This is a genomic window from Solicola agrisoli (assembly GCF_049059935.1).
Classification (GTDB): Bacteria; Actinomycetota; Actinomycetes; order Propionibacteriales; family Nocardioidaceae; genus JAURVT01.
Genome location: NZ_JBMGQR010000035.1, coordinates 1 through 41,175, shown reverse-complemented (window position 1 = coordinate 41,175; position 41,175 = coordinate 1). Strand labels below are relative to the sequence as shown.

Here is a 41,175-nt window from a genome sequence, read left to right as displayed (position 1 = left end):
CGCCGCCGCGTCGACGCCCTGCTCGAGACGGCCAGCATCTGCAAGCTCAGCGACGAGGACGTCGCCGACCTCGGAGAGACGCCCGACTCCCTCGCCGAGCGGGCCCTGGCCGACGGCACGCGCCTCGCGCTGCTCGTCGTCACCTTCGGCGGCGACGGCGCCCTGCTCGTGTCGCGCGACGCCCGGGTGCGCGTCGAGGTGCCCCCCATCGAGATGGCCGACACCATCGGCGCCGGCGACTCGTTCATGGCGGCGATGCTGGCCGGCGTCCTGCACCGGGGCTGGCAGGGTCGCGAGACCTTCGACGCCGACGAGCTCACCACGCTCGGCGAGCTGGCCGTCACCGCCGCGGCGATCACCTGCTCGCGGCACGGCGCCGACCCGCCGCGCAGCGCCGAGCTGCCCTCCCTGCGGGCGTAGTACCCGCGGGTAACATGGAGGCCGACCACGTCGACCTCAGGAGGCACCGGTGCCCGAGAAGACCGCCACGCTGACGTCCGGCGTCGAGATCTGCCACGAGACCTTCGGCGACCCGTCCGACCCCACGATCCTGCTCGTGATGGGTCTGGGCTGCCCCATGAACTGGTGGCCGGTCGACTTCTGCGAGGCGCTCGTCGCCGAGGGCTACCACGTGGTGCGGTTCGACAACCGCGACACCGGCCGCTCGACGCGCTTCTCCGGCCACCGCGTGCGTCGCTCCGACGTCGTCAAGGCGTTCGCCGGCCGCCGGGTCGACGTGCCGTACGGGCTGCCCGACATGGCCGACGACGGCTTCGGGCTGCTCGACGCGCTCGGTGTCGACCGGGCCCACGTCGTGGGCGTCTCGATGGGCGGCATGATCGCCCAGACGATGGCGATCGCGCGACCCGACCGCGTCCTGTCCCTCACCTCGATCATGTCGACCACGGGCAACCGCCGCGTGGGCTGGCAGCACCCACGCCTGCTCGCGGGACTGCTCAAGCCCGTCGGTCGCACCCGTGACGAGTACGTCGCCCGCTCGCTCTACACCGCCAAGGCGATCGGCTCGCCCGGCTGGGACGTCGACGAGGAGATGGTGCTCGCCCGCGCCGGCGAGACCTTCGACCGCGGCTGGAGCGGCAGCGGCGTCCTGCGCCAGATGCTGGCCATCCTCACCCAGGTCGACCGCACCCCGGCCCTGCGCCGCCTCGACGTGCCCGCGTGCGCCGTCCACGGCCTGGCCGACCCGATGGTCCACTCCTCGGGCGGGCGCGCCACGGCGGGCGCCATCCCCGGCGCCGAGCTCGTCACCATCCCCCGGATGGGCCACGACATGCCCGCCGCCACCCGCCGCACGCTCGTCGAGGCCGTGGTGCGCACGGCGCGCCGGGCGCACGACCGCGAGCCGCGACGCGCCTGATCCCTCAGGTCGCGCGCGTCTCTGCCGATCAACGCCCGGTGAGGAGCATGCGCAGGACCGGGAGCCCCACGCCGCTCGTCTCGTCCGAGGTCGTCGTCGGGCGCCAGCCGATCGTCGACGCCACGGGCGCCGTGACCGGCTACGAGCTGCTCTACCGGCTCGCCGGCCCCGAGGCCGTGCGCCCCGGCGGCGACCAGATGACCACGCACGTCGTGCTGAGCGCCCTGTCGCTCGGCCTGGACCTGCTGGCCGGCGACCTGCTGGTGTTCTGCAACGTGGGGCGTGGGGTCGTCGAGGGCCACCTCGCCATGCCGCTGCCCCCGCGCAGCACCGTGGCCGAGCTGCCGACGCCTCACCGCGTCACCCCCGTCGAGGTCGCCGGCTGCCGGCGCCTCCGCGAGCAGGGCTACCAGGTCTCGCTCGACGGCTTCGTGTGGTCCGACGGCGTCGAGGACCTGCTGGCGCTCGCCGACTTCGCCAAGATCGACCTGCTGGACACCCCCGAGGACGAGCTGGGAGCGCTCGTCCGCCGCTGCCACGAGCACGGCGTGCGCGCGGTGGCCACCAAGGTCGAGTCGGACCAGGCCCTCGACCTGGCGCGGGCCCACGGCTTCGACCTGTTCCAGGGGTACGGGGTCGAGCGTCCCGGGGTCGTCGGCTCCGACGGTGCCGGGCCCAGCGACGCCGGTCGCGTCCAGCTCGCCACCATGCTGCTCACCACCGAGCTGGACAGCGCGGAGCTGGAGTGGGTCGTCGGCCACGACGCGGTCCTCGCCCACGACCTCGTGCGTCTCGCCGGCGTCGACCCGACCGGCGGCCTGGCCCGCAGCGTCGCGTCGCCGCAGGCCGCGATCCGGATGCTCGGCACCGTCCGCTCGCGTCAGTGGGCCTGCCTGCTGATCCTGGAGCGCTGCTCCGGCGGCGCGCTCGACGGGCTGCTCACCGCCGTGCAGCGCGCGCGGATGTGCGAGGAGCTGGCCCGGTCACGGGGGCTCCCCCGCGCCCACCTCGCGTTCGCCGCCGCCGTCCTGTCGGCCCTCGACGCCCTCGCCGGCCTCGACCCCGCCGAGGTGTCGGCGGTCGTCGACCTCGACCGCACCGTCGGCGACGCCGTCCTGCTCGACCCGTGGGCGCCGCTGGTCCGGCTCGCCCGCGAGGTGGGAGACCACCAGCGGCGCGTGCAGGTCGCGGTCTCGCCCCTGGTCGCCCTCACCGACGAGCTCGACCTCGCCAGCTCGGCGGCGTACGCCTGGTCCACCGCCCACCTGAGCGCGCTCGGACCGCGCCGGCCGCACGGGAGGTCGTAGGGTCCGGGTCCATGGACCTGTCCGACGACGGCCGCGCGAGCCTGCGCACCCGCGCCGACGGCGCCGTCGAGCTGCGCGTCAACGGCGTCTTCGTGATGGACGACCAGGAGACGTCGTCCGAGCGGCTGCTCGCGCGCGCCGTGCTCGACGCCGCCGACGACCCGTCCACCGTGGTGGTGGGCGGCCTGGGCCTCGGCCACACGCTGCGCGAGCTGCTGGCCGACGAGCGGGTGCGGCGCGTCGTCGTCGCCGAGATCGAGCCGGCCGTCGCCCGGTGGATGCGCGAGGGACGGGTGCCCGGCCGCGACCTGCTCGACGACCCTCGCACCGACCTGCGCGTCGGCGACGTCCGCGACGTGGTCGCCTCGCTGCCGGAGACGTCGGTCGACGCGGTGCTGCTCGACGTCGACAACGGCCCGGACTTCCTGGTGCTCGACGCGAATGCCGCCGTCTACGGCGTGCCGTTCCTGGCCACCTGCGTCGCGCGGCTGCGTCCGGGCGGGGTGCTGTGCATCTGGTCGATGGCTGACTCCCCCGCTCTGCGCGACGCGCTGGCGCAGGTGTGCGACGACGTCGCGGCCGACCGCGTCCCCGTCCGGCTGCAGGGGCGCGAGGAGGCGTACTGGCTGCTGCGGGGACGGGCACCGCGCGGCTCGTGACCGGGCGATAGCCTCGGGGCCATGAGCGCTGAGACGGAGTACCGCATCGAGCACGACACCATGGGCGAGGTCCAGGTGCCCAAGGACGCCCTGTGGCGGGCCCAGACCCAGCGGGCGGTGGAGAACTTCCCGATCTCGGGCAGCCCGATCGAGTCGCAGCACATCCGCGCGCTCGCCCAGGTCAAGGCCGCGTGCGCCACCGCCAACGCCGAGCTCGGCGTGCTCGAGCAGGACATGGCCGACGCCATCGTCGCCGCGGCCGACGAGGTCGCCTCGGGCAAGCACGACGGCGAGTTCCCGATCGACGTCTTCCAGACCGGCTCGGGCACCTCGTCCAACATGAACACCAACGAGGTGCTCGCGACGCTGGCCACCCGCAGCCTCGGCCGCGACGTCCACCCCAACGACCACGTCAACGCCAGCCAGTCCAGCAACGACGTCTTCCCGACCTCGATCCACGTGGCCGCCACCGCCGCCACGATCCAGCAGCTCGTCCCGGCGCTGGAGCACCTCGCGGCGTCGTTCGAGCGCAAGGCCGACGAGTTCGCCGAGGTGGTCAAGTCCGGCCGCACCCACCTGATGGACGCCACGCCCGTCACCCTCGGCCAGGAGTTCGCCGGCTACGCCAAGCAGATCCGCCGCGGCGTCGAGCGCGTCGAGTCGTCGCTGCCGCGCGTCGCCGAGGTGCCGCTGGGCGGCACGGCCGTCGGCACCGGCATCAACACCCCGATCGGCTTCCCGCAGCGCGTCATCGAGCTGCTCGCCGAGCGCACCGGTCTGCCGCTGACCGAGGCCGAGGACCACTTCGAGGCCCAGGGCGCCCGCGACGGCATCGTCGAGCTGTCGGGGCACCTGCGCACCGTCGCGGTGTCGCTCACCAAGATCTGCAACGACCTGCGCTGGATGGGATCGGGCCCGCGCACCGGCCTCGCCGAGATCCACCTGCCCGACCTGCAGCCCGGCTCGAGCATCATGCCCGGCAAGGTCAACCCGGTCCTGTGCGAGGCGACCCTGATGGTCGCCGCCCAGGTCATCGGCAACGACGTCACCGTCACCACGGCCGGTGCCGGCGGCAACTTCGAGCTGAACGTCATGCTGCCCGTCATCGCCCGCAACGTGCTCGAGTCGGTGCGCCTGCTCGCCAACAGCTCGACGGTGCTCGCCGACCGCTGCATCGACGGCATCACCGCCGACGTCGAGCGCGCCCGCGAGTACGCCGAGTCCTCGCCGTCCGTCGTCACCCCGCTCAACAAGTACATCGGCTACGAGACCGCCGCGAAGGTGGCCAAGAAGTCCGTCGCCGAGCGCAAGACCATCCGCGAGGTCGTCGTCGAGATGGGCCTCGTCGACGGCACCACCCTCACCGAGCAGCAGCTCGACGACGCCCTCGACGTCCTCTCCATGACCCACCCCTGACCCACCCCGTCCCGCTGGCCCCACCCCACGCCCGCCCTGACGCCGAGTGGCGCAAAAACGGGGTCGACACGCGCGGTCGACCCCGTTTTCGCGCCACTCGGTACGGGTTCTGCGCCACTCGGCGTCAGCGGCGCGGGGTGGTCCCCGGGTCGGACGGGTCGTGGCGTGCGTGGGCTGCGTCCCGCTCGGCGCGTTTGCGGCGACGGTCGACCTCGCCGAGCGCCACGAACAGGGCGATGGCGACCGGCCCCCACCACTTCCACGACGAGACGAGCGCATCCACCCAGCCGGGCGCGTCGAGGTCGGGCAGGTCCCAGTCGGGCAGCAGGCCCCAGAGCCAGCCGAACGGGTCGGGGATCCACGAGAGGTCGATCGACGGCAGCCAGTCCGGCGGCGAGAGGTCGACGTCGAACCGCGGGAGCAGGGCACGCAGCAGCGCCCCGATGCCGAGCACCGACAGCAGCACCCCTGCACCCGAACCGCCGACGTGCCGGACGACGACGAACCAGGGATGAGCGTCGGCGTAGTCGTCCAGGCGCGCCCCGACGGTCCCGCGGGGCGGGCGGAGGCGGCTGGCTCGCCGGTCCTGCAGCAGCTCGCTGAGGTCGTCGCTCGAGGTGTCGTCCTCCGGTGGCACCAGCCGCGCCGCGGAGATCCGCCCCGGGTGGACGGGCTCGACCTCGACGCCGGTGCCGTCGTCGCAGCGCAGGACGGTCTTGGACCACGTCGACGATTTGTCGTCGACCACCTCGCCGTCGACGCGCAGCTGCAGACGTCGACCCCTCCCGTCGCGGACGACCGCCGTCTCCAGCCGGCGGCCGTCGACGTCGATCCAGTGCCACTTCGCCCCGTCGCTCATGCGGCCACGCTAGGGAGCCCGGGCGGGTGGCGGCCACGGCCGAAAGACCAGAGGTGCCGTCGTCCGAAAGACGCACCCGCGGCACCGTTCCCGGCTCGCCGAGTGGCGCACATTCGTGCTCAACCGGCGCAAGATCGGGCTGGATCATGCGTGTCGACCCCGAGCTTGCGCCACTCGGCGGGTGGGGGCGGGGGTCAGGAGGGGAGGCGACGGGCGACGAGGAAGCCGCCGTCGTCGAGGACCTGCTCGTAGCGGGTGCCGGGGTGCTGCTGCTCGGCGTAGGCGACGACGTCGGGCTGCTGGCTCCACCCGCCGCCGAGGGTGTCCACCAGGACGTAGTCGGGCACCGCGTCGCCCACCGTCCCCGTCCAGTAGACGGTGCGGTCGGACGTGAGGTGGGTGATGAGGCCGATGTCGGTCTCGACGCTGGAGCCCGGCGGGATCGCGTCCAGCGCCGCGCGGGCGGACGCGGCGCGCGGCGACTCCTGCCAGGTGGCGGGGTCGAACAGGGCCTTGACGGGCAGCTGCAGGCACATCACCAGGGCCACCGCGGTGGCCACCGCCGGCACCTGCGACGCGTAGGTGCGCAGCCAGTCCGGTCCATCGCCGGACCGTAGACGCACGACCGCGTCGATCATCGCGCAGAACACGATCGGCATCAGCACGAGCGAGTAGTGCCACTCGATGCCCCAGTAGTAGGGGTTGTCGCCGACGAACCGCCACAGGAGCGTCGGCCCGGCCACCAGCACCCACGGCGACCGCAGCGCCAGGAACCCGGTGACGCCGAGCGTCACCAGCACGGTCACCACCTTGGTGCCGACGTCGGTGAACAGCACCGTCAGCGGGCCCGGGCCGGCGTCGACTCCCCCACCGGCGCCCACCACGCCGAGGTAGTCGTAGGTGCCCTGCGGGTTCATCGCCGGGATCAGCACGAGCAGGACCAGCACGAACCCGACGGCCCCGGCGACCGCGACGCCCGCCCCGACCCGACGCGCACCCGACAGCACGAGCACCACGCCGACGGCCACGACGGTGACGCCGAGGTCCTCCTTGACGAGCAGCAGGGGCAGCGTCCAGGCCGCGACGCGGACCCACTGCCGACGGACGTACGCGGACCCCGCGAGCGCCAGCATCGGCGCGGCGAACGCGACCTCGTGGAAGTCGACCAGGACGGCGGCCTGGACGCCGAACGACAGCCCGTACGCGACCCCGACGAACGGCCCGGCGACCCGTCCGAGGTGCTCGATCGCCAGCCGCGTGACGACGACGGCCGACGCCGCGACCAGCAGCGCCTGCGCCACCAGCAGGGTCGCGCCGTCGGGGAACACGGCGTAGAGCGGGGCCACGAGCGCCGTGATGGGCGAGAAGTGGTCACCGAGGATGTTGTAGCCCGGGCCCTTGATGTCGACGATCGGGGCGCCGAGCGAGGCGTAGCCCCTGATCGCCTGCTCGAAGATCGCGTTGTCCCACGACGGCGTGTCGAAGCGCCGGTAGCGCGTCAGCGAGATGGCGGCGTAGACGACCGCGAGGACGGCCCCCAGGCCGTACGCGACGGCGTCGCCACGAGTCGGTCGTCGCACCCGGCCAGTCTGCCAGGGTGCGCGCAGCGAGGCGCTCAGTACCAGTTGTTGCCGCGCTTGAACGAGTCGGCCGCGCACGGGCTGCCGTAGCGCGCGTCGATGTACTTCAGGCCCCAGCGGATCTGCGTGACGGGGTTGGTCGCCCAGTCCGCGCCCTCGGAGGCCATCTTGTTGCCGGGCAGGGCCTGCGGGATGCCGTAGGCACTCGACGTCGGGTTGTCGGCGTCGACGCGCCAGTTGCTCTCGCCGACCCACAGGTCGTCCAGGCAGGAGAACTGGTCCTCGCCCCAGCCGAAGTCGCCGAGCAGCTTCTTGGCGAGGTCCTTGGGGTCCGAGGTGTCGACCTTCGAGGTCTCAGTCACGACGGGCGCCTCGGTGGTGGCCGAGGCGGTGGCTTTCTCGGCGGCCTGCTTGGCCTGGTCGAGGGACGGACGCGCCGCGTCGCGCGACGTCTGCGTGGTGGCGGCGTCGTCACGACCGGCGAGGTCGACCGCTCCGAGGTCGCTCGCGGCGACGTCGGCGCTGGCGGCCTGCGTGCTGCCGCTCGTCATGGCGGCCTGGGTGCCCAGCACGGCGCCGGCGGCCAGGACGCCGCCCACCGCCGTCACGGCGACGACGCGTCCGCCGACGGCCGGCGACGGGAGGTCGAGGAGGGTGTCACAGACGCGGTCGCGGGTGCGCTCGTAGGTGCTCTGTCCGCGGTGCCGGGCGGCAGCGTGCCGTCCGGCCGGTGCGTTCTGGGGCACGGTCGGTGAACCTCGCGGGGGCGTAGAGGGTGCGATGACGGGGTGTGGTGTGCCGAAGGCACGAAGGGCCAGGATGCAACGACCCTCGCGCAGGGTCAACCTGGCGTGACCGACGCCTCAGGCGTCGGCGGGCTCCTTCTTCGCGGCGAGGGTGAGGTTCTCCCCCGTCTCGGGCACGAACAGGTGCAGGCGCGTCGTGTCCATCACGAGCTCGAACGGGCGTCCGGGCTTCAGGTTGCTCTCCGCGTCGAGCGACACCACGATCTGGTGGCGGGACGACTCGCCGTCGAGGTCGGCCTCGAGCTCGGCGAGCTTCTCGGCGACGGCCGGCGGTGCGTCGAACGGGATGTAGGCGTACTGCTCGTTGCCGAGCCACTCGACCACGTCGACGTCGGCGGTGAAGGTGACGCCGCGGTCCTTGACCTTGTCGTCGGCGAGCGACGCGTCGGCGAAGTGCTCGGGACGCACGCCGGCGATGAGCAGCTCGTGGCCCTCGACCTTGGCCCGGGTGGCGGCGTCCAGCTCGACGCTGGCAAAAGGCAGCTCGATGCGACCGTCCTTGACCTCGGCCGGCATGAAGTTCATCGGCGGCGAGCCGATGAAGCCCGCGACGAACAGGTTCACCGGGGCGTCGTAGAGCTCGCGCGGGGTGGCGCACTGCTGGAGGATGCCGCGCTTGAGCACCGCGACCCGGTCGCCCAGCGTCAGCGCCTCGGTCTGGTCGTGCGTGACGTACACGGTGGTGACGCCGAGCGTCTTCTGCAGGCGCGAGATCTCGGTGCGCATCTGGCCGCGCAGCTTGGCGTCGAGGTTCGACAGCGGCTCGTCGAACAGGAACGCCTTGGCGTCGCGGACGATCGCGCGTCCCATCGCGACGCGCTGCCGCTGGCCGCCCGACAGGTTGCCGGGCTTGCGCTCGAGGTGCTCGTCGAGCTCGAGGGTCTTGGACGCCGCCCGCACCTTCTCGTCGATCTCGGCCTCGCTGTGCTGGCCCTTCTGCAGGCGCAGCGGGAACGCGATGTTCTCGTAGACCGTCAGGTGCGGGTAGAGCGCATAGTTCTGGAACACCATGGCGAGGTCGCGATCGCGCGGCGCCTTGTCGTTGACGCGGTCGCCGTCGATGATCATGTCGCCGGAAGTGATGTCCTCCAGGCCGACGATCATCCGCAGCAGCGTCGACTTCCCGCAGCCCGACGGGCCGACCAGGATCATGAACTCGCCGTCGGCGATGTCGATGCTGACGTCGTTCACGGCCGGGAAGCCGTCGCCGTACTTCTTGACGATGTTCTTCAGCTCGATGGCAGCCACTGGCGGATCAACCCTTCACTGCGCCGGAGGTCAGGCCGGCGACGATCTTGCGCTGGAACAGCATGACGAGGATGAAGATGGGGATGGTGACGACGACCGACGCCGCGGCGATCGCGGCCACCGGGGTGTCGAACTGCGACGCACCGGTGAAGAACGCCAGCGAGGCGGGCACCGGGATCGAGTCGGTGGTCGAGCTCAGCGAGATGCCGAACACGAAGTCGTTCCACGCGAAGAAGAAGGTGATGATGGCCGCGGTGAACACGCCCGGCGCGGCCAGCGGCACGATCACCTTGCGGAACGCCTGCCACGACGTGGCGCCGTCGACCTGGGCGGCCTGCTCCATCTCCCACGGGATCTCGCGGAAGAACGCCGACAGGATCCAGATCGACATCGGCAGCGTGAACGACAGGTACGGGATGATCAGGCCGAGCCACGTGTCGTAGATGCCGAGCGTGCGCCACATGTCGAACAGCGGACCGACCAGCGCCACCACCGGGAACATGGCGATGGCCAGGGCGAGCGACAGCACGGCCTTCTTGCCGCGGAAGTCGAGCCGCGCGATCGCGTAGGCGGTGAACGTGGCCAGCACGACCGAGACGGTGGTGGCGATGGCGGCGATGCCGAACGAGTTGATCAGCGCCCGCTGGAACAGCTCGAAGCTGAACACCGTGCGGTAGTTGACGAACGAGGGGTCCTGCGGCAGGAAGCCGCCGGCGTTGATGTCGGACGTGCCGTTCTTGAACGACAGCGCCACGAGCCACACGACGGGCGTGAGCGTGAACAGCATGACGAGCATCGCGCCGACCAGCGAGGCCATCGAGAAGCCGGGCTTGGCCTTGTCCATCAGCAGCCCGACGACGCCCGCGAGCACGAAGATCGACCCGACGATCATGAACAGCCACAGGTCGGGACGCTCGATCACGAGCAGCCCCCAGGCGGCGAACAGGAGCCCGATGACGATCGAGACCCCGGACCACCTCTGACGTTCCTTCAGCGGAGTCATGGCTCAGTCACCCCTCGCCTGGCTCAGGTCGACCCTGAAGCCCTTCATGAGCACGTAGGCCACGATCAGCACGAACAGGAACAGGAGCACCGACATCGCCGAGCCGAGGCCGAGCTCGACCCGCTGGATCATCGCGTTGTAGACGAGCATCGACGGCGACGAGGTGCCGTTGGCGCCGGCGGTCATGATGAAGATGTTGTCGAAGATGCGGAACGCGTCGAGCGCGCGGAACAGCACCGCGACCATGATCGCCGCACGCATGCTCGGCAGGATCACCTTGCGCAGCCGCTGCCAGGCGGTGGCGCCGTCGACCTTGGCCGCCTCGATCATGTCCTCGGGCACCTGGGCCAGGCCGGCCAGCAGGAGCAGCGAGATGAACGGCGTGGTCTTCCAGATCTCGGCCAGGCAGACGATGAGCAGCGAGCTGCTGAAGCCGTCGAAGACGTTGGTGGAGGTGTCCAGGCCCAGCCAGGTGGGCGCGAACCCCGACCCGGTCTGGAACGCGAACAGCCAGGCGTAGCCCGAGACCACGGTGATGATGCCGTAGGGCACCAGGATCGAGGTGCGGACGATGCCGCGCGCGAACACGATGCGGTGCATCACCATCGCGAAGGCGAAGCCGATGACCAGCTCGACGGCCACGGTGAAGACCATGATGCCGACCGCGACGCCCACCGAGCGCCACCACAGCGGGTCGCTCAGCACGACCCCGTAGTTCTGGAACCAGATCAGCTCGCGGCCGTCGGGGTCGGTGAGGCGGTAGCTGAACAGCGACAGGTACAGCGCGCGCAGCATCGGCCACGCGGTGACCAGCAGCATGATCGCCACCGCCGGGCCGGCCAGCTTCCAGCCCAGCGCGTTCTCGGCGCGGGCGCGGTCGCTGCGCTGCGGCTTGGCCTTCTTGGCCGGGGTGGACCCGCCGGCCTGCGTCGTCGGTGCCGTCGTGGTGCTCACAGCAGGGCCCTGCCCTTCAGGACGTCCTCGATGTACTTCTGCGACCGGGCGGGCGTCGTGTCGGGGTTCACCGTGCGCGGCGAGTGCCACGACGAGACCAGCGCGGCGCTGATGTCGGTCCAGTAGGGGGTCAGCGGACGCGGGGCGGCGTCCTCGATGCTCTGCCGCCACAGGTCGGCCATCGGGTAGGCCGCGACGAGCTCGGGGTCGCTGTAGACCTGCTCGAGCGCGGGCTGGTTGCCCGAGTTGAGCGCGTACGACTTCTGGCTCTCGGGCGAGGTCAGGCACTCGACGGCGGCGTACGACTGGTCGGGGTGCTGGGAGAACGCCGAGACGGCCAGGTTGATGCCGCCGAGCGGGGGACGGCTCTCCTCGCCCTCGACGACCTCGGGGTACTTGGCCCAGCCGATGTCGTCGCGGATGGCGTCGACCGTGGGGTCGGTGTAGACGTACTCCCAGTTGACCATGAAGGCGCCGTTGTCGGCCGCGAAGCCGGCGACGGACTGGGTCTCGTCGGCGTTGGGCAGGCCGGGGTTGGCGGCGCCGGAGTCGACGAGCTCCTGGACGACGGTGGCGGCGTCGCGCCCGGCCTTGCTGTCGACGCCGATCTTGGCGTCCTGCCCGGCCTCGACGTCGGACACGATCGAGCCACCGGCCGAGGTGATCAGGGCGTTGAGCCAGACCGCGTAGCCCTCGTAGCGACGGGCCTGGACCTGCACGGTGGTGTCGGTGGACGCGGCCGCGTCGATGACCTGCTTCCAGGTGACCGGCTGCGTCATGTCGAGCCCGGCCCGCTCGGCGACCGACTTGCGGTACCAGAGCACCTGCGTGTTGGACCACAGCGGGACGGCGACGAGCCGGTCCTCGAAGGTGGCCGAGTCGAGCGCACCCTTGAGCACGCCCTCGGTGAACCGGGTCTGGTCGGCCTGCGGGATCGGGGCCAGGAACTTGGCGTTGGCGAACTCGCCGGTGAAGGCGGGGTCGAGGCTCATCAGGTCGATCGAGTCGTCACCGGCCGCGAGGCGGCGGACCAGCTGCTCGCGCTGCTGCGAGGCGTCGTTGGGCAGCAGCTCGACGTCGATGTCGTACGCGCCGCCGGACTCCTCGGAGCACTTCTGCGCCAGCGCCGCCTGCCCGCCCTTGGACGGGTCGAGGTTGCCGACGTCGGGGTTGATGTACCAGGTGAGGCTGGTGGGCCCGTCGCTGCTGCCGCTGCCGCCGCACGCGGCCAGGGCGAGGGACGCGACGAGCGCTCCCCCGACGGCGAGCGCCACCGAGCGCGTCCTGCGCCGGACCGTCGAAGCCAAGGTGTCTCCCCCGTGCAGCTGTGAGTCGTGCCTGGTGTGACTGATGTGACAGAACACTTTCACACCGCGCCGACAGGCGCGCGACGGCACCCGCGCGGTGGGACGCGGGTGCCGTCGCGGACGGCCTACAGCGTGACGTCCTCCAGCATCTCCGTGACCAGTGCGGCCACGGGCGAGCGCTCGGAGCGGGTGAGGGTGACGTGGGAGAACAGCGGGTGTCCCTTGAGCTTCTCGACCACCGCGACGATGCCGTCGTAGCGGCCCACGCGGAGGTTGTCGCGCTGGGCGACGTCGTGGGTGAGGACGACCTTGGAGTTCGCGCCGATGCGCGACAGCACCGTCAGGAGCACGTTGCGCTCCAGCGACTGCGCCTCGTCGACGATGACGAACGCGTCGTGCAGCGAGCGTCCGCGGATGTGGGTGAGGGGCAGGACCTCGAGCATGCCGCGGTCCATCACCTCGTCCATCACGTCGCTCGACGCGACGGCGCCGAGGGTGTCGAACACCGCCTGCGCCCAGGGGCCCATCTTCTCGGACTCGCTGCCGGGCAGGTAGCCGAGCTCCTGGCCGCCGACGGCGTAGAGCGGGCGGAACACCACGACCTTCTTGTGCTGGCGGCGCTCCATCACCGCCTCGAGGCCGGCGCACAGGGCGAGTGCGGACTTGCCGGTGCCCGCGCGCCCACCCATCGACACGATGCCGATGTCGGGGTCGAGCAGGAGGTCGAGGGCGACCCGCTGCTCGGCCGAGCGTCCGTGCAGCCCGAACGCCTCGCGGTCGCCGCGGACGAGCCGCACCTGCTTGTCGGGGGTGACGCGCCCGAGTGCGCTGCCCTTGTCGGACAGCAGCACGAGCCCGGTGTGACAGGGCAGGTCGCGGGCCTCGGGGAGGTCGACGACGGCCGAGTCGTACAGCGCGTCGACGACGCCCGAGGGCACCTCGAGCTCCTGCATGCCGGTCCAGCTCGCCTCGACGGCCAGCTCGGCGCGGTACTCCTCCGACGTCAGCCCCACCGCCGACGCCTTGACGCGCATCGGCAGGTCCTTGGAGACGAGCGTGACGTCGTGGCCCTCGTCGGCGAGGTTCTTGGCGACCGACAGGATGCGGGTGTCGTTGTCGCCGATCCGGAAGCCCGACGGCAGCGACGACGGGTCGGTGTGGTTGAGCTCGACGCGCACGGTGCCGCCGTGGTCGCCGATGGGCAGCGGACGGTCGAGCGCGCCGTGCTGGACGCGCAGCTCGTCGAGCAGCCGCAGGGCGGAGCGGGCGAAGTACCCGAGCTCGGGATGGGCGCGCTTGCCCTCCAGCTCGGTGATGACCACGACCGGGACGACGACCTCGTGCTCGTCGAAGCGGTGGAGTGCGCCGGGGTCGGCCAGCAGGACGCTGGTGTCGATGACGTAGGTGCGACGCTGGGCCTTCGATGCAACCACGTGGAGCTCCTCACGGACCACGCACGCCACCCGCGCCCGGTCCTGTTCAGTCGTGCTGACGGACCGGTGCTGCGACCGAGGACCCGGGGGCGGGCCCCCTCGTGACGGGCACGCGCGGCGACGATCCTCGTGGATCGCGCTCGTGGTGCATCTGGCCTCCCGGACCGACGGGCTTCCCCACCCGTCGACCCGCCCAAAGTACGACCGACGCGCCGCCCGCGGGGGGAGGTCGCGCGCGTGTCGTGTGAACGTCAGGTGACGGGAATGCGGCGCATCCAGTGGGCCCGCGGCGCCCGGCTGACGAGGCGCGTCGGCGAAGGCGAACTGGTCTTGTTCGTCGAGGCCGGCAGCAACGCGGTCAGGCGGGATGCCACGGGTTCACTGCCCGTAACGCCGTTCGCGGGCGGCGTACGCCCTGAGAGCGCGGAGGAAGTCGACGCGGCGGAAGGCGGGCCACAGGGCCTCGCAGAAGTAGTACTCGCTGTGCACGCTCTGCCACAGCAGGAACCCCGAGAGCCGCTGCTCGCCCGAGGTGCGGATGACGAGGTCGGGGTCGGGCTGGCCCTTGGTGTAGAGGTGGTCGGCGATGTGCTCGACGTCGAGGTCCTCGGCGACGTCGGCCAGCGTGCGCCCGGCCTCGGCCTGCTCGTGCAGCAGCGAGCGGACGGCGTCGGCGAGCTCCTGGCGTCCGCCGTAGCCGACGCAGATGTTGACGGTCATCGCGTCGACGTCGGAGGTCGACTCGGCCGCGACCTTCAGACGGGCGGCACTGCCCTCGGGGAGCAGGTCCATGTTGCCGATGATGCGCAGCGGCCAGCCGCGACGCTCGGCGAGCGCGTCGACGAGGTCCTCGATCACCTTGAGCAGCGCGTCCAGCTCGGCGCGGGGACGGGCGAGGTTGTCGGTGGACAGCAGCCACAGGGTGACGACCTCGACGTCGAGCTCCTCGCACCAGCCGAGGAAGTCGACGATCTTGTCGGCGCCGGCCTGGTAGCCGTCGGTGACGTCGGTGCGGGCGCCCTTGGCCCAGCGACGGTTGCCGTCGACGATGGCTCCGACGTGGCGAGGCAGCTGCGCGGGATCGAGCTTGCGCTGGAGGCGTCGCTCGTACACGCTGTACGCCAGGTCGCGGACACCCATCGTGCCCTCCTCTCCGTCGCCGTCCTGCACTGTGACCGTCACGACGGGTCACCCTCGTCACGGTCGCCCCCCGGGAGGGGGTCCTGCTGGCTAGGCTCGCCCCATGGACACCCGCGACAGCAGCCCCGACCTCGCAACGGAGGTCGGCGATCGCATCCGCGAGGTCGCCCGCGAGATCAAGCCTCACCTACGCGGATGGTTGCACGCCGGGACGTGGCCGCTCGCGCTGGCGGCCTTCATCGTACTGATCGTGCTGTCCCCCGGCGCGGTCAACAAGATCGGCGCGGCGGTGTTCATGGTGACGTCGCTGCTGCTGTTCGGCGTCAGCGCCGTGTACCACCGCGGCACCTGGCAGCCGCGGGCGCACGACGTCCTCAAGCGCTGGGACCACGCCAACATCTTCCTGCTGATCGCGGGCTCCTACACCCCGTTCAGCCTGCTGCTCCTGCCCGAGCGCGAGGCGACGGTGCTGCTGTCGGTGGTGTGGGGCGGTGCGATCCTCGGCGTGTTCTTCCGGGTGTTCTGGGTGGGCGCGCCCCGCTGGCTCTACGTGCCGATCTACGTCGGTCTCGGCTGGGTGGCGGTGATCTACACCGGCGACTTCGTGGCCAACGGGTCGACCGCCGTGATCGTGCTGATGTTCGTCGGCGGCGGCCTGTACTCCCTGGGCGGCCTGGTCTACGGGATCAAGCGCCCCAACCCGTCCACCACCTGGTTCGGGTTCCACGAGGTCTTCCACGCGCTCACCGTCGCCGCGTTCGTCAGCCACTACGTCGGCGTCTCGATCGCGGCCTACTCGCTCAGATGACGAGGTCCGCGGCGTCCGTCACCGGTCGCCGGCACACGAACGAGCGGCAGACGTAGGCGGCGGGCCGACCGTCGACGACGTCGCGTCCCTCGAACAGCGGCACGTCCAGTCCGGGCTCGCCGGCCACCACCACCGCGCCGGGTGACGCGGACGCGAGCGCGGCGCGGTGCAGCACGTCGCGCTCCGGCCCGGCGGGACCGACGACGGCGACCTCCACCGGTCCGGCGATCAGGGCCTCGGCGGCGGCCATCGTCCAGCCGCCGAAGCGCGGTGCCTGGGTGACGACGCCCGCCGCGGACGAGACGGCGGCCTCCGCCGCAGCCGCGTGACGCGCGCTGCCCGTGACGGCGGCGTAGGCGACGAGCGCCGCCGCGGCGGCCGACGTGCCCGACGGGCTCGCGTTGTCGGACACGTCGCGCGGACGCATGACCAGCGCCTCGGCGTCGGACGCGGTGTCGTGCAGGACGCCGTCGTCGTCGGCGAACTTCTCCAGCACGGCGTCGAGCAGCGAGCCCGCCCGGTCGAGCCACACGGCGTCGCCGGTGACGCCGAGGACGGCGACGTAGGCCTCGGCCACGCAGCCGTGGTCCTCCAGCACGCCGGCGTTGGTCCCTGCACGCCCGTGGCGCGACGTGCGCAGCAGCGAGCCGTCGTCGCGGGTGTGGACGGTGGCCAGCAGGTCGGCCGCGGCCACCGCGGCCTCGGTGAACCGCGGCTCCTCCAGCAGGGTGCCGGCCTCGGCCAGGGCGGTGATCGCCAGGCCGTTCCAGGCCGCGACCACCTTGTCGTCCCACGCCGGCGCGGTCCGCTCCGCACGGGCGTCCAGGAGCCGGCGACGGACGTCGGCCCAGCGCGGGTCGTCGTCGGGGTCGGCGAGCAGCTGCAGCGTGGACTGGCCGTGCTCGAAGGTCCCGGGGTCGGTCACCTCGAGCAGGGACGCGGCCCACGCGCCGTCGTCCTCGCCCAGCACCTCGCGCAGCTGCGCCGGCGTCCAGACGTAGAAGGCCCCCTCGACGCTGTCGGTGTCGGCGTCGAGGGCGGACGCGAACCCGCCCTCGTCGGTGCGCATGCCGTCGAGCAGGAAGGACGCCGTCTCGTGCGCGACGCGGCGGGCGAGCGGCGAGCCGCTCTGGCGCCACAGGTGCAGGTACACGCGCAGCAGGAGCGCGTTGTCGTAGAGCATCTTCTCGAAGTGCGGCACCCGCCAGTAGCGGTCGACGCTGTACCGCGCGAACCCGCCGGCCAGCTGGTCATACATGCCGCCGCGGGCCATCGCGTCAGCCGTGTGCTCGGCCATCGCGAGCGCGTCGGACGAGCCGGTGCGGTGGGCGTAGCGCAGCAGCGCCTCGAGCACCATGCTCGGCGGGAACTTGGGGCTGCCGCCGAACCCGCCGGCCTGGGCGTCGTACTGGGTGGCCAGCGCACGCACGGCCGCGTCCAGCTCGGGCTCTCCCACCGCCGACCCGGGCGCGTCGCCCAGCGACGACAGGTGCGTGACGACGTCCGCCCCGATCCTGTCGACCTGCTCGCGCTTGGTCTGCCACGCGTCGGCCAGCGTCGCGAGCACCTGCGAGAACGCCGGCATCCCCTGCCGCGGCTCCCGCGGGAAGTAGGTGCCCGCGAAGAACGGCTCACCCGCGGGCGTCAGCACGCAGGTCATCGGCCAGCCGCCCTGACCGGTCATCGCCTGGGTGGCCTTCATGTAGACCGCGTCGACGTCGGGTCGCTCCTCGCGGTCGACCTTGACGTTGACGAAGTGCTCGTTCATGTAGTCCGCGGTCGCCTGGTCCTCGAACGACTCGTGCGCCATCACGTGGCACCAGTGGCACGCGGCGTACCCGACGCTCAGCAGCACCGGCACGTCCCGCCGCCGGGCCTCGGCGAACGCCTCGTCGCCCCACTCCCGCCAGTCGACGGGGTTGTCGGCGTGCTGGAGGAGGTACGGGCTGGTGGCGTCGGCGAGCCGGTTGGGCATCGGGTGGTCCTTCGGCGTCGGGGCGTGGGCGGTCCTCCCACCCAACACCGCCCAGGCGCGAGCGCATCCCCGACGGGATCACTCGGGTCGCGTCAGCACCTCCAGGAACTCATGGTTGACGAAGAGGATCTCCCTACCGAGCTTGAGGTCCCGGAGCACTCCCGCCTCCACCAGCGCGTGCAACCAGGACGACGCGGTCTGGCGTGAGACGTCGCATCGCTCGACGACCGTGTTGATCCGGCAGTAGGGCTGCTCGAACAAGACGGCCAGGAAGCGCGCGTCCCGCCCGCCCGGAGTCGCCGTACGAGCCCGCTCAGAGATCTCCTCCTGACATGCGCGGATGGAGCCGATCTTTCGTGTCGTCGACGTCGCGGAATCGTGGACGGCCTCGAGCATGTAGAGGATCCAGTCGATCCAGGCGCCCTCGGCCGTCACCGCTCGTAACAGCCTGTAGTAGTCGTTCTTGCGGGCGATGATGGCGCGAGAGAGATAGAGAATGGGATCGCGCAGCAGGCCCGCCTCGATGAGCATCAGGATGTTGATGACGCGGCCCGTGCGCCCGTTCCCGTCGTGGAACGGGTGGACCGCCTCGAACTGGTAGTGGGCCAACGCCATGCGCACCAGGGGGTCGAGGTCGTCCTCGGCATGGACGAAGCGCTCCCACGCCGAGAGCTTGTCGCTGATCAGTGCCGCCCCCTCGGGTGGCGCGTAAACGATCTCCCGCGTGCTCGGGTTCGCGATTCGCGTGCCCGGTACCGCGCGAACGGCCATCTCCCGACCTTGCAGCTCGGAGCAGATTCGAGCAGCCGTCGCGGCCGTGAGCGGCCGGTTCCTGATCGACTCGACGCCGACGAACAGCGCCGTCCGGTAGCGCAGAGCCTCCTTGGTGGCGTGGTCGCCCCCTCCGGAGTCCACGTGCTTGAACAACTCGTCCGCCGTGGTCACGATGTTCTCGATCTCCGAGCTCGCCTGCGCCTCGAGCAGCGGAACCGCGTGGATCAGGACGTGGGGGTTCGGCAGCAGCTGGCCGGCCTGGGCGAGCGTGGCCAGCGCGGCCCGGGCCTCGACCGTGGCCTTGAGAACGCGTTTGGGCTCGAGGTCGAGGCCCGGCGGGGGTAGTGGCGGCAGGTCGTCGAAGGGAGCGTCGGGACTCCAGGACATTCGTCATCTCCTTCAACACATCCGCGCGACATGTTAACAAAGTCGCATTAACTTAACACGTTCTCGAGACAGGTCGAAGCAGGTGACAGGTTCGCACGGGCGACGACGGCACAGATCATCGCCAGCCGGTCGGCCGTCGTATCGCGAGACGGGTTCTTCGGCGTCCGGGCGTGCTGCAGCATCAGGCCCATGACCGATCTCGACCTCACCCGGCTCTGGCGCGAACGCACGTCGTCCGAGGGGCAGCCGCCGCGCGTGCTCATCCGCGTCTTCGTCTGGCCCGACGACCTCGGCGACGCGATCGACTTCTACGAGGAGCTGCAGGGCGTCCGGGCCGATGCAATCTTCCCGTACCCCGAGGTCGGCCTCTCGCTGGCGATGGTCGGTTCGTTCCTGGTCGTCTCCGGCACCGACGAGGCGTTGGTGCCGTTCCGCTCCACCACGGGCACGCTGCTGGTGGACGAGGTGCAGCCCTACCGCGACCGCCTGGTCGCGGCGGGTGGACGCATCGTCAAGCCGCTGCACGAGGTGCCCACCGGCTCGGGGCTCACCGTCGAGCACCCCGACGGCACCGTCGTCGAGTACGTCCAGCACCGCCCCACCGCCGCGGAGCGGGACGACGAGGGCCCGGCCACCGCGTCGCGGTGACCGGGCCCCGGTCGGGTTCTGGGTGCTGCGTCAGCCCACGTGCACCTGCGGCGAGTCCGGGCCGTCGGTGGCCAGCTCCTCGTGCTTGACGTTGAGGAACGCCCAGATCGCGGCCGAGCCGATCGCGATCAGCACCGCGCCGACGAGGAACGCGGCCGTGGCGCCCTCGGTGAAGGAGCCGACGAACGCCAGGCCCTCGGCACCCTGGCGCGGGAGGCCCTGGGCGGTGAGGTCACGGACGAGGTCGGCCTTGGTGCCCGACGCGAAGTGCACCGAGACGGTACCGAGGATGGCCAGGCCGAGCGCGCCGCCGACCTGCTGCATCGTGTTGAGCACGCCCGAGCCGATGCCGGAGTCCTCGGCGCGCAGGTGGTGCACCGCCGTCAGCGTGAGCGGGACGAAGACCGCGCCCATGCCGACCGACATCAGCATGATGAACGGGAAGATCGACGCCCAGTAGTTGACGCCGTCGCCGAGGTTGCCGTTCGCGCCGAGCGCCAGCAGGTCGGACGCACCGGTCGGCACCGAGAGCCGGGAGAACCCGAACAGGGCGCCGGCCGCCATCAGGGTGCCGGTGCCCGCGATGAAGCGGGGGTCGATCCGGTTGACCAGGTTCGACGACAGGCCGGCGCCGATGACGATGCCGAACGAGAACGGCAGGAAGGCGAAGCCGGTGTGCAGCGGGCTGTACCCGACCACGAGCTGGATGAACAGGCTGAGGAAGTAGAACATCGCGAACATCGCGGCCGGCACGAGCATCATCACGCCGAAGCTGGTGGCGCGGGTGCGGTTGGCGAAGACCCGGGTGGGGAGCAGCGGGTGCTTCACGCGCGACTCCACGACGGCGAAGACGACGAGCAGCACGACGCCGGCGATGATCGAGGCGATCGTCCAGGTGTCGCCCCAGCCGTAGGCGGCGTCGCCGGCGCGGCTGAAGCCGTAGACCAGGCCGAGCAGGCCGAGCGAGCCGGTGATGGCGCCGGGGACGTCGAGCTCACCGGGGTGCGACTCGGACTCGTTGAGGAAGCGCGGAGCCAGGAACGCGGCGACCAGGCCGATGGGGACGTTGATCAGGAACGTCAGGCGCCAGCCTTCGAGGCCGAAGACCGGGTCGAGGCCCGTGAGCCAGCCACCCAGGATCAGGCCGACGGCCGCACCGGCGCCGGACATCGCGGCGTAGACGGCGAACGCACGGTTGCGGGCCGGGCCCGCGGGGAACGTGGTGGCGATCAGCGCGAGCGCGGCGGGCGACGCGAGCGCGGCACCGAGGCCCTGGAGGCCACGGGCGCCGAGCAGGAGCGCCTCGTTCTGGGCAGCACCCCCGAGCAGCGACGCGACGGCGAACACGGTGAGCCCGATCATGAAGACGCGGCGGCGGCCGTAGAGGTCACCGAGGCGTCCGCCGAGCAGGAGCAGACCGCCGAACGCCAGGGCGTAGCCCGTGACGATCCAGGTCAGGTTGGCGTCGTCGATGTTCAGGTCGGCGCCGATGAAGGGAAGGGCGATGTTGGCGATCGAGGCGTCGAGCACCACCATCAGCTGCGCCATGGAGATCAGGACGAGGGCCCACCCGAGGTGGAGCTTCCTCTCGGGTGGGGCGACGTCGGCCTGGGCCGCGTCGTTGGCGATGTCGGTCATGTGAGGTCTTCCTGGTTCATGGGACCCGAGGCGGGGTCTGCCTGGGAGGACTGCCCGACGACGGCGGCGGGCAGGATGATCTGGTCGATGACGGTGGTGACGAAGGCGGCGTCGGGGATCTCGCCGAGCAGGAACCGGCGGTGCAGGACGATGCCCGGCAGCGCCTGCGCGACGAGGTCGAGGTCGAGGTCGGCGCGGACCTCCCCGCGGGCCCGGGCACGCTCGAAGATCGAGGTGGTGAGGGCGACCTTGGGGCCGACGAAGTCGTGGCGGAATGCCGTGGCGAAGTCCTCGTCGCGCGCGATGGCCGTGATGACGCTGGCCAGCACCCGGATCTGACGCTGGTCGGTGAGCCCGCCCATGCCGCAGAACGTGGCGAGCAGGTCACCGCGGAGGGTGCCGGTGTCCGGCAGCTCGGCGGGCTCCTTCTGCGACAGCAGCGCGTCGATGACGAGCGACGACTTGCTGCTCCACCGGCGGTACAGGGTGGCCTTGGACGCCCGGGCCGCCGAGGCGACCGCGTCCATCGTCAGGCGGTCGTAGCCGACGTCGGACAGGACGTCGAGCGTCGCGTCGAGGATCTCCTGCTCACGGTCGCCCTCGACCCGCGGCCGGGCCACGGGAGCGGCCGTGTCGGCGGACCCTGCAGTCATGGTCGTTCACCTTCTCGTCACACATGAAACGGAACTGTTTCGTCTCATCAAGACAGTACGGATCGGTTTCATTCCGCGTACGGCAAATCAGCCTGGAGCGCCTGTGACTCCCGACACCTCGGCCCGGCGCCGCCGAACCTCCCCGACAGTCATCGGCGATATATCGCGAGAGGTCTTGACTGTCCGGCTTGCCGATATATCGTCGAGCCATCGCGAGTGGTCATCCGGACCGCTCCGAGAGCACCAGAAGGAGATCCCTCATGAGAGGCATCCACCACCACCCCCGCCGCGCACGCGGCTTCGGACCCGGGTTCGGCCCGGGAGGCCCCGGCTTCGGCCCGATGGGACCGGGCTTCGGCCCGCCCGACGGACGTGGCCGCGGTCGACGCGGAGGTCGCGGGCGTGCCCGCGGCGACGTCCGCAACGCCGTCCTGGCCCTGCTCGCGCAGGAGCCCATGCACGGCTACCAGATCATCCAGGAGGTCAAGGAGCGCACCGGCGGCGTCTGGAGCCCGAGCCCCGGCTCGGTCTACCCGATCCTCGCCCAGCTCGGCGACGAGGGCCTGGTCCGCACCGAGAAGGCAGAGGGCCGCTCGGTCGTCCACCTCACCGACGACGGCACCGCCTACGTCGAGGAGCACCGCGACGAGCTCGACGCCGTCTGGGAGTCCGTCGACGGCGCCGGCAACGACGGGTTCCGCGAGCTGCGCGGCGCGATCCCCGAGCTCGCCGGTGCCGCCATGCAGGTCGCCCAGGTCGGGCGTCCCGAGCAGGTGACCGAGGCGATCGCGATCCTCAAGGACGCGCGCCGCAGGATCTACCTGCTGCTCGCCGACGACGGATCGACCGACACCACGACCACGTGACGGGTCAGAACGCCGAGATGCCGGTGATGACCCGGCCCATGATGAGCGTGTGCACCTCGTCGGTGCCCTCGTAGGTGCGCACGCTCTCCAGGTTGTTGGCGTGCCGCAGCGGCGAGTGGTCGAGCGTCACGCCGTTGCCGCCGAGGATCGTGCGGGCCTGCCGGCAGATCTCGATCGCCTCGCGCACGTTGTTGAGCTTGCCGAAGGAGATCTGCTCCGGGCGCAGGGTGCCGGCGTCCTTGAGCCGCCCGGTCTGCAGGGCCACCAGCTGGCCCTTCTGGATCTCCAGCGCCATGTCGACCAGCTTGGCCTGGGTCAGCTGGAACGAGGCGATGGGCTTGTCGAACTGGTGCCGCTCGAGCGAGTACGCCAGCGCCGCCTCGTAGGCATCGCGTGCAGCGCCCATCGCGCCCCACATGATCCCGTAGCGCGCCTCGTTCAGGCACGAGAAGGGTCCCTTGAGGCCCGTGACTTGGGGCAGCACCGCGTCGGCGGGCAGCCGGACGTCGGTCAGGGTGATGTCGCACTGGATCGAGGTGCGCATCGACAGCTTGCCCGTGATGGGCGTGGCGGTGAAGCCCTCGCTCTGCGTGGGCACCACGAAGCCGCGGATGCCGCCGTCGGTCTGCGCCCAGACCACCGTCACGTCGGCGATCGACGCCAGGCCGATCCAGCGCTTGGACCCGTTGAGCACCCAGTCGTCGCCGTCACGCACGGCGTGGGTGGCCATCGACGCGGGGTCGCTGCCGGCGCCGGGCTCGGTGAGGCCGAACGAGCCGATCAGGTCGCCCGCGGCCATGCCGGGCAGCCAGGTCTGCTTCTGCTCCTCGGAGCCGAACTTGTGGATCGCGCTCATCGCGAGCGAGCCCTGCACGCTGACGAAGGTGCGGATGCCCGAGTCGCCGGCCTCGAGCTCCATGGCCGCGAGGCCGTACTCCACCGCGCTGCGACCGGCGCAGCCGTAGCCGTCCAGGTGCATGCCGAGCAGGCCGAGGTCGCCCATCTCCTTGACGAGGTGGCGCGGGAACTGCGCCTCCTCGAACCACTGCGCGACGTGGGGCTTGATCCGGTCGTCGACGAACGCGCGCACCGCGGCCCGCAGGGCGATCTCGTCGGTGGACAGCAGGGTGTCGAGGTCGAGGTAGTCCTCTGCCGGGGTGCTCATCTGCCGATGATCCCACCGTCGGCCGCTGCCGGCTGGGAGACCTCCGCCTCGTCCCGTCGCCGCTCCCGACGCGCCACCACCAGCGTCAGCACGGACAGGCCCGTCCACGCCGCGAGCACCAGCAGCGGTCGCAGGGCACCCGCGTCGTCGAACCAGGCCGCGGACGTGGCGGCAGCCAGGCCCGCACCGTAGGGCAGCCAGGGCGTCACGGTCGCCCACGGCTCGGCCGGCAGCAGCGGGCTGCCCGCGACCACCACCGGCGCGGCTGCGAGCACGAGCAGCGTCAGGGCGATGCCGAGCCCGGCCGCTCCGGCGAGGGCCTCGAGCGCGTAGGTCGTGGTGACGACGGCGAGCACCGTCAGCGACGCCGCGAGCCACCACCCGGCGAGACCACCGCCGACGAGCGCGACCCCCGCGACCGCCACGCCGAGACCGAGCACGGCCGCCAGCGCCGACGCCGTGACGACGCGCACCGCGCCGAGCCTCGCCGTCGCGGCGACGGGTCCGCGCCACCAGGTGGTCACGACGGCGACGACGAACCCGAGCAGCACCGCGAGGCCCACCAGCGTCATCAGGGTCCCGAGGCCCGCATCGCCGCGGGGCGGAACCACGTCCTCGACGACCAGCGTGCGGCCGAGCGAGGCCGAGATCCCCGACAGCCCGTCCCGCACGGCGTCCTCGAGCGCGTCGCCTCGGGCCGAGGCCACGTAGAGGGTTTCGGTCTCGGCCGACAGGTCGACGACCACCGCGGCGACGCTGCGTCCCTCGACGACGTCGGCGCGCGCCCGGCTCGTGGACGTGGTCGCGGCCGCGTCGAACGGCTCACCGGGAAGGGCGTCGACGCGCTCGGCGAGGGTCTGCGCGACGACCGCGGGCGCCGCGATCGTCACGGGCGCGCGGTGCGGCTCTCCCCCGGGCCCGGCGAGGACCACCAGCGCGACGACGAGCGCCTGGAGCACCAGCACGCCGAGCACCACGAGCGTCCGGCGTCGTCCCACGGTCGTCGAGCCTAGGCCGTGTGGAAGCGTGACCCCCATGGCGCTGCCCCGGGTGAGCTGGCGCGTGCGCGTCGGGCTCGTCACGCTGCCGGTGGCGGTCGCCCTGTTCGCCGCGCTCGCCCTCGCCCCGGCGCCCCGCGACGACCGCACGACGGTGTCGGTCGACCCCGCCGAGCAGACGCAGTGCCTGCCGATCGACCCCATCGGGTCCGTCGCCGACCTGAACACGCTGGCCACCCGGGTGCGCGGCGGCCAGGAGTTCCAGGGTGCCGACGTGGGCGCGGACGTCGAGCTCCAGGACGGCCGCCGTCTCTGGGTCTTCGGCGACACGCTGCGCTCGCGTGACTTCGACGGCCAGCGCTTCGTCCGCAACTCGGTGCTGGTCTTCTCGGGGCGGTGCGCGAGCGTCGTCCTGCCGGCCGACCACGGCGCGCTCATCCCCGACCGCGCCGACGGCGTCGGGTACTGGCCGATGTCGGTCGCCAAGGTCGAGCGCACCGGCTACGACCTCGTGGGCGTCGGCGCCCAGCGCGTCCGGGGCTCGGACCGCCCCGACGGTGCCGCCGCGTTCACCAACCTGGGTCCGGCGACGGCGCTGTTCGTCGTGCCGCGGGGCGGCACGCCGCAGCTGCTGACGGTGCGCGACGTCGGGCCCGACCGGGCCGGCACGAGGCGCCCGACGTGGGGTGCGGCGTCGGCGGTCGAGGACGGCTGGGTCTACCTGTACGGCACCGCCAACCCCGAGCGGCCGGGCATCTTCGGGTTCTCGCTGGCGGTCGCGCGCGTCCGTCCGGACGACATCCTCGAGACCGACCGGTGGCGCTACTGGGACGGGCGGCGCTGGCAGCGCGACGCCGGACGCGCGAAGAAGCTGATCGCCGCGCAGGGCGGGGTGTCGCAGACCCTCAGCGTGTTCGAGCAGGACGGCCGGTGGTACGCGGTGAGCAAGCGCGACGAGTTCGTCGGCTCCGACCTCGTCGTGTGGTCGGCGCCGTCGCCGACCGGCCCCTTCGTCGCCGGCGACCCGGTCGCGCAGATCCCGTCTGAGGCCGGCGGCGGGACGCTGCGCTACATGCCGCTCGCCCACCCCGACCTGCTGCCGCGGGACGGCTCGGTGGTCGTCTCGTACAGCCAGAACGACACCGACCTGTCGGCCGTCGACGCCGACCCGTTCCTGTACCGTCCGCGGTTCCTACGGGTGCCGCTGCCGTCCGGCACCCCCTAGCCTGGCCGGGTGGACGCCGACGACTGGGACGCGCGGTACGCCGAGGCACCCGACCTGTGGGGGTCGTCCCCCAACGCGCTGCTGACCGACCTGGTCGGCCACCTGGCGCCGGGACGGGCGGTCGACCTCGGCTGCGGCGACGGGCGGCACACCGCCTGGCTGTCGGGTCTCGGCTGGGAGGTGGAGGGCGTCGACTTCTCGCCCGAGGCGGTGCGGCAGGCGAGCCGGCGGCCGGGCACCGACCCGACGCGGGCGAGGTTCACCGTCGCCGACGCGACCACGTACGCGCCCGACGGCCCGCTCGACCTCGTCCTGGTCGCCTACCTGCACCTGCCCGACCTCGCGGACGTGCTGGCCAGGGCCGTGGGCTGGCTGGCGCCGGGCGGCAGGGTCGTCTACCTCGGGCACGCCCGCGAGAACCTCGAGCACGGCGTCGGCGGACCGTCCGACGCGTCGGTGCTGCCGACCGTCGAGGCGCTCGCGTCGGGGCTGCGCGGGGCGCGGGTGCTCGACCTGCGGCACGTCGACCGCGAGACCCCGAGGGGCACGGCCGTGGACGTGCTCGCGGTCGCGGAGCCCTGGCCGTCCTAGCCGGCGGGCGTGTCGGGACGCGACCGCGCGTCCCCTTCGGCGGTGCGCGGCTCGTCGGCGATCTGGTCGTCGCCCGGCGCGGCGGGGTGTCGCCAGTCGTCCTGCTCGACGAAGTTCACCTTCTTCGTGCGGCGCACGAAGCTCCACAGGATCAACGCCGTGGCCGCCGCCATCGCCAGGAACACCGCGAAGCCCAGCCACCCGGGCTTGACGTCGTCGGGGTCGAGCTGGGGGTCCGACGCGGTCAGCACCATCGTGCTCGTCAGGTCGGCCAGGGCGTGGAGCATGCTCACGACCCCAGCCTACGCGTCAGCGCAGACCCGCGAAGAGGTCGTCCTCGGGCAGCGTGGTCTCCACGGTGGACTCGACCAGCTCGAAGTCCTCGGTGGGCCAGACGGCCGCCTGGAGCTCGAGCGGGACGGCGAAGAACCAGCCGTCGGGGTCGATCTGCGTCGCGTGGGCGAGCAGCGCCTGGTCGCGCACCGGGAAGTACTCGGCGCACTCGACCCGGGTGGTGATCCGCTTGTCGTGCTCGGGGTCGACCTTCCACTCCTTGAGCCGCTCGGTGAACGGCGACTCCATGCCCCGGCGCAGCATCTCCTCGTGGATCGCCACCGAGCGCAGGCGGTTGAAGCCGTGCTGGTAGTACAGCTTGGCCGCCTGCCAGGGCTCCCCCTCCTCGGGGTACGCCTCGGGGTCGGCGGCGTCCTTGAACGCCTTGACCGAGATCTTGTGGCACATGATGTGGTCGGGGTGCGGGTAGCCGCCGTTCTCGTCGTAGGTGGTGACCACGTGGGGGCGGAACGAGCGGATCAGGCGGACGAGCGGCCGCGTCGCGTCCTCGAGGGGCACCAGGCCGAAGCAGCCCTCGGGGAGCGGAGGCTTGGGGTCGCCGTCGGGCCAGCCGGAGTCGACGAAGCCGAGCCAGTCCTGCTCGATGCCGAGGATCTCGCGGGCGCGCGCCATCTCGTCGCGCCGGATCTCGCCGATCAGCGCGGGGTTGTCCTCGATGCCGGGGTGCTGGAAGCTCGGGTTCAGGATCGACCCTCGCTCGCCGCCGGTGCACGTCGCGACGTGCACGTCGACGCCCTCGGCGACGTACTTCGCGGTGGTGGCCGCGCCCTTGCTCGACTCGTCGTCGGGGTGGGCGTGGACGTGCATGAGGCGCAGGCGGTCGGCCACGGCTCTCCTTCGGGGGCGGGACGCCGCGAGGACGCACACGGCGGTAGGACACAATGCTCCCATGCCCGCCTCGACCTCCTCCCCCGACCTCGTGGGCGAGCGGTACGGACGGACGGGCCGCTCGCGCACCTTCTGGTACGTGTTCTCCGCGGTCGCGATCCTGCTCGGCGTCGCGTGGGCCTGGTACGCCGCGAGCGCCCAGTCGCAGCCCGACGTCGCCGCCCAGGTGTACGGCTACGAGGTCGTCTCCGACACCAGCACCCAGGTCGAGCTGCAGGTCGAGCGCAGCGAGGGCGCCGCGGCCGTCTGCGAGGTCTACGCCATCGCCCAGGACCACTCGATCGTGGGCGAGCGCACCGTCGACCTGCCCGCCGGCGAGCCGGGCAGCACCCGCGTCAGCGCCGACATCCGCACCGAGCGCCGCGCGGTGACCGGGACGATCCGGACGTGTCGCACGACCGAGTGACGGGCATCTGAGGGCCGGACTTGCTAGTCTCGACCCTTCACCCCGGGCCGACGCCCGGGGTGTCGTCGCATGTCGACGTCGTCGTAGAGCTAGGAGATCCGTCCATGACCACCAACGCGCAGGACCAGGGCAACACCCTCTGGGTCACCCAGGAGGCGTACGACCGGCTCCAGGCCGAGCTCGACCACCTCAAGGGTCCGGGCCGCGCGGAGATCACCGCCAAGATCAGTGACGCCCGCGACGAGGGCGACCTGAAGGAGAACGGCGGGTATCACGCCGCGCGCGAGGAGCAGGGCAAGACCGAGGCGCGCATCCGTCAGCTCGAGGACATGATTCGTCGCGCCGAGGTCGGCGAGACCGCCAAGGACGACGGCACCGTCGCCCCCGGCATGGTCGTCACGGTGAAGTTCCCCGGCGACGACGTCGAGACCTTCCTGCTCGGCTCGCGCGAGATGGCCGGGCTCGACGAGTCCGTCGCGATGGACGTCTACAGCCCGCAGTCGCCCCTCGGCGCGGCCATCGTCGGCAAGAAGAAGGGCGACACCGCCACCTACGCGGCCCCCAACGGCAAGGACCTCTCCGTCGAGGTCGTCGACGCCAAGCCCTACACCGGCTGACCGCCCCTCCCCCCGCCCGCCCGCCGGGGCTCCTCCCCCGTCCGCGATCTGACGGGTTGTCGGGGTTCCCGGTCCCGGGAACCCCGCGAAACCATCAGATCGCGGACGGAGTGGAAGCCGGGCCTGTGGACGGCCGTTCTCGGCGGTCCGCCGGCGCCACAGTGCAGGGATGCCACTTGCACGACCGCTCCCACCGCACCTGCGTCGGCGCCCCTTCTCCGCACGGCAGTCCCGCGCAGCAGGGGTCTCCGCGGACGTGCTGCGCGGACCGCAGGTGCGCAGGCTGTGGCGAGGCGTCTACGTCGCGGCGGGGGTGGAGCTCAGCTTCTGGGACTGGCTCTGCGCCTGCTTCCTGGTGCTGCCGCTCGACGCGGCGGCCAGTCACACGACCGCGCTGCGGGTCTACGGCATCGACCTGGGACGTCCGTGGCCGCTGCACTTCAGCACGAACACCGCGGCGGTGTGCGAGCACCGGGAGATCCGGCTCCATCGTCGCGTCGGTCGGCTCCACACCCAGATCGTGCGTCAGATCCGTGTGCTCGGCCCCGACCGCACCGTGCTCGACTGCGCGCGCCTGCTGAACCCCGTCCAGCTGATCCAGGCCATGGAGGCGCTCATCCATGCCGGGTGGACGACCCGTGATCAGCTCGCCGCCTACCTGACGACCTGTCACCTCGACGGGGTGGTGAGGGCTCGGCGGGCGTTCGTCCTGGTGCGCGAGGGTTCGGAGTCGGTCATGGAGACCTTGCTGCGTCTGATGATCGTGTTCGCCCGGCTGCCCGAGCCGGCGTGCAACGCCGACATCCGGGACGCGCGCGGCAGATTTGTCGCACGGGGTGACCTCGTCCTCGCTCGGTGGAAGGTCCTGGTGGAGTACGACGGCTGGCAGCACGAGCGCGATGCGGGACAGCGTGCCCACGACCTCCGGCGGCGCGAGGACCTCGAAGCCGCTGGGTGGCGTCTGGTGGTGGTCACCGTCGACGACCTGAAGGACCCGCACCGCGTCGTCCGCCGCGTGCACGCCGCGCTCACGTCTCGCGGGTACGTCGGTCCGCCGCCCGCCTGCAACACCATGTGGACCAGCTGGTTCGCGTCCCCGGTCTGATGGGTTGGCGGGGTTCCTGCTGTCCAGAACCCCGCGAACCCATCAGATCGCGGACGGAGGAGGCGTCAGGCGAGGCCGAGGGGGTAGCCGAGGCCGCGGAGGTGGGCCTGGACGGCCTCGCGGTGGGCGTCGCCGCGGGTCTCGACCTGGAGCGCCACCTCGACCTCGTCGACGTGGAGCGCCGCGGCGGTGCGCTCGTGGACGACGTCGAGGACGTTGACGTGCTGGCGGGCGAGCTCGTCGAGGAGCCGCACGAGCTCGCCGGGACGGTCGGGGATGCGCACGCGGAACGACAGGTAGCGCCCAGCGGACACCATGCCGTGCCGGATCACCTGCATCAGCAGGATCGGGTCGATGTTGCCGCCGGACAGGATGGGGACGACGGTGCCGCGCTCGCCGGCGAACACCTCGGGGTGGGCGACGAGGGCCGCCGCGGCCGCCGCGCCGGCGGGCTCGACCAGCATCTTGGCTCGCTCGAGCAGGAGCAGGAGCGCCTGGCTGAGGTCGTCCTCGGTGACCGTGAGGACGGTGTCGACGAGGTCGCGCACCGCCGCGAACGGCACGTCGCCCGGACGCGCGACGGCGATGCCGTCGGCCATCGTGCGCAGCGGGTCGATCGTCACCGGGGTGCCCACCGACAGCGACGCGGGGTACGACGCCATCCGCTCGGACTGCACCCCCACCACGCGGACGTCGGGGCGCACCGCGTGGACGGCGAGCGCGACGCCCGCCGCCAGCCCTCCCCCGCCCATGGACACCACGACCGTGGAGACTTCGGGCACCTGCTCGAGCACCTCGAGCGCGACGGTGGCCTGGCCGGCGACGACGTCGGCGTGGTCGAACGGGTGGATCAGCACCGCGCCCGTGCGCTCGGCGTGCTCGGCGGCCGCCGCGATCGCCGACTCGACGCTGGGCCCGGCGAACCGGACGTCGGCGCCGTACGCGCGCGTCGCCTTCTCCTTGGGGATCGGTGCGCCGTCGGGCATGTAGACCGTGGCGGGCACGCCGAGCAGCGACGCCGACAGCGCGACGCCCTGCGCGTGGTTGCCGGCGCTGGCCGCGACGACGCCGCGCCGCCTCTCGGACTCCTCCAGCCGCGCGATGCGCACGTAGGCGCCGCGGATCTTGAACGAGCCGGCGCGCTGGAGGTTCTCGCACTTGAGCACGACGGGCGACCCGACGGCGCCGGACAGCCACCGCGAGTCCTGCACCGGGGTGGTCTCGGCGACCCCCTCGAGCAGTCGGCGCGCGTCGGCGAGGTCGGACGGGACGTCAGGCACGCGCCGGTCCAGCCTGGGCCTGCGCCCGTGCTCTGGACGCCAGGTGCTTGACCACCGCGTTGACGCAGGCGGCGATCGGGACGGCGACGAGGGCGCCGACGATGCCCGACACCGCGATGCCGGCGGCGACGGCCAGGATGATCGCGAGCGGGTGCACCGCGACGAGGCGTCCCATCAGGAACGGCTGCAGCACGTGCGCCTCGATCTGCTGCACGACGATCACGGCCAGCAGCATGAGCAGCGCCGTCACCGGGCCTTGGTCGACCAGCGCCACGAGCACGGCCACCAGGCCCGACACGAAGGCGCCGACGATGGGGATGAACGCGCCGATGAACACCAGCACGCCGATGGCGAAGGCGAGCGGGACGCCGAGGATCCACGCCGCCACCGCGATGCCGACGGCGTCGGTGAAGGCGACGACCACCGTGGCGCGGGTGAACGCGGTGAGCGAGACCCACGCGACCCGGCCCGAGGAGTCGACGTACTCGCTCGCGTCGCGCGGCACCAGGCCCACGACCCACGTCCAGATCCGGCCGCCCTCGTAGAGGAAGAAGTACGTGCCGAACAGCACGATGAAGACGCCGGCACCGACGTGGGTGAGGGTCGCCCCCACCTCGGTGACGCGCGTGACCACCTGGCCGTCCTGGTTCTGGATGGCCGTGACGACGTTGTCGACCGCGGTCTGCAGCTGCGCGTCGGACAGGCCGAGCGGGCCGTTGCGCGCCCAGTCCTGCACCTGCCCGATGCCGGTGACGACCGAGTCGCGCAGCTGCGAGACCTGGGTGGACACCTGCTGGCCGACGAGCGTCAGCGCCGCGGTGACGACGGCGACGAACCCGACGACGACGACCAGCGCCGCCAGGACCCGGGGCACCCGCAGGCGGACGAGCCCGTCGACGAACGGCACCAGCAGCGCGCTGACCAGCACCGCGATGGCGATGGGCACGGCGATCTCGGCGAAGTACGACAGGATCCGGTAGACCACGTAGCCGGCCAGCGCGATGACCAGGAGCCGCCACGACCAGCCGGCCGCGAGCTCGAGCCCGTACGGGACGTGGCGCGGTGTGACGGCGCCGCCGACCGACACCGCGGGGCTCTGGTCGGGGACGTCGTCGGCCACGGCACCGGACTCGGCGTCCACCGCGTCGGCGTCCAACCGGGCCGGAGCGGGCGCGCGTCTGTCCTCGATGGCGCGTCGCAGCCCCCGCAGCACGTGGATCAGCCCCGGAGCGCCTGGTCGAGGTCGGCGAGGAGGTCGTCGAGGGTCTCGATGCCGACGCTCACGCGCACGAGGTCGCCCGGGACCTCCAGGGGCGAGCCCGCGGCGGACGCGTGCGTCATGCGCCCGGGGTGCTCGATCAGGGACTCGACGCCACCGAGCGACTCGGCCAGCGTGAACAGCCGGCAGCGGTTCACGACGTCGACGGCCGCCTGCTCGCCGCCGGCCATGCGGAACGAGACCATGCCGCCGAAGCGCCTCATCTGACGCGCGGCGACCTCGTGGCCCGGGTGGTCGGGCAGCCCGGGGTAGAGCACGGACTCGACGCCCGGGTGCGCCAGCAGGTGCTGGACGACGGCCTCGGCGTTGTCGCTGTGCCGCTCCATGCGCAGCGCGAGGGTCTTGAGGCCGCGCATCACCAGCCACGAGTCGAACGGCCCGGCCACCGCGCCCATGGCGTTCTGGTGGTAGGTCAGCTTCTCGCCCACGTCGGCGTCACGCGCGACGAGCGCGCCGCCGACGACGTCGGAGTGGCCGCCGGCGTACTTGGTGGTGGAGTGGACGACGACGTCCGCCCCGTGACGGATGGGCTGCTGCAGGTACGGCGAGGCGAAGGTGTTGTCGACGACGAGGATCGCGCCCGCCTCGTGCGCGACGCCGGCCAGCGCCTCGATGTCGGCGATGCCGAGCAGCGGGTTGGTGGGCGTCTCGACCCACACGACCGACGTGGTGCCCGGACGGATCGCGGCGCGCACCGCGTCGACGTCGGCGATGGGCGCGGGGGTGTACTCCAGCCCCCACGGCTGGGCGACGCGGTCGAACAGGCGGAACGTGCCGCCGTAGGCGTCGTTCGGGATGACGACGTGCTGGCCGGGCGCGGTGAGGGCGCGCAGGAGCGTGTCCTCGGCGGCCAGGCCGCTGGCGAACGCCAGCCCGCGGGCGCCGCCCTCGAGCGCGGCCAGGCACTCCTCGAGCGCGGTGCGGGTGGGGTTGGCGCTGCGGGAGTACTCGTACCCCTCGCGCAGTCCGCCGACGCCGTCCTGCTTGTAGGTGCTGGTGGCGTAGATCGGCTGGATCACCGCGCCCGTGCGCGGGTCGGGCTCCTGACCCGCGTGGATCGCGAGCGTCTCGAAGCCGTGGTCGCTGGGCGGGGTCGAATCGGTCACGGAGCCACACTAGATCGTGCCGCCGACGGCCGCGGGAGGGCGTCTCGGCGGTAGCGTCACGGGGTGGGATTCACGCGCGCCGAGCTCGAGACGTTCCGCGACGCGACCGTCCCCGACCTCCTGGGCGACGACCTCCGGCTGCTGTTCGTCGGCATCAACCCCGGGCTGTGGACGGCCGCCACCGGCACGCACTTCGCGCGGCCGGGCAACCGGTTCTGGCCGGCGCTGCGGCGGGCGGGCGTCGTCACTCGCGACCTCGACACCTCCGCGACGCTGTCGTCCGACGACACCGCCTACCTGACGGGCCTCGGCCTCGGCATCACCAACCTCGCGCCCCGCGCGACCGCCCGCGCGGACGAGCTCACCGTCGACGAGCTGCGCGAGGGGCGCACGCGGCTCGAGACGTTGGTCGCCACCCGGCGTCCGGCGGTGGTGGCGGTCGCCGGCATCACCGCCTATCGCACGGCGTTCGGGCTCCCCCGCACCCGCCAGGGACGCCAGCCGGACGACCTCCATGGGTCGGCGCTGTGGGTGGTGCCCAACCCCAGCGGGCTGAACGCGCACGAGACCGTCGAGACGCTGGCGGGCGCGTACCGCGAGGTCGCCGTGGCCGCAGGGATCGTCACCTGAGTGGCGGAACGTTTCGGGGTCCCGGACTGTTGTGCAGTACACGAGGCGAAGGAGGCCCCCACTGATGTTCGGTAGGAAGAAGACCACGCTGGTCGAGCCCCAGGACGCGCTGCCCGGACGCGACACCCGTCCGTTCGAGGTCGGCACCGACAACCTGGTGCTCGGGACGCCCATGGAGGCGGCCGTGCCCGACGGCTTCGAGGAGGTCGTCGTCGGCCTGGGCTGCTTCTGGGGCGAGGAGAAGACGTTCTGGGAGACGCCGGGCGTGTGGACGACCGCGGTCGGCTACGCCGGTGGCGTCACCCCCAACCCTACGTACGAGGAGGTGTGCACCGGCATGACCGGGCACGCCGAGGTCGTGCGCGTCGTTTTCGACCCGAAGGTCCTGCCGTTCGAGCAGGTGCTCAAGATCTTCTGGGAGAACCACGACCCGACGCAGGGCATGCGCCAGGGCAACGACGTCGGCACCCAGTACCGCTCGGTCATGTACACCACGACGCCCGAGCAGCAGGAGCTCGCGGAGAAGTCGCGCGAGGTCTACCAGCGCGACATGAGCGCCCGCGGCTATGGCGAGATCACCACGGCGATCCTGCCGCTGGACCACTTCTACTACGCCGAGGCGGTGCACCAGCAGTACCTCGCGAAGAACCCGTTCGGGTACTGCCCGCTGCACGCGACGGGCGTCGCCTACTCCGGCTGACGACCCCGCGACGACCACCGGCCCGCGTCCCCCCAGGGGGGCGCGGGCCTCGTCGTAGGATCGGCGCCGTGCAGATCCGCGAGGCGACGCCGGCCGACTGGCCGCAGGTGTACCCGTTCTTCGCGTCGACCGTCGAGGCGGGCGAGACCTACGCCTACCCCGACCACCTGACGTCCGACGAGGCCCGCGCGCTGTGGATGGCACCGGCCCCCGACCGCTGCGTCGTGGCGGTCGACGACGACGGCACCGTGCTCGGCAGCGCCAAGTACGGACCCAACCGCCCGGCGCGGGGCTCGCACGTGGGCACCGCCAGCTTCATGGTGTCGCCGGCCGCCCGCGGGCGCGGCGTGGGACGCGCGCTGGGCGAGCACGTCGTCGACGCCCTGCGCGACGAGGGCTACGCCGCCATCCAGTTCAACGCGGTGGTCGAGACCAACACCGTGGCCGTGCGGCTGTGGCACGACCTCGGGTTCACGATCGTCGGCACCGTGCCCGAGGCGTACGAGCACCGCACGCTCGGCCGGGTCGGCCTGCACGTCATGCACCGCCACCTCTGAGGCGGCGGCGCGATCAGGCCGTGGCGAACCGCTTGGCCGAGCGCTCCTTGGCCTTGGCGGCCTCGACGTCGCGGTCCTTGGGCGGCGCCGAGGTGACGAGGTCCTCGAGCAGGTGGCGCGTCACGTGCGCGATCTCCTGCACGGCTCGCTCGAACACCTCGGCGTTCGCCTGCGACGGCTTGGTCGTGCCCGCCACCTTGCGGACGTACTGCAGCGCGGCGGCGTGCACCTCGTCCTCGGTGGCGGCGGGCTCGAAGTTGTGGAGGGTCCTGATGTTGCGGCACATGCCGCCAGGCTAGGCCGACGCCTGGACGATCGAAACCCCCTGAGGTGGCTGGCGCCCGACCGGCGAGGCGCCGCCGCGAAGGCGAACCGGGTTCGTTCGTCGAGCGGCGAGCAACGTCGCCGGTCGGGATGCCAGGCGCCTCAGGGCCTAGATCTTCATCTCGCCCATCTCGGACCAGTCGTCGCCGTCGGTCTGGAAGTTGATGATGCGGGGGGTCTCGGCGAGCGCCGGGGGCAGGTCGACGATGGCCTGCTTGAAGTGGTCGGACCCGACGTGCGCCTCGGCGCCGTCGTCCTTGAACGCCTCGAGCAGGATGAACTCGTTCGGGTCGTCGACGCTGCGGGCCCAGTCGAACCACAGGTTGCCCTCCTCGGCGCGCGTGTTGCGCGTGAAGGACTCGACGCGGTCGAGCCAGCCGTCGACGTGCTCGGGCTTGACCTTGAAGCGGACGGTGATGACGATCATCGGGCTCTCCTCGGGGGTGCGTGGTCGGCGTTCGTGCCGACCCTAGGACGGGTGCTCAGCATCGGCCAGCGCGGACCGCGACGACGTCGTAGCGGGTGGTCGCCGTGGGCGGGGTGGTGAACCGCGCGTTGGGCAGCAGCAGGCGCTGGCCGTCGCGAGCGACGGTGCTGGGCACGTCGAACCGCCGGTCGGTGATCTCGCCGGTCTTCACGCCGGCGGTGCCGCGCTTGTCGAGCCTCAGCACCGCGATGGCGTTGAGCCGGTTCTGCACGGCGTAGAGGGTGCGGCCCTCGAGCAGCAGGCCGTCACCGTTGACGAGCGACGTGCCTCCGAGGTCGACCGTGCGGGTGACGCCCGTGCGCGGGTCGACGCGGAACAGCAGACCGGTGTTGGACTGGACGACGAGCAGCGCCCGGCCGTCGGGGGTGCGCTCGATGCCGTTGGCGTTGTTGCCCTCGCCGTAGACGAGGTCGCCGGTGAGGTCGATGCGCTCCACCGCCGACTGCTTCGGCAGCGCGCCCTTGCGGCCGAGCGGCAGCTTGTAGAGCACGGGGTTGCGCGAGTCGGTGAAGTACGCCGCGTCCCTGGTGACGATCACGTCGTTGACGAAGCTCTCGGCCGCCGTCGCCAGGTCGTAGGACGCGAGCGTGCGGCCGGTACGGGTGTCGAGCACACGGGCGTCGCCGCCGGTGCCGCCGGCGACGAACAGGCGCTTGCCGTCGACCTTGAGGCCGAGCGACGGGGTGCCGGGGCCGGCGGCGAGCGGCGAGACCCGTCCGGAGCGCAGGTCGACCTTCACGATCCGGCCGTCGACGCGCGAGCCCAGGTAGGCGGTGCGGCCGGGGCCGGTGGCGATCCCCTCGGGCTGGAAGCCGTCGGGGAGGCGGTAGGTGTCGGGCGACGCGGCGACGGACGGCGAGGCGCCGACGAGGACGAGCGCGGCGGCGGTGAGCAGCAGGAGGACGGGGCGGACGAGGCGCATGGGGGCTCCGGGGTCGGGGGTCCGACCATCCTGCGTCAGGTCGTGGGCAGGTGCTCGGCGAGGAACTCCGCGGTGGTCGCCCAGGCCCGCGCCGACGCGTCGGCGTGGTGGAAGGCCGGCATCGGGTTGTCGAAGGCGTGGTCGGCGCCCTCGTAGGTCTCGAACCGCACGCCCGGACGCTCCACGGCGGCGCGGATCCGCTCCACCACCTCGGGCCCCAGGTAGGCGTCGGACGTGCCGACGTGGTGCAGGCTCGGCGCCGTCACCTGCGGGGCGAGGTGCAGCAGGTCGGGCAGCGCAGACCCGTAGTAGCTGACCAGCACGTCGGGGTCGCGCTCGGCGGCGACGGCGAACGCCAGCCCTCCCCCGAAGCAGAAGCCGAGCAGCCCGGTGCCGCCCGTGACGGCCTCGTCGGCGCGCAGGTGGTCGAGCGCCGCGGCCCCGTCCTGGACGGCGACGTCCCAGTCCAGCTGCTGCACCAGGCCCATCGCCTGCTGCAGGACGTCGTCGCGCGACTCGTCGACGGTGGTGCGCTCCAGGCGCCAGTAGATCTCCGGCGCGAGCACGACGTAGCCGAGCGCGGCGAGGTCGGCGGCGCGCGAGCGGATGTAGTCCGAGACGCCGAAGATCTCCTGGACGAGCACCAGGCCGGGGCCGGTGCCCGACGGCGGCAGCCACCGGTAGGCGGGCATCGGCCCGTCGGGCGTCTCGATCTCGACCTGGGTGCCCGCGTCGGTGCTCACCGCCCCAGCGTAGGGCGGTGAGCACCGGGCGTCAGGCGGCCTCGTCCTGCAGCTCGAGGTAGGCCACCAGGGTGTCGGGCTGGTCGGTGAAGATCGCGTCGATGCCGGTGGCGAGGAACGCGCGGTACTCGGCGAACGAGTCGCCCTTGGTGTTGGGGTCGGTGCCGTCGCGGAAGTCGGCGGGCAGGAACTGGTTCTCGTCGCGGAAGGTGTAGACCACCACGTCGAGCCCGGCGCGGTGGGCGTCGCGCACGATCGTCGTCGGCTTGGCCAGGAAGCCGGCCGCGTCGCGCGGGATCACCTGGTTCTTCTCCGGGCCGAGCCAGTCGGCGTACTTGGCCACCTGACGCAGTCCGCTGGCGCTGGTGACGTCGGCCCACGTGCGGGGGTCGCCCTGCGCGACGAGGTCGTACGGGGCGCCGGCGGCCGAGGTGAGCTGGACGAGCGGCACGGGGGTGCGGGCGTTCAGGTACTTGAGGTTGGTCGTCTCGAAGGACTGGATGACCACCTTGGAGCGCTTCTTGTCCAGGCCCGCCTTGGCCAGGGTGCGCAGCAGCGGGCGCTCCAGGCCGAGCCCGATGCCCTGGAAGTACGTGGGGTGCTTGGTCTCCGGCGCGATGCCGACGTTCGTGCCGCGGCGGCGGTTCTCCTTCTTCACCAGCGCGATCACCTCCTCGAGGGTGGGGATCTCGTAGAGGCCGTCGTAGCGCGTGTTGGCCGGGCGCGTCTGGGGCAGACGCTCCTTGGCGCGCAGCGTCTTGAGCTCGCGCAGCGTGAAGTCCTCGGTGAACCAGCCGGTGAGCGCGACGCCGTCGATGGTCTTGGTGGTCTTGCGGTCGGCGAACTCGGGGTGGTCGGCGACGTCGGTGGTCGTCGCGATCTCGTTCTCGTGGCGGGCGACCAGCTTGCCGTCCTTGGTGCTCACCAGGTCGGGCTCGACGTAGTCGGCACCCATGTCCATGGCGAGCTTGTAGGACGCGAGGGTGTGCTCGGGGCGGTAGCCCGAGGCGCCGCGGTGGCCGAACACCAGGGTGTCGTCGGTCTTGCCGTGACGGTCGGAGGTGGCGGCGACGGCGGCGCTCGGGCCGCTCGCGGCCTGGGAGGGCACGCCGACGAGGCCGACGAGCAGCGCGGCCGCGGTGGCGACGACGGCGGCCGGGGCGCTCGCGCGCAGGGGGGTACGGAGGGTCATGGGCACCAGTCCAGTGACGGTGGGTGACCCGGAGGCCACGGCGTTGGGGGGTCGGGATGAACCGTGACGGAACGGACGGTGGCCCGTCAAGGGCGGGCGAGGTCGCCGTCGCCCTGGTACGTCCGGCTCTCCCGACGCGCCCACGGCCAGGTGAGCAGCGTCCAGACGCCGATCACGATCGCGATCTCGACCAGCACGTAGCCCGGCCAGGGGCCCAGCAGGTCGAGCGCCGACCCACGGGCGGGCTTGGCGTTGAGGTAGCCGTAGTTGGTGCCGGCGACGACGTTGAAGCAGAACGCCGCGACGGCCCACGTCAGGGTGATCGCGACGACGGTGCGCAGGTCGCGCCAGCGCGGCGCGATGCCGAGGCCGAGCGTCAGGTAGACCGACGCCCAGACGATGAGCAGGTGCATCGCCCAGAACATCAGGTAGCGGGCCCCGGGGAAGTTGGTGGCGAGGTCGGGCGTGATCATCGCCTGGGTGACCAGCGTGATGCCCCACAGGTAGGTGAGCGTCACCGACCACCGGCGGTGCGTCCACAGCGCGTGGACGGCGAACACCCAGGCGAGGTCGCACAGCTGGAACGGCAGGGACGTGCCGAGGTCCCACTCGGCCGGGGTGAGCTGCAGCAGCTGCAGCGGGACGGTGAACACCGGGATGAGCACGGCGAACGCCCGGCTGAGCACGACCGCGGACGGGCGCCCGCGCTGGGCCCGTCCGACGAGGACCACCGCGACGGCGCCGACGAGCAGCACCCCGAGCGCCCCCAGGTGGGAGGGCCCGAAGGTCGTGAAGTCGTCGGCCGCGGTGGTCATCACCTGGACGGACGCGCGCCGCCGCCGTCCGGTTCCGCCGACGGCAGGCCGAGCCGTCCGAGCAGCGCGAGCAGGTCGGCGGTGGTGCCGCGGAGCACCCGCAGGCGCGACAGCCGCAGGACGCGGACGACCAGCGGGACCAGGCCGTCGACGAGCTCGCGGGAGCGCCTGGCGCCGGGCGAGTCGTCGTAGACCCAGAACAGCACCAGGCCCATCTGCAGCAGCCAGAGCAGGTGCGGGAGCGACGGGCGCAGGGCGGGGTCGAGGCCGATCGACGAGCCCTCGACCGCCTCGCGCATCGTGGCCACCGCACGCTCCCTGGCCGGCGAGGAGTCGGCCGAGAACGGGCTGAGCGGGCTGCGCGGGTCGGCCGCGGTGCGGAACAGCTGGGTGGCGAAGCCCTGGTAGGGCTGGGCGACGTCGAGCCAGGCGTGCAGGACGCCCGACAGCCGCACGGCGAGGTCGTCGCTGCCGGCCAGTGCCGCGCGTGCGGCCTCGGCGTGGCGCTCCTGGATCTGGTCGTAGTAGCCCTGGATCAGGTGCTCCTTGGACCCGAAGTAGTAGTACGCGTTGCCCACCGAGACGCCGGCCTCGGTGGCGATCGCGCGCATCGTGGTCTTGTCGTACCCGCGCTCGGCGAACAGGGCGAGCGCCGCGTCCAGGATCGCTTGGCGCGTCTGCTCGCCCCGGCCGCCCTCGGTCACCGTCCGGCTCCGGGCTGCCCGTGGTGCCCGGCGGGCATCGGGGTGCTCCACGCAGCCGGGTGCTGCATGGCTCCGACGCGGGCGGCGGCGATCTGACGGTCGCGACGTCCGTTGCGGATGCCGAGCAGCACGAACAGGTTGAGGAAGTGCAGGACGCCGACCACGAGGAGCACGACGCCGATCTTGAGCGACAGCGCCTCGAGCACGCCGGCCGCCCCGACCACCGGCGCGTCCGAGCGCAGGAACCA

At 72.2% G+C, this 41,175-nt stretch carries 43 protein-coding genes and 1 pseudogene; 16 read left to right on the top strand and 28 right to left on the bottom strand.

Annotated features, from left to right (window positions below):
- From ACI6PP_RS13485 to ACI6PP_RS13465, 5 genes are all read left to right on the top strand, one after another.
- Positions 1 to 420: PfkB family carbohydrate kinase (locus ACI6PP_RS13485; protein ID WP_421112114.1), on the top strand; the 420-nt coding region annotated here is incomplete at its 5' end.
- Positions 421 to 469: 49 nt separating this feature from the next.
- A complete protein-coding gene (locus tag ACI6PP_RS13480) occupies positions 470 to 1,378 on the top strand; it encodes an alpha/beta fold hydrolase (protein ID WP_421112113.1) in 909 nt (302 codons plus the stop codon).
- A gap of 47 nt (positions 1,379 to 1,425) precedes the next feature.
- Positions 1,426 to 2,685, top strand: coding sequence for an EAL and HDOD domain-containing protein (locus tag ACI6PP_RS13475; RefSeq protein ID WP_421112112.1), 1,260 nt, complete (start codon positions 1,426 to 1,428; stop codon positions 2,683 to 2,685).
- An 11-nt stretch (positions 2,686 to 2,696) separates the two neighbouring features.
- Positions 2,697 to 3,344 (top strand): spermidine synthase, encoded by a 648-nt coding sequence (locus ACI6PP_RS13470; RefSeq protein ID WP_421112111.1) that lies wholly within the window; start codon positions 2,697 to 2,699, stop codon positions 3,342 to 3,344.
- A 21-nt stretch (positions 3,345 to 3,365) separates the two neighbouring features.
- Complete coding sequence (locus ACI6PP_RS13465) at positions 3,366 to 4,760, top strand: class II fumarate hydratase (protein ID WP_421112110.1); 1,395 nt, start codon at positions 3,366 to 3,368, stop codon at positions 4,758 to 4,760.
- Between the two features lie 124 nt (positions 4,761 to 4,884).
- On the opposite strand, the gene ACI6PP_RS13460 is transcribed toward ACI6PP_RS13465, so the two are convergent.
- The 9 genes from ACI6PP_RS13460 to ACI6PP_RS13420 form a co-directional block, all read right to left on the bottom strand.
- Positions 4,885 to 5,619, bottom strand: coding sequence for a hypothetical protein (locus ACI6PP_RS13460; RefSeq protein WP_421112109.1), 735 nt, complete (start codon positions 5,617 to 5,619; stop codon positions 4,885 to 4,887).
- Positions 5,620 to 5,813: 194 nt separating this feature from the next.
- Complete coding sequence (locus tag ACI6PP_RS13455; RefSeq protein WP_421112108.1) at positions 5,814 to 7,199, bottom strand: DUF2079 domain-containing protein; 1,386 nt, start codon at positions 7,197 to 7,199, stop codon at positions 5,814 to 5,816.
- A gap of 35 nt (positions 7,200 to 7,234) precedes the next feature.
- Entirely contained in the window at positions 7,235 to 7,945 is a 711-nt protein-coding gene (locus ACI6PP_RS13450) for an aggregation-promoting factor C-terminal-like domain-containing protein (RefSeq protein ID WP_421112107.1), read from the bottom strand.
- 117 nt (positions 7,946 to 8,062) lie between these two features.
- Positions 8,063 to 9,253: an ABC transporter ATP-binding protein gene (locus ACI6PP_RS13445; protein WP_421112106.1), complete on the bottom strand. Its 1,191-nt coding sequence runs from the start codon at positions 9,251 to 9,253 to the stop codon at positions 8,063 to 8,065.
- A gap of 7 nt (positions 9,254 to 9,260) precedes the next feature.
- Positions 9,261 to 10,256: a carbohydrate ABC transporter permease gene (locus tag ACI6PP_RS13440; protein ID WP_476712935.1), complete on the bottom strand. Its 996-nt coding sequence runs from the start codon at positions 10,254 to 10,256 to the stop codon at positions 9,261 to 9,263.
- A gap of 3 nt (positions 10,257 to 10,259) precedes the next feature.
- The gene (locus tag ACI6PP_RS13435; protein ID WP_421112105.1) at positions 10,260 to 11,210 is read right to left on the bottom strand and encodes a carbohydrate ABC transporter permease; all 951 of its coding nucleotides are present in this window, start codon (positions 11,208 to 11,210) and stop codon (positions 10,260 to 10,262) included.
- Positions 11,207 to 12,517, bottom strand: coding sequence for an extracellular solute-binding protein (locus tag ACI6PP_RS13430; RefSeq protein ID WP_421112104.1), 1,311 nt, complete (start codon positions 12,515 to 12,517; stop codon positions 11,207 to 11,209). The genes ACI6PP_RS13435 and ACI6PP_RS13430 overlap by 4 nt, the downstream gene beginning before the upstream one ends.
- Before the next feature lie 125 nt (positions 12,518 to 12,642).
- Positions 12,643 to 13,950: a PhoH family protein gene (locus tag ACI6PP_RS13425; RefSeq protein WP_421112103.1), complete on the bottom strand. Its 1,308-nt coding sequence runs from the start codon at positions 13,948 to 13,950 to the stop codon at positions 12,643 to 12,645.
- A 378-nt stretch (positions 13,951 to 14,328) separates the two neighbouring features.
- Entirely contained in the window at positions 14,329 to 15,090 is a 762-nt protein-coding gene (locus tag ACI6PP_RS13420) for an isoprenyl transferase (protein ID WP_421112115.1), read from the bottom strand.
- A 103-nt stretch (positions 15,091 to 15,193) separates the two neighbouring features.
- Between ACI6PP_RS13420 and trhA the strand changes: the two genes are divergently transcribed.
- Entirely contained in the window at positions 15,194 to 15,898 is a 705-nt protein-coding gene (trhA, locus tag ACI6PP_RS13415) for a PAQR family membrane homeostasis protein TrhA (RefSeq protein WP_421112102.1), read from the top strand.
- On the opposite strand, the gene ACI6PP_RS13410 is transcribed toward trhA, so the two are convergent.
- Together ACI6PP_RS13410 and ACI6PP_RS13405 are read right to left on the bottom strand one after the other, a co-directional pair.
- A complete protein-coding gene (locus tag ACI6PP_RS13410; RefSeq protein ID WP_421112101.1) occupies positions 15,891 to 17,873 on the bottom strand; it encodes a thioredoxin domain-containing protein in 1,983 nt (660 codons plus the stop codon). The genes trhA and ACI6PP_RS13410 overlap by 8 nt on opposite strands.
- Before the next feature lie 78 nt (positions 17,874 to 17,951).
- Positions 17,952 to 19,034, bottom strand: a complete 1,083-nt coding sequence (locus tag ACI6PP_RS13405; RefSeq protein WP_421112100.1) for a Fic family protein — start codon at positions 19,032 to 19,034, stop codon at positions 17,952 to 17,954.
- 189 nt (positions 19,035 to 19,223) lie between these two features.
- Here ACI6PP_RS13405 and ACI6PP_RS13400 point away from each other — a divergent pair, with 189 nt between their 5' ends.
- Entirely contained in the window at positions 19,224 to 19,682 is a 459-nt protein-coding gene (locus ACI6PP_RS13400) for a VOC family protein (protein WP_421112099.1), read from the top strand.
- Positions 19,683 to 19,712: 30 nt separating this feature from the next.
- Here the strand turns inward: ACI6PP_RS13400 and ACI6PP_RS13395 are convergent, their stop codons facing one another.
- Positions 19,713 to 21,320, bottom strand: coding sequence for an MFS transporter (locus ACI6PP_RS13395; RefSeq protein ID WP_421112098.1), 1,608 nt, complete (start codon positions 21,318 to 21,320; stop codon positions 19,713 to 19,715).
- Positions 21,317 to 21,973: a TetR/AcrR family transcriptional regulator gene (locus ACI6PP_RS13390; RefSeq protein ID WP_421112097.1), complete on the bottom strand. Its 657-nt coding sequence runs from the start codon at positions 21,971 to 21,973 to the stop codon at positions 21,317 to 21,319. The genes ACI6PP_RS13395 and ACI6PP_RS13390 overlap by 4 nt, the downstream gene beginning before the upstream one ends.
- A 260-nt stretch (positions 21,974 to 22,233) precedes the next feature.
- Between ACI6PP_RS13390 and ACI6PP_RS13385 the strand changes: the two genes are divergently transcribed.
- Entirely contained in the window at positions 22,234 to 22,839 is a 606-nt protein-coding gene (locus ACI6PP_RS13385) for a PadR family transcriptional regulator (protein ID WP_421112096.1), read from the top strand.
- A gap of 4 nt (positions 22,840 to 22,843) precedes the next feature.
- Here ACI6PP_RS13385 and ACI6PP_RS13380 read toward each other — a convergent pair whose 3' ends face one another.
- Positions 22,844 to 24,004, bottom strand: coding sequence for an acyl-CoA dehydrogenase family protein (locus ACI6PP_RS13380; RefSeq protein WP_421112095.1), 1,161 nt, complete (start codon positions 24,002 to 24,004; stop codon positions 22,844 to 22,846).
- Positions 24,001 to 25,002, bottom strand: coding sequence for a hypothetical protein (locus ACI6PP_RS13375; RefSeq protein WP_421112094.1), 1,002 nt, complete (start codon positions 25,000 to 25,002; stop codon positions 24,001 to 24,003). Before ACI6PP_RS13375 ends, ACI6PP_RS13380 begins: the two co-directional genes overlap by 4 nt.
- Before the next feature lie 37 nt (positions 25,003 to 25,039).
- On the opposite strand from ACI6PP_RS13375, the gene ACI6PP_RS13370 reads away from it, so the two are divergent.
- Together ACI6PP_RS13370 and ACI6PP_RS13365 are read left to right on the top strand one after the other, a co-directional pair.
- Positions 25,040 to 26,227 (top strand): DUF4185 domain-containing protein, encoded by a 1,188-nt coding sequence (locus ACI6PP_RS13370; RefSeq protein WP_421112093.1) that lies wholly within the window; start codon positions 25,040 to 25,042, stop codon positions 26,225 to 26,227.
- Between the two features lie 9 nt (positions 26,228 to 26,236).
- A complete protein-coding gene (locus tag ACI6PP_RS13365) occupies positions 26,237 to 26,818 on the top strand; it encodes a class I SAM-dependent methyltransferase (RefSeq protein WP_421112092.1) in 582 nt (193 codons plus the stop codon).
- Here the strand turns inward: ACI6PP_RS13365 and ACI6PP_RS13360 are convergent.
- Positions 26,815 to 27,111: a hypothetical protein gene (locus tag ACI6PP_RS13360; protein ID WP_421112091.1), complete on the bottom strand. Its 297-nt coding sequence runs from the start codon at positions 27,109 to 27,111 to the stop codon at positions 26,815 to 26,817. The two genes, ACI6PP_RS13365 and ACI6PP_RS13360, sit on opposite strands and share 4 nt — an antisense overlap.
- A gap of 16 nt (positions 27,112 to 27,127) precedes the next feature.
- Complete coding sequence (mca, locus tag ACI6PP_RS13355; protein ID WP_476712936.1) at positions 27,128 to 27,979, bottom strand: mycothiol conjugate amidase Mca; 852 nt, start codon at positions 27,977 to 27,979, stop codon at positions 27,128 to 27,130.
- An 82-nt stretch (positions 27,980 to 28,061) separates the two neighbouring features.
- Between mca and ACI6PP_RS13350 the strand changes: the two genes are divergently transcribed.
- The 3 genes from ACI6PP_RS13350 to ACI6PP_RS13340 all read left to right on the top strand — a co-directional run bounded on the left by ACI6PP_RS13350 (position 28,062) and on the right by ACI6PP_RS13340 (position 30,188).
- A complete protein-coding gene (locus ACI6PP_RS13350) occupies positions 28,062 to 28,466 on the top strand; it encodes a DUF4307 domain-containing protein (RefSeq protein ID WP_421112089.1) in 405 nt (134 codons plus the stop codon).
- Between the two features lie 104 nt (positions 28,467 to 28,570).
- Positions 28,571 to 29,083, top strand: a complete 513-nt coding sequence (greA, locus tag ACI6PP_RS13345; protein WP_421112088.1) for a transcription elongation factor GreA — start codon at positions 28,571 to 28,573, stop codon at positions 29,081 to 29,083.
- A gap of 256 nt (positions 29,084 to 29,339) precedes the next feature.
- Positions 29,340 to 30,188: a DUF559 domain-containing protein gene (locus tag ACI6PP_RS13340; protein ID WP_421112087.1), complete on the top strand. Its 849-nt coding sequence runs from the start codon at positions 29,340 to 29,342 to the stop codon at positions 30,186 to 30,188.
- 65 nt (positions 30,189 to 30,253) lie between these two features.
- On the opposite strand, the gene ilvA is transcribed toward ACI6PP_RS13340, so the two are convergent.
- The 3 genes from ilvA to ACI6PP_RS13325 are packed head-to-tail and all read right to left on the bottom strand — an operon-like array spanning position 30,254 to position 33,853.
- Entirely contained in the window at positions 30,254 to 31,468 is a 1,215-nt protein-coding gene (gene ilvA / locus ACI6PP_RS13335) for a threonine ammonia-lyase (protein ID WP_421112086.1), read from the bottom strand.
- Entirely contained in the window at positions 31,461 to 32,681 is a 1,221-nt protein-coding gene (locus ACI6PP_RS13330; RefSeq protein WP_421112085.1) for an AI-2E family transporter, read from the bottom strand. The genes ilvA and ACI6PP_RS13330 overlap by 8 nt, the downstream gene beginning before the upstream one ends.
- Before the next feature lie 5 nt (positions 32,682 to 32,686).
- Positions 32,687 to 33,853, bottom strand: coding sequence for a cystathionine gamma-synthase (locus tag ACI6PP_RS13325; RefSeq protein WP_421112084.1), 1,167 nt, complete (start codon positions 33,851 to 33,853; stop codon positions 32,687 to 32,689).
- Positions 33,854 to 33,916: 63 nt separating this feature from the next.
- Here ACI6PP_RS13325 and ACI6PP_RS13320 point away from each other — a divergent pair, with 63 nt between their 5' ends.
- The 3 genes from ACI6PP_RS13320 (at position 33,917) to ACI6PP_RS13310 (ending at position 35,740) form a co-directional block, all read left to right on the top strand.
- Positions 33,917 to 34,483 carry a mismatch-specific DNA-glycosylase gene (locus ACI6PP_RS13320; RefSeq protein ID WP_421112083.1) on the top strand — a complete coding sequence of 189 codons (567 nt, stop codon included), beginning with the start codon at positions 33,917 to 33,919 and terminating at the stop codon, positions 34,481 to 34,483.
- Positions 34,484 to 34,547: 64 nt separating this feature from the next.
- Complete coding sequence (gene msrA / locus ACI6PP_RS13315; protein WP_421112082.1) at positions 34,548 to 35,183, top strand: peptide-methionine (S)-S-oxide reductase MsrA; 636 nt, start codon at positions 34,548 to 34,550, stop codon at positions 35,181 to 35,183.
- A gap of 68 nt (positions 35,184 to 35,251) precedes the next feature.
- Entirely contained in the window at positions 35,252 to 35,740 is a 489-nt protein-coding gene (locus ACI6PP_RS13310) for a GNAT family N-acetyltransferase (protein ID WP_421112081.1), read from the top strand.
- Between the two features lie 13 nt (positions 35,741 to 35,753).
- On the opposite strand, the gene ACI6PP_RS13305 is transcribed toward ACI6PP_RS13310, so the two are convergent.
- The 8 genes and pseudogenes from ACI6PP_RS13305 to ACI6PP_RS13270 form a co-directional block, all read right to left on the bottom strand.
- Entirely contained in the window at positions 35,754 to 36,026 is a 273-nt protein-coding gene (locus tag ACI6PP_RS13305; protein ID WP_421112080.1) for a DUF2277 domain-containing protein, read from the bottom strand.
- Between the two features lie 147 nt (positions 36,027 to 36,173).
- Positions 36,174 to 36,491: a putative quinol monooxygenase gene (locus tag ACI6PP_RS13300; RefSeq protein WP_421112079.1), complete on the bottom strand. Its 318-nt coding sequence runs from the start codon at positions 36,489 to 36,491 to the stop codon at positions 36,174 to 36,176.
- A 55-nt stretch (positions 36,492 to 36,546) separates the two neighbouring features.
- Entirely contained in the window at positions 36,547 to 37,473 is a 927-nt protein-coding gene (locus tag ACI6PP_RS13295; protein ID WP_421112078.1) for an SMP-30/gluconolactonase/LRE family protein, read from the bottom strand.
- A 35-nt stretch (positions 37,474 to 37,508) separates the two neighbouring features.
- Positions 37,509 to 38,216 carry a dienelactone hydrolase family protein gene (locus ACI6PP_RS13290; RefSeq protein ID WP_421112077.1) on the bottom strand — a complete coding sequence of 236 codons (708 nt, stop codon included), beginning with the start codon at positions 38,214 to 38,216 and terminating at the stop codon, positions 37,509 to 37,511.
- A 31-nt stretch (positions 38,217 to 38,247) separates the two neighbouring features.
- On the bottom strand, positions 38,248 to 39,408 hold the full coding sequence (locus tag ACI6PP_RS13285; protein ID WP_421112076.1) for a glycerophosphodiester phosphodiesterase: 1,161 nt from the start codon (positions 39,406 to 39,408) through the stop codon (positions 38,248 to 38,250).
- An 86-nt stretch (positions 39,409 to 39,494) separates the two neighbouring features.
- Entirely contained in the window at positions 39,495 to 40,223 is a 729-nt protein-coding gene (locus tag ACI6PP_RS13280; RefSeq protein WP_421112075.1) for a YwaF family protein, read from the bottom strand.
- Positions 40,223 to 40,927 carry a TetR family transcriptional regulator gene (locus ACI6PP_RS13275; protein ID WP_421112074.1) on the bottom strand — a complete coding sequence of 235 codons (705 nt, stop codon included), beginning with the start codon at positions 40,925 to 40,927 and terminating at the stop codon, positions 40,223 to 40,225. Before ACI6PP_RS13275 ends, ACI6PP_RS13280 begins: the two co-directional genes overlap by 1 nt.
- Positions 40,924 to 41,175 (bottom strand): annotated as a pseudogene (locus ACI6PP_RS13270) (hypothetical protein); the annotation flags it as partial. The pseudogene ACI6PP_RS13270 and the gene ACI6PP_RS13275, both read right to left, overlap by 4 nt.

What these genes read in the sequence shown, in the direction of transcription:
- ACI6PP_RS13475 (WP_421112112.1), top strand. Translation starts at nt 1,426, where the DNA reads ATGCGCAGGACCGGGAGCCCCACGCCGCTCGTCTCGTCCGAGGTCGTC.
- ACI6PP_RS13470 (WP_421112111.1), top strand. Translation starts at nt 2,697, where the DNA reads ATGGACCTGTCCGACGACGGCCGCGCGAGCCTGCGCACCCGCGCCGAC.
- ACI6PP_RS13465 (WP_421112110.1), top strand. Translation starts at nt 3,366, where the DNA reads ATGAGCGCTGAGACGGAGTACCGCATCGAGCACGACACCATGGGCGAG.
- ACI6PP_RS13460 (WP_421112109.1), bottom strand. Translation starts at nt 5,619, where the DNA reads ATGAGCGACGGGGCGAAGTGGCACTGGATCGACGTCGACGGCCGCCGG.
- ACI6PP_RS13440 (WP_476712935.1), bottom strand. Translation starts at nt 10,256, where the DNA reads ATGACTCCGCTGAAGGAACGTCAGAGGTGGTCCGGGGTCTCGATCGTC.
- ACI6PP_RS13420 (WP_421112115.1), bottom strand. Translation starts at nt 15,090, where the DNA reads ATGGGTGTCCGCGACCTGGCGTACAGCGTGTACGAGCGACGCCTCCAG.
- trhA (WP_421112102.1), top strand. Translation starts at nt 15,194, where the DNA reads ATGGACACCCGCGACAGCAGCCCCGACCTCGCAACGGAGGTCGGCGAT.
- ACI6PP_RS13410 (WP_421112101.1), bottom strand. Translation starts at nt 17,873, where the DNA reads ATGCCCAACCGGCTCGCCGACGCCACCAGCCCGTACCTCCTCCAGCAC.
- ACI6PP_RS13405 (WP_421112100.1), bottom strand. Translation starts at nt 19,034, where the DNA reads ATGTCCTGGAGTCCCGACGCTCCCTTCGACGACCTGCCGCCACTACCC.
- ACI6PP_RS13400 (WP_421112099.1), top strand. Translation starts at nt 19,224, where the DNA reads ATGACCGATCTCGACCTCACCCGGCTCTGGCGCGAACGCACGTCGTCC.
- ACI6PP_RS13395 (WP_421112098.1), bottom strand. Translation starts at nt 21,320, where the DNA reads ATGACCGACATCGCCAACGACGCGGCCCAGGCCGACGTCGCCCCACCC.
- ACI6PP_RS13390 (WP_421112097.1), bottom strand. Translation starts at nt 21,973, where the DNA reads ATGACTGCAGGGTCCGCCGACACGGCCGCTCCCGTGGCCCGGCCGCGG.
- ACI6PP_RS13385 (WP_421112096.1), top strand. Translation starts at nt 22,234, where the DNA reads ATGAGAGGCATCCACCACCACCCCCGCCGCGCACGCGGCTTCGGACCC.
- ACI6PP_RS13380 (WP_421112095.1), bottom strand. Translation starts at nt 24,004, where the DNA reads ATGAGCACCCCGGCAGAGGACTACCTCGACCTCGACACCCTGCTGTCC.
- ACI6PP_RS13370 (WP_421112093.1), top strand. Translation starts at nt 25,040, where the DNA reads ATGGCGCTGCCCCGGGTGAGCTGGCGCGTGCGCGTCGGGCTCGTCACG.
- mca (WP_476712936.1), bottom strand. Translation starts at nt 27,979, where the DNA reads ATGCACGTCCACGCCCACCCCGACGACGAGTCGAGCAAGGGCGCGGCC.
- ACI6PP_RS13350 (WP_421112089.1), top strand. Translation starts at nt 28,062, where the DNA reads ATGCCCGCCTCGACCTCCTCCCCCGACCTCGTGGGCGAGCGGTACGGA.
- greA (WP_421112088.1), top strand. Translation starts at nt 28,571, where the DNA reads ATGACCACCAACGCGCAGGACCAGGGCAACACCCTCTGGGTCACCCAG.
- msrA (WP_421112082.1), top strand. Translation starts at nt 34,548, where the DNA reads ATGTTCGGTAGGAAGAAGACCACGCTGGTCGAGCCCCAGGACGCGCTG.
- ACI6PP_RS13305 (WP_421112080.1), bottom strand. Translation starts at nt 36,026, where the DNA reads ATGTGCCGCAACATCAGGACCCTCCACAACTTCGAGCCCGCCGCCACC.
- ACI6PP_RS13300 (WP_421112079.1), bottom strand. Translation starts at nt 36,491, where the DNA reads ATGATCGTCATCACCGTCCGCTTCAAGGTCAAGCCCGAGCACGTCGAC.
- ACI6PP_RS13295 (WP_421112078.1), bottom strand. Translation starts at nt 37,473, where the DNA reads ATGCGCCTCGTCCGCCCCGTCCTCCTGCTGCTCACCGCCGCCGCGCTC.
- ACI6PP_RS13285 (WP_421112076.1), bottom strand. Translation starts at nt 39,408, where the DNA reads ATGACCCTCCGTACCCCCCTGCGCGCGAGCGCCCCGGCCGCCGTCGTC.
- ACI6PP_RS13280 (WP_421112075.1), bottom strand. Translation starts at nt 40,223, where the DNA reads ATGACCACCGCGGCCGACGACTTCACGACCTTCGGGCCCTCCCACCTG.